We start from the raw sequence: 57,671 nt of genomic DNA on the forward strand, positions 1-57,671 counted from the left end.
GAGGACAGCACCGAAGGCAACCTGCAAACGCGTCTGGGGGTGAAAGCGTATCTGCAAGGCCATAACCACATCGATGATAATAAAGACCGTTCCTTCCAGCCTTTCGTGGAAGCCAACTGGATTTATAACTCACGCAATTACAGCGTGAAGATGGATGGCATCAGCGATGCAATTACTGGCACGCGTAATATTGGCGAGTTAAAAATGGGGGTAGAAGGTCAGCTTACCCCGCGTCTGCAACTGTGGGGCAACGTCGCCCAGCAGTTGGGTGACAATGGTTACAGCGATACCCAGGGAATGCTGGGCATGAAATATCTCTTCTGATACCCCTTTGCCACCTGTCACAGTACGGGTGGCACTCTCTTAGATCGACAACCTTTGTGATCGCGCTCGCATTCAGTCATTTTTACTATAAATATGATGAAGTTAATTCAGCTTATTTATGGGTGAAATCACTATGGACCCCTTGCACGCCGTTTACCTGACCGTCGGACTGTTCGTCATCACCTTTTTTAATCCGGGAGCAAATCTCTTTGTCGTGGTACAAACCAGCCTGGCCTCAGGCCGTCGTGCAGGTGTACTCACCGGGCTTGGCGTGGCGCTTGGCGATGCCATCTATTCCGGGTTGGGATTGTTTGGGATGGCGACGCTCATTACCCAGTGTGAAGAGATTTTCTCACTCATTAAAATCGTCGGCGGCGCTTATCTTTTATGGTTTGCCTGGAACAGCATGCGCCGACAATCAACACCACAGATGAGCGCATTACAGCAGCCGCTTAATGCTCCCTGGTATGTATTTTTCCGCCGTGGACTCATTACCGATCTCTCTAATCCACAAACAGTTTTATTTTTTATCAGTATCTTCTCAGTGACGTTAAGCGCAGAAACGCCGACCTGGGCGCGGTTTATGGCCTGGGCGGGGATTGTGCTCGCATCTATTATCTGGCGTGTATTTCTTAGTCAGGCGTTTTCTTTACCCGCCGTGCGTCGTGCATACGGGCGTATGCAGCGCGTTGCCAGTCGGGTTATTGGTGCGATTATTGGTGTCTTTGCGCTACGGCTGATTTATGAAGGAGTGACACATCGGTGAGCTGATAATTGTAACCAACCCAATTGAGAAATTGGACCGCCATCGAGGCCTCGAACCCCGTACCATACAACAATCCTGGTTGTCGTCTGCTCTTCCTGATGAGCTAATGGCGGTTTTTTGATACGAACCTTACAGCATATTTCCTGTCAGGCCCTGGTGCGATGCATAAGATACAGAAACTGCCCTACGCGAACATGACGGAATTATGATTTTTTTCATATGAATGTCAACTTATACATTCACAAAATATCTTTGTTGTTCATTAATAAAGCAATAGCAAATCCCTGTCGATTTACTCGCCCATGGCATTCCCTACGCCAGGGGAGTACCCGCCAGCACTGCTTCAAAATCTGCGGCGGTCAGATCGGTTGCCCCTTTGAGCATATCTCTCGCCAATGCCCGGCGTCGGTTCAGTAATTCATCCAGCGTTTCTTCAAAAGTCATTAACTGAGTATCACGCACCGTCGGATAATAGACGTAAACATCTTTCTGCTGCCCGATACGGTATGCCCGATCGGTCGCCTGATCTTCCTTCGCCGGATTCCAGCAACGGGTAAAGTGGATGACATGATTTGCTTTCTGGACATTGACGCCAAACCCAACCGCGATGGTGGATAAAATAATGATGTTAAAACCGGGCGTTGATTGAAATGCATCGATCAGACTCTGACGATTTTGATCGCTGCCAGATTTGGTGCTGGTATCACCATTAATAATAAAAGGCTTAAAGCCAAAATGCTGCACAATCAGATGTTGCAGTTCTCGTTGAATATCGCGCAGTTCCGTAAAAATAATCACTTTGTCATCAGATGACTGGCGAATGGCGTTTAATGTCTCCAGCAGCCATTTTACTTTCGGAGCATCGTTCCGTAAGCGCAAATCTGCACTTACGGAATAAGGCCATGCGCAAATAAGTTTCAGGCGATGCAGTAACCCCAGCATACCTGAGCCTCGTTGATCCAGCCCTTCGCTGATCTCCTGTTGGTTTCGCCAGCTTGCAACCGAGTGGGTATAGAGCTCCCGTTGCAATGGCAGCATATTCAACTGTTTACAGCGTTGATCTTCAATCTTTTCCGGCAGGTCTTTCGCCACTTCTTCTTTGGTGCGGCGCAGCGTCTGCGGTTCAATTAATTTACGTAGCGATTCGAGGACAGCATTATCATTCTGTTGCTCAATTGGGCGTAAATAATCTTTACCAAAATTGTTTAAAGCCCCCAACAACCCCGGTTGAACGAAGTCAAATAAACACCACAGATCAACAAGGGTATTTTCGACCGGAGTTCCGGTACATGCGACTTTAAATTGTGCCTGAATGGCTTTTGCCGATTGGGTAATTAATGCCGCCGGATTTTTAATTTTCTGCGCTTCGTCGCACACCATTATGGACCAGGGCTGGCGAGCCAGGGAAAATTCCTGATCGCGTAACGTCTCATAGGTGGTAAGAACAATATGCGCGTCCCCCACCCAGTCACTTTGTAGTAAGTTCTTAATCCCCTTACTTTTAAGCGCCTGAGGGATGCTCTCTTTCGCGCATTTCTTAGCCTTAAGTTCATTACCGTAGAGTTTTAAAATCGACACCTGCTCGCGCAGGAAGAAATTCCCAACCTCGCGCTCCCAGTTATCGAGTAGCGACACCGGAGCAACAATCAGCGAAGGAGGCGCATCCGGGAAACGTTCACGATGCCAGATGAGAAAAGTTAGAATCTGTAAGGTTTTACCCAGCCCCATATCGTCTGCGAGTAAACATCCCGCCGTCTCTATTGGCGACTTTAGATACAACTGCTGGAGCCACGCTACCCCTTTACGCTGGTGTTCACGTAGCTGAATGGACGTTTTGAGGATCATCGGCAGTTCGACTTCTGCCTGATGTGCGCCGAGCAAGGAATCCCGCCGTTGTTTAACATACAGCGCCTGCTCGATATTTTGTTCTATCAGCAGAACGGCACGACTGACCGGTTCACTACTTACGCCATCATTTATTTCACCGTCGATTTTCTTTTTCCATTTATCGTGGAAAATTTCTGCTTCTTCACGGGGCAAAAGGTTGTCGTTCCAGGGCATGGCGACTTCCGGCGCATCCGTGGCTTTTGCCTCTTCCAGCCGCTCTTCCAGTTCCTGAAAATGTTGATGATTATCGAGATCCCAGCCAGAGAACATGGCCTCGCACATCTCTTGCGCAAGGTTCTCCGGAAGCCATTTTTCACTTTCACTTTTGACCAGATAAGGCGAACTTATTTTTTCAAATTCACCGATCCCGATAACCCGGTCGCTGTATTTGTTCAGATCGAGGACGTGGGTAAAATTCATTCCCGCCGCCTGGTGCTGCCAGTTTTCAAGCAACGCCTGATAACCTTGCAGTTCTTCCTGGCTGAATCTGGAAAGCTCCAGATCGTAACCCTGCCAGACTCCGGCGGGCAGTTGTGCCGCTAACTTTTGCTCCAATTCAGAGAGCAACGCCGCCAGTTCACCTGGACGTTTAAAGATATAGGTTTCATCCGCCACAGATTGCTCAGTTCTGGGGCTGAGAAGAAGCGTTACCGCCGCAATTTGCCTGTTTTCATCAATCTGCGGCTCCAGACGGAAATCATAAAAGTAGATCCCGGCGTCCTGCAAATTCTGCTCATAAACGTCAGGATCGAGCACCTGGCTCGCCTCTTCACCAATCCAGGTGTAGGGGTTGCGAACAAATGAGAGCGCATCATCCCCCGCCACGCGACGTCCCGTAATAGCGTGCACGGAGGTCAAGACGTCTTTGACTTCAGGGGAAAGAATGACATGGTTTAAGACACCGTCGTCCCCTAAAACACGGTAACGATCCTGTACCTGTTGCGTACGGTCAAAACTCTGTAACCAGTTGGCAGGCTGCTCATCAAAAACAGGTTCAATTTCCAGTACCGGAGTATCCACCACCAGCGATTTTCGCAGTTTTAACTGCAACGATTCCGGCCTGATGACGATCGTTTTCGCGAGATAGTCATCCAGTTTTGCCCCTGCTTTTTTGGCCTGCCGCCGTATTTTGGCCCAACGGGTTTGGTTGACCGTTTCGCCCGGCGTCTGTCGCTGCTGCAATCTGAGTTGGTGTAGTGCGTCCAGAAGCTGCCAGTTCTCTTCACTTAACACAAAGGTGCCTTCCGCAGAGGAAAAGCTGGCTCCTGTGCTGGTTATCTCAACGGGGCGATAGTCATCAGGTAGGGTCCATTTATCAATGAAAACGCGAAAAGTGTCATCGCTAATGCTTCCTGTTGCAGCAAGATGAGCCGTCAGATTGCGCTGTGGGGGGAAAGCAAAAATCGCCAGACTGCTGGCATAGTCGTCATTTTTCCGGATGTGATAAAAATCATCCCAGCTAAGAAACCAGCAATCAGACCAGTGTGAAACATAATCTTCCTCATGAAGCTGTTCCAGGCATGAGGCGACAGGCCAGTTATCTTCGCTATCGGCAAGACTAAAGGGGAAAGCAAACCCCTCTTCTTTCATTACATACAGCGGCACAAATGAAGCAGGTAGTGAAGTATTCTCTTTAATAAATTTACCCAACAATTTTTTAAACACTATTTGCTCCAGTAAGTAAATTTACCCAGCACAGGTTTAAACCCAAGGCTGAGTAATTTTTGCGCCGCTTCATGGTCTGGTTCATTGAAATGAATATGGATTGCGCCCCCAAGCCCTCGTTTATCCATCACTTTGCAATCGACCGAACGAATAATCTCCCGGATTTGTTGTTCCCGGTCGGGGAGACCTTTTTTGGCTTTTAACGAGGAGGCGATGATTTTGATTTGCTCTTCCCGGTCTGACTTTGCATCACTGACTTCACGTTCAGGTAACGATGCAGGCACTGACCGACTCATGGTCTTTGAGGCATTGAAACGGGAGATATCCAAAGTGACAGAAGACTGATTTATATCTTCCGCAACGTAATCAATACCCAGCTTACGAAGTTCTTCGTCATATCGGCTCATCCACCCCTCAATTCGGTTGAGTGAGTAGAGAAATACCGGCGATAAATGCGGTAAACGCAACCGGACTTTACGGCGGTTATTCCGCTTATCTTTCAGATCATAATCAATATCAAGAATGCCGGTTTCCGGATTAAAGGGCGCATTCCCCATATGGTAGGCATACATCGCCCCCACTTTCGAAAATTCGACAAACAGATAATCACCAATGCGCATAATCATGGCGTTGTTATCGCGTGAACCAAAACCTTGCAGGCGGCTTAATCGCCCTGCGTTTTTCGCCCTGAATTCAACATAATCGACATCTTTGGATCGCAGCGCATCTTCGCCCAGCACAATGCGCGTATAGCTCATTTGGGTGGCAAAACGTAGCCAGTAGAACAGGCGCGCATGGTCAACATCCCGATTACCTTTCAGCAATTCAAAGAACAGTTTCAGATCGTCTTTGGCGAACCAGCCTTGCACCATCAGTAATACGGGATTTTCAACGTGAACCTGCCAGCTTTTATTACGACTGGTTAACTGCGGATTTCCCCAATATTCCAGGGCCAATTGCTTGAGTTCGAAATGTGTTTGATGTTTAAAAGCCGACTGATAATAACGGGTCAGAGTGGCTGCCAGAATATTATCTTTAAACCGCGTAAGCTGGCGGCTCAAGGCGATAATAGAATGAATTTTCTGCTGAAAATCATCGTCAGTCAGGCAAAAAATCTCATTGACCAAGTGGTTAACAATTTTGCGCCATAACCAGCTGGTTTGCGGAATTTGTGCGACTTTCTCCAGCACCGAAATATCCGTGATATCTCCACGCCCAAGCTGTTGTCCGAGAAGAAAACCTGCATTATCGGTAAAAATATCGCTATAGGTGTCAATGACCGACATCCAGGACATCTGACGCGGCGCACTCTCTTTTAGCTGTTGAAACCCGCGAGCAATCTGCGTGCGTAGCTGAAGCCACTGCGGATTCTTTTCCGGTGTATCGCTGGAATGACCAAAGTAGCTGGTACATAACGCCAGCCATTCGCGGCGTGTTAACCGCTGCTGCGCAATTTTTTGTTCAATTTCAGCGATAATCCTCGCGAAGTTTTTTGCATCATCAATCAATGCAATTTCAAACAGATCGCCTTCAGCCACGTCATTAAGACCAAAAAAAATCATCTTCCACTCGAAGGGCTTTGGCGTATCCCCCGCACGCAGCCGGGCAATGGCCTGTCGGCGTTTCTCCAGAGGGGGAACCATCTGCACCGCGCGAGCATCTACCTTCCTCTCTAGTTGCGCGATAACGCGCTGAAGATAGTGAAAAGCATGACTTACCGTCGGCTGCAAGTTCTGCTCCCGATAGGGCAGCAAACGGGTTTTCAGTTTTTCAATAGCGCAAGTCATTGCATGGCTCCCAACTGACAGGTTTCCTGACTAATGCCAGGAACAACATCCATGCTTTCGTCGTGCTTTTTGTCTTTCAGACCAAAGAATTGCATCCGCAGTTCTACGCGACGGCTGGCTTCTTTGCTCTCTTTCGCATTGTTAAACGAAACCCCACCCGCCAGAAATAATTTGCGGATCTGAACCTGTTGTTCCGAGGTTATTTTTTGCTGTAGCGCGCTTCTACTATCCAGCAGACTGCACATCACCCATTCCGAGCGTTGCAACGAAAGGTGCAGGTTATAGAGATAAGAACCGTCAGTATCCGTAAAACCTTCTATAACAATTTGCTTAAACCATTTTTTGCCTTCATCGCTATTTGCCGCTTCCAGCACTAACGGCACCACATCCTGTAGCGCCTGTAATCCTTCGGCGTTAAGCGCAAAGCGATTGTGCTCAAAACGCCCTGCTTCACCAAAGCTGATACGGTTGTCATGGCAGTCAACCTGAATCGTCTTGTTGAGATTCTTTGCCTGAAGCTCAAGTTTTTCACACAGGCGAGCAATATCATGCCCGCGCGATTTCTCCCCCGCTTCCGCCTGCTGGATCCGCTGCGTAACAGAGCTAAGTGACGCCACCATCACCACCAGAAACAGCACCATCATGGCGGTCATCAGGTCTGCATAGGAAATCCAGAAGGGTTTTTCCGCTTCATCGCTGCGCCGTTGCCTGCCATTAAATACCCGGTTAAACATCAGCCTGTTCCTTACGCGCGACGATGACGGAGTACTGTTTCCAGCGTATCCACGCTTTCACCAATAATCTCAACCGAAGAACTTAAGGCTCCCGCGGCTTTAGTCAGCTGCGTATCCATCTCCTGCAGTGAACGATTCAGGCCGTTTTCCACCCCAGTCGTAAAGGATTCAAAACTGGTTCCCATCACCTCGGCAATGTTATGCAGGAACTCCTGAGCCTCACGGTTATATTGTTGCAGGCGTTCCGAATACGCTTTCAGATCATCAACAAAACGGCTGCGGGATGATTGTTCATCATGGCTACGGTTAATCAGCGTTTCGAGTGCCGTTATGGCATTCGCCACGACTTCACGGGTATTACGATAATCGGCAATCAATGCCCCCAACTCCGCGCTGGCACTGGAAAGCGTGCGTCCCGCCTGTTGCGTGCCATTGAGCACCTCAGCAGTTAACTGATTAGCCTCAGCAACACGATCGCCCGCAGCTTCAAAGCGGTCGGCAGCCACGCGCATTTTATCGGCTCCTGTTTGTATCTCTTCCAGATGGCGCGTGGTGTTTTGCGCCATCCGTTGCAGCAGATCGCCAGAAGCAGATTGCTGTTCACGCAGCATCTGCATCAGCGACTCAACCTGACTTTCAAGCTGACCAATGATTCGCTGCGCTTCCTGTTGTAACGCACTCTGCGCCGATTGCTGTTGCTGACTGAGCGACTTCTGACCTTCTTCCAGTTGCCCAAACAGGTTGCCAAGTTGGCTACCCAGGTGATCGATACCGCTGGTCATTTTCTCTCGCAGGGCATCCTGACCGGAATGCATGGTTTGCTGTAACGACGCCATAAACTGTTGTTGTTGCTCAGCCGCCGCCTGCTCACGCGCTTCGCTACGTGCCAGAAGCTGCTGAGTTTCTTCATGCAACACGCGTTGCCCCTGTTCCTGAGTCTGGCTCATCTGTTTTTGCCCAGACTCCAGTTGGCTGAATACACCCGCCAGGTTTTGCGTCAGCGTTTCGACACCTTTGCTCATATTGCCTATCAGCAAATTTTGCGCCTGGTTTTGCTGCTGATTAAGTTGCTGCTGACCATTTTCCAGTTGTGCAAAGAGCGTCGCCATATGGCTGCCAAGCGTATCCACGGAAGCCGCCATTTTCTCCATGGTTTCATTTTGCCCGTGCTGAACACTGGACTGGATAGCCTCAATAAACGCGCGCATCTGTTCCGCCATCGCTTTTTCACGCGCTTCGCTGTCGGCAAAGATTTTTTCCAGTTGTTGCGCCATCCGTTCGCCCGCGCCCTCACCTTCTGCGCCAATACGGGCAACGGATTCCTGCAAGCTGCGCAGCATCTCATTCATCCCAGCCTGCATCTCCTGCTGACCGCTTTTCATTTCGCTTAACAGTTGAGAGATCAGTTGCGCGCTGCCCTGACGTGAGTCATCCCCGGCCTGACGCATATCCTGCAACAACGTTGAGAAGCCGCTTTGCATAGACTGAATGGCTTCCACAGAACGCCCCATCATCTCCTGCATGGTGGTGAATTGCTGACCAAAGGTGTTATCCATTTTGCTCATAAAGGCGGTCAGGACGTTCTCCAGCATCGACTGCACACGATGGCTCTGGTCACCGGAGGCGGTTTGCACCACACCAGCAATTTTATCCAGCGGATTTTTCAGACTGGTTTCGATAGCACCACTGACCTGTTCAGCAAACTGTTGGCCTGACTCGCGGTATGTTGTTGATAATGTCTCTGCCAGCTTTTGATTTTCCCGCACATGGCTATCCACCAGGTTTTGCAGCATTTCACGCAGGTCAGTGACCAGACCATCCTTAAGTTGCCGCGCATGGGTGGTGTTTTCTTTAGTACTGGAAAGAAGTTGCGAAAGGTAATCTTCACCGACGCCGCCCTCAAAAAGCTGGTCAATGCTGGCGGTAAGAAGTTCCAGGTTTTTATAGCATTGCGCCAGTCGCCACTTTTCAAACATGGTGACCAGAATGGAGAACGTAATAGCAAACGCCGAACCTAAGAACGCATACAGAACGTCGCGTAAAAGGTTAGCGACGCTGGCGCTGACCTGCTCTGGCGTGCTGGGGTCAAAATGGTGCAAACCAATCATCAGTCCCGAAAAGGTGCCGATGATCCCAATTCCGGTCAGGATGCCAGGGAGATGTTTAAACGCTTCCGTATAGAGAGGAATTTCGACTAATAACGGTTCCGTAAACCATGCTGACGACGGAGCCGTTGAGCGGATGGCGCTAATTTTTTTTTGCCCGCTGTTTTCGTCAAACTCAAACTGACGATGTAGAGACTCTTTAAATTCGCGCCAGGGATGCGCAAAAAATTTATCAGAGAATAACGCGTCTAATTTTTCGAGTTGTTGTGCCGGTTTTTCATTGCCAAGTTGCCGAATTGCTTTCGCTTTTTGTTTAAAGCGCGCTGAAACCCTAAATGAAGGAATAGCGTAACGGACAATGAAACCCAACAACAAAACCCCAACCACAATAGCGACATAAATCGGCACATTTTCTGGATTAACAGAGGTTAACGTGTCGAGGAACGAAGTCAGCGAAAACATCTAAATACCTTGAGTGAAGGAAAAGAAATTTGCAGGGCAGAACATCACCAGCAAGGAAAAAAAATCGCCCGCTCATTATAGGAAAAGTCTCGATTTTTACATCAATAAAACGTTATATATCTCACAAAAACATTGATCACACGCATACGTAAGAAATTTAAACTGCTTGGTGAAAATAATTCACAGAATTTATGCTTTATGGCACAAAGATTGGGGATTTTATTTTTTTCACCGCCAGACTTACGTATGAAACTTTTTCGTAGGGCGCGCTGCTTCTAATAACGTCCAGTCACTATTCAACGAGACAATTAAATGAGTGAGATTGACATTAAGGGCGACGAAACGCTGGTTGCTCTGCTACTGAACGCCGACAAAAACGATATCGATCTGCTGATTGATTACATTACCCCAGACGGGAAATTTAATTTTTCCCAGTCTGACCGCGTTAAAAAGGCCTTGCGCGATGGTAAAAATAGCGAAGCTGTTGATGAGGAAACATTGCGTTTGCTGATTCGCGAACTGCAACATTTTGGCGGTAACACCGTAATGAATCTGTTCCGACGCAATGGCGTTAGCTATAGCGAAATTGTTGACGATGTCGCCAGCCATCTGAAAATTAAAGTCGCGAAAAATGCCCCGGTAAAAGAAAAAGAATCACTGATTATCGATGCCGTTTTCGCGTCATCCTGGAACAAAATGTCAGATGACGATCGCCGTCAGCTTCTCCGTGATATGGGAATTAACACCAGTATTAGCCTGGATAAGTTGTCACGTATGGAGCTGCCACTTTTGCAACGTGCGGCAATGGTAGCAAGCGGTCTGGCGCAGATCGCCACGGGGAAGGCACTCCCGCTAATTGCGGGTCTGGGGATAGGTCGCGTGTTGGGCGTTCTCACCGGTCCTGTCGGGTTAGCCCTCACCGGTTTATATACCGCTTATGATATTTCCAACCCGGCGTTCCGAATCACCTTGCCCTGTGTAGTGCAAATTGCCTGGATTCGCTTAAAAAATTCCCGCCATCACCGTCTGAGCGAATCGGTATCATCAACGGCAATGTCAACCGCAAACTATGACAATCGCTGGGTGTTTGAAAATGAAAAGTCGCAGCACGTTTTAACTGTATCGTCTATCGCTTTAAATGAAATTACCCACCCCGACACTCTGGTACGGCATGACATTACTGAAATTTCACGGTTAGGCCCACTCTTACAGACGCTTCCTTCGCTCGCCACCGCCGCCCATATCGCCAGTCATCACTATATGGAAGTCATTATTGATGGCGCACTGGCGAAAGTGAAAGATAGCTCGGGATATCGTGGCTTCAGTCTCGGGGAAAAAGGAATTAAAGCGCACGCAGTTTTGCTGAACCCTGACAAACTGAATCAATTAGTCAACACCAGCATATTACTGAATGTCGCTTCGGCGATACTAGCACAAAAACATCTGGCAGATATCAGCAATAAACTGACGCAGATAATTGAAAGTATTCGGGAGATTTCTGCGTTCCAGAACAATGCCCGCAAATCTGAAATTGTCGGCGCTATTCAGTATTTACAGCAAATCACGCCTGTCGTCATTGAGGGGCAATCTTCGCCAGAAATACGGCAAATACTTGAAGCTATCGAAAAGGATTTTTCAACACTCCAGGATCATCTGCTGACGGATATTGCCTTTGCTGGCGAGAAGGTAGCCTCTATAAATGACGGCAGTTTTTTCAGTAGCGCAACCATCACCAGTAAAATTCAGGCGCAACAAAAAATTATTGAAGAACGGACGATGGAGTGGGATTTAGCGATGAGAGTACGCGGGCAAGCATTACATCTGGTCAGCCATAGTGAGGGTCAGACGATGCTGGTAGAACGCCGTCAGCAGGCTATAGAACATCATTATGCGCAGTTCGATACGGTTATCAGCAAGGTAGAAAAACAATTACAGTCACGAATTGATAGCATCGGCGCCGTAGCGGAACAGGCGAATACCACCAGCGCCAATAAAGTCATTTTGCGAAAATGGAGCAGTAACCGCTTAATGCCGCAAAAAGTCGCAATTAAGGAAGCCCGCATGGCGTTCGACCAATTCCAGCAAAATATGCTGGACAAGCCGTTGCAGACCAGCCGCATGTTGGTGGAAATGAAAGACGGTAAACCGGTGAAGTGTTATGCGTTGCCGGATGCTTAAGGCAGCTCGTAAGGTTTACTGTGTGGTTAGCGGTGCCACACACAATGTCTCCGGCTCAGGAGAATCAAGGCCAACAACCCCATATCCAAGCAGCCCCACTCCCTGGGGCTTAAATCTCTTACTATTCACCGTTGCAGACATATCAAATGCGTATCAACCTGCCACACTCCCCCACACCAGTTGTCCTTTATGGAACGTTGCCGTTCTCGGCGAGATACGCGCCACCGCCTCGGCAGAACAGGAGGCGTCCACCAGCACAAAGCTGGCATCATCCTGCGCTTTTGGCCACACACGCTCGCCTTTTTCATTCAGCGGCAATACATCACCAGTGGCTAAAAACAGCGAGCGGGATAAATTCTGCTCGTTAGGGCGAATATAGAGCTGTGCGTAGAGATTGGCTTTTTCCAGCATGTCGCCCAGGCCGTAAGGCGACCAGTGGTCGATAACGCTGTCGGTGCCGGTCATCACTTTTACACCTTTGTCGTGTAGCTGTTTGAGCGGCATATGCAGCGTGCCAATCGGCACCGTCGAGGCGATAGAAATTTGCTGCGCCACCATCCGGTTCGCCAGTTCATCTACCTGTTGTTCGTTGAGCGTAGCCAGCGCAAAGGCGTGACTGATGGTCAGTTTGCCTTTCAGCTGTGGCGTTTTCTCCACCGTTTCAACCATATAATTGATGGCTGCCACGCCCGCCGGCGTGGTTTCGTGCAGGTGAATATCGACGCCTTTGTCGTAGTCCAGCGCAATCTGGAACATGGTGTCGAGGGATTTTTCCATCGCGCCATCAACACTGGTTGGGTCCAGCCCGCCGACGTAATGCGCCCCCGCCTGCATCGCTTCGCGCATTAAGGGTTCCGATTTTGACAGCAGCAAACCGTGCTGCGGGAAGGCGACAATTTCACACTCGAAGCCCGCCTGACGTCGCGCCAGCACCGCCTGCAAATTTTGCAGATTTTTCAGGCCGGAAACCGGTTCGATATTGCAGTGGCTGCGGGCAATGGTGGTACCTTTCGACTGCAATAAATCGATCAGTTTCTCCGCCCGTTCCTGAGTGTAGGGTTGCAGCTCCGGCAGCATTTTCTGCTCGAGCTTAATCATATCCTGGATGGTGGTGCCTGCCGGGCGATTGAGCGAGCGCCACGGCCCGCCGTAAAAGGTTTTGTCGAGATGAATATGCATGTCGCGGGTGGTGGGCAGCATCAGCTTACCGCCAGCGTCATAGTGCGGCAGCGTGGCGTCCGGATGCTGCTTGTTCTCGCGCAGGGCAACAATTTTACCGTCCTGAATCTCCACGGTCTGGCGCGTCGTGCGGGTCTGCACCGCCACGCCATTTTCGTAGTCAAATCCAGTTTCCAGCAGCACGTTGTCGAGATAGTAATGCGGGTCAGTGATTTTCATGGTGTTGTTCGCTTCGCAGTTTGTAGTGCCAGAAACCGCCGCATGGGCGAGCGGCACAGAGGTACCAAACAGCGCAGCGGCGGTCACCATCTTACCGCTCTGGCTCAGAAACTCACGGCGGCTATTGCTTTCTTTCATCTTACGTCCTTACGTTTTAATAATATGGGTGCCCGTTTCACCGCGCAGCGCCGCGGGCAGGCATTCCGGCGTGGTGATAATCACTTCTTTGCCGCCCTGTTCCAGGAATGTCAGGCTGGCGATGATTTTTGGCAACATGCTGCCGGGCGGGAAATGCCCTTCCTGCATATAGCGGGTCATGGTGGCAATATCTACGCGATCCAGCGCCTGCTGCTGCGGCTTGCCAAAGTGAATACAGACTTTTTCGACGCTGGTGGTGATCACCAGAATGTCGGCGTGAATTTCGCGAGCCAGTAGCGCGGTGGAGAGATCTTTGTCGATAACCGCGTCCACGCTTTGGTAATCCCCTGCTTCGCTGCGCACCACAGGAATTCCACCGCCGCCTGCGCCAATCACCACAAAGCCTTGCTGGATCAGCGCCTTAATGGCTGGTGCTTCGACAATACGTTTCGGTTCCGGCGAGGCGACAACGCGGCGATAGCCGCGTCCGGCATCTTCAACAAAACGCCAGTCAGGTTTTGCCTTTTGTAGTTCGTCACGCTGGCTTTCACTGAAGAATGCACCGATGGGCTTGGTGGGATGAGCAAAACCCGGATCGTTTTTATCCACTTCCACCTGAGTCACCACGGTGACGGCTTTTTTCTCGCCGTGACGCGCCAGTCGGTTGTTCAGCGCCTGTTGGATCAGATAGCCAATGCCGCCTTGCGTATCCGCCACACAGTTCGCCAGCGGCGTTAAGGGCAGCCCTTCGCGCTCGTGGGCAATCTCCGCACGGCGTAAATCCAGCCCGACCTGCGGCCCGTTACCGTGGGTCAGCACAATGTCGTAATCGGAAGCCAGCATTTCCAGCACCGTATCGGCGACGGCTTTCACCGCCTCCGCCTGATGCTCAATCGACTGGCTGGCGTTATCTTTGATAATGCTGTTGCCACCAATGGCAACGACCACAAGTTCTTTCATGTTGTTATGTCCGCTACAGAGGGTGATGGGGTTATGACCAACGCCAGACTGCCTGATGCGCTACGCTTATCAGGCCTACAAATTCTCGTGCCATCCGTAGGCCGGATAAGGCGTTCACGCCGCATCCGGCATAAACATGTAAGTCAGACGCCGTAACGTTCGCACCAGCCAAGAATGGCTTTCTCGAAGCAGGCGAATGGTGGATGCACAATGCCCGCGCCAATCATGCCGACGCCCGCATCTTTATGGGCGATGGCGGTGTTGATCACCGGCAGAATGCCACTGCTACCCACGCGGGTGATGTCGATTGCCGACGGCACGCCCATAAAACCGAGCAGCGGAATGGTGACGTTGGGGTTTTCGCCAAGGGTGATTTCGCGCATCTGACGGGAGAAATCGATAGCCTCTTCCACCGTACCGCCCACCAGCGCGACGATTGCGGGCGCGGTCGCCATAGCAAATCCGCCAATGCCGTAGGTTTCAGTGATGGCGCTGTCGCCGATATCCAGCCCCGAATCTTCCGGCTTATAACCGGCAAACATCGGGCCGATGACCTGCTGCGCCGGACCGGTAAACCATTGCCCCGGTAATCCGCTGACCCGCAGGCCGAACTCGACGCCGTTACGCGCCATGGTGGTCACCACGGTGCTGTATTCGATGCCGTGCGCCGCATCCATCGCCGCTTTACACATCGCCATCCACGTCGGGCCGGAGAAGTAGTCGCTGCTGGCAACAAACTCAAACACTTCGCGCTGTTGCTCGACGGAATAACCTGCCTGAATAATCCCCGGCGTCAGCGCCTGAATCAGCAACGTCGTCCCGGCGTTATTACGGTTATGGCATTCATCGCCCATATGCAGCGCTTGCGCCAACATTAAGCGCAGATCGATCTCGCCGATAATTTTCATCGCGTCGCGCAGCATTGGCCCCTGCACATCGCGCATCCAGTTGAGGCGGTCAATCACGCTCTGGTCGTTGGCGCCCATACGCAAAATCTTCGCCATCTGCTCGCTCATGTTGGTGTAAGCGACGTTGCCGTAGGTTTTGTTTTTTACGATGTGCATAAACATCGAGGCCGAGGTGACGCCCGCCATCGATCCCACGCAGTCATGCTCGTGGCACGGCGAGAAGGTGATCTCCCCGGAAGCCGCCAGTTCAGCCGCCTCATCGAGATCTTTTGCCAGCCCTTCGAACACCAGCGCTCCGGTGACCGCGCCTTTCATCGCGCCGCACATTTTTTCCCAGGTAACCGGCGGCCCGGCGTGAAGAATGGTTTTCGCCGTCATGCCTGGCACCACGTTAATCGCCTGATCAAAACCTATCAGCACCGGATGCGACTGGATAATGCGCTCCAGCGCCTGCTGGTTAGCGGCGGCGATTTTGTCCGCCAGCGGTGAATCGGCAATGTTGTCCAGCGCCTGCACCACCTGCATATTGCCCTGCCCCGGCGGCGTCCAGTCGAGTTGGGTCACTTCTACATGCTGCTTTTTCAGGTCATCGCTAAACATGGCGATGCCGACGTTAATAACATTCAACGGTTGGCTAAACAGTGACTGGCTCATCAGGCTTCCTCCCCTTTGCAGATAAATTCACGCGCCAGCAATCCGGTATTGGTGCTGCTGCTGGCCAGAATCACTCCGGCATCAAGCAGCATCTGGCTTTGTTGTTCTAACGATGGCGTATCGAGATCGGTGCCCAGCACATAAGCGAGAATGATCAACTCACGGCCTTCGGCAGCGGCGATCGCTTTCGCTTCTTTGATCGCCTCGATGGTGGAGCCAACCGGATCTTCATGCGATCCAAATCCGAGCACAAAATCCATCACGATCACCGCCACTTCTGGATCGCGCGCTTCTTCGATCAAGCGGCTGATGCGGTTGGTGGGGTCAATCATTGGATGCGGCTTGCCGTTGGTGAAGTCGTCATCGCCAAAGTCGAGGAAGGTGTGTTTGATGCTGCGGTTGATATCTTTCAGGCGGAATTCAGGATCGGGCTGAATGTTGCTGTAGACATCGCCGTGTTTTTCCATCACCGCGAACATGGTTTCGTCACACAGCGTGCCGCCGCAGAACAGGCCACGAATGTATTTCTGCTGCGGTTGCAGACGCGCACGCACATCCGCAATCAACGGCTGGTTCAGGGTATGCAGGTCGAGATGTTCCTGTTTCACGCCGGAGAGCATCACTGCTTTCAGCGCCGCTTCTTTGCTGCCGCGGGCAAACTGGAGTCCCTGCTCGTCAACCGGCGTTTCGCCACGACCGAGGAAGCAGACCACTACCGACTTGCGGCAGGCGCGCGCACGTTCCAGCACTTTGCGGGCCACCGCAGGCGCTGGCGGTTTGGAGATAAGCACAATGATTTCAGTTTGCGGATCGTTTTCCAGCATCCCGATAGCGTCGAGCATCATCAGGCCGCCGATTTTCTCGCTCAGGTCGCGCCCGCCAGTGCCAATCAGTTGCGAAACGCCGCCGCCAAATTCATGGATACGGACGCTCAGTTCCTGGCTGCCGGTGCCGGATGCGCCAACAATACCGATGTTGCCGCGACGCACGGCGTTACCAAAACAGAGAGCCGCGCCGTTGATAATCGCCGTGCCGCAGTCTGGCCCCATCATCAGCAGCCCTTTTTCGTGGGCCAGCTGCTTGAGCGCCAGTTCATCTTCAACCGAGACGTTATCGGAAAACAGCATCACGTTAAGGTCGTTTTGCAGCGCCTGACGCGCTTCGCGCGCAGCAAACAGGCCGTTGACCGAAATCACTGCCAGGTTACTTTCCGGGATATGCTTTTTGGCGCTGGCAATCGTGGCGTAACGCGCCTCGTGCGAGCCGCTTTGCGCTTTGGTGTTGAACAACTCTTCAATCTCCACCAGCAACTGCTCGTTGTCCGCGCCCGCTTTGCCGTTGATGACAATCATCAGGTCGCCGTTTTTCGCCTGTTCCAGCTCCGGCGTCAGCAGCCCTAAATTTTTCAGTACACCTTTGTTCATTTCGGTCGCCATCGCCACAAATGCCTGCTCGACGCCGTCGAGTTTATTTGCACGCGTGGAGATAGACATCAGCGAGACAGAATCAAAATAGGTATTCGGTTTAATGACTATTTTAACTGACATAATTCCCTCCGTAGGTTTGGCTCAGCGCACAACCATCGGCCATGCCATACAGCATGTCGCAGCCGGAACTGGAGCCAATATGTTTAATTTTTTCTATTGCCTGAGTTGCGTTCCCAGGGATGTCATAAATAATGTCGTGTATAAAACGATGAATATTTTCCCGGCAGCGTTGTTGTAATGCGGCTTCCAGCGTTATGGCACTTAATAACGTGGTATTATTTTTGCCGCGTTGCAGACCGAGATAAAATTCCTCTTTGTATTTTTCCGCCGGATGCCCGGATATAAATAAAATAAGCGCCAGTCCTGTTAAATAATCGTCGGCTGATGGCGTAAGGCCAATCCCTAAGCCCATCATACTGGCGACTGCTAAGGCGATATTTTGTTTATCGTTTACTGCCTGAATAACTGCCCGTCGTTTAATATGTAATTCTTTATTTAATGCCTGATAAAACGGATTATCGCCGTGATAATTAAACAGGGTTTCATTTTCCCCCAGGTGCTGATGAATAATGTCGTGCCACTGTTGCCAGGCGATAAGGTGAAAATTCAGAGCGGTCATTTGCAAGGTTGGGGACAGCCAACGCTGACATCGACTCATCTCTATATGAAGATGTTGACCAACCGTAATGCCTTGATCGTCAAACTGAACCTTATCACCATGTCGGAACAGGCCATCAAAGTGAGTGAGTGCCAACCGACAACTGTTTGGCGCATTGTCGTACTCTTCACAAAGCAGCGTCAGCAACTGCTGGCGAGCCGGGAGTGCGATATTTACCGCTCTGGCAAAGACCTGTTCAACCTGTCCTTTCCCCCGCTGCGCCAGAAAATCCGCATCCGCAGTTAGCGCCCACACACACCGTCTTTCTGGTGTGTTGATAGCAAGCCTCCCGGGTTATGCGCCTGCGGCAATCAGTAACTGCGCAATCTCTTCAAAGCCCCGTTCCCGCGCCAGTTCCAGCGGCGTTTTGCCATATTTATCCGTCATGTGCGGGCTGGCCCCGTGTTCCAGCAATAGCTGGACAATCGCCTGCTGTTTAATCCCGCCATCGTTAAGCACAATCGCTTCCAGTAGCGGCGTCCAGCCAACATGGTTGGTCTGGTTAACGTTGATATCTGTATGTGCCAAAAGCTCTTTTACAATACTTAAATGGCCTTTTTCACAGGCAGGCGTCAGGCCGACACCGCCAAAACGGGTGACACAATTAAGGTCTGGTTTAGCCGGTAAAATAATTCGTAGCAGCGTTAAATCACCGTTCAGGCAGCTCATTAAAAAAGGATTTAAACATGTCAGGTCTTGTTTATTAATATCCGCCCCGGCATCAATTAATGCCTGAACGCAAGCATATTGCTGATATAAACTTGCCAGCGTAATTGCCGTTTTCCCCTGGCGATCGCAGGTATTAATATCGACACCCAGCGCAAGACAGGTTTTTACTTTATCGATATCGCCCTGTTGTGCAGCCAATAAATAGTCGGCAGGTAGATTTTTTATAGTCATTCACATTCCCCTGGTTTTTGTGGCTGTTTTCGATGAATTGAGAATAGCAACGATAATCTGATAAAAGAACCCGCTTAAATTTAATTCGCCGTATTTCGCCTTTTTGTTGAATGATGTTCAACAATCTTTTCGCAGTGTGCGGTAGTGCAATATTTGTTTCTTTGACCCGATACCCTTTCACTCAATCAGGTTTTATTTCTCTATAGTCTGCACATGTAAGCGCAGCTTTCGTCCATGTCTAACCAGAGGGGAACAAGATGAACGGACTCACTGCAACGGGTATAACCGTCGGTGTTTGTGCAGGACTTTGGCAGTTAGTGTCTTCACATGTTGGGCTTTCTCAGGGATGGGAATTATTAGGAACGACAGGCTTCGTCGCCTTTTGCAGTTTTTATGCCGCAGGCGGCGGTAAATCGGGGTTTATCAGAAGCCTGGCGGTTAACTATTCCGGGATGGTGTGGGCGTTTTTCGCCGCACTGGCTGCCGGTTGGCTGGCCTCGGTGAGTGGGCTGTCCGCGTTCTGGGCGAGCGTGATTACGACTGTACCCTTCTCGGCGGTGGTGGTCTGGCAAGGGCGTTTCTGGTTACTGTCATTTATTCCCGGTGGCTTTCTCGGCATGACGCTGTTTTTTGCCAGCGGGATGAACTGGACGGTAACGTTACTGGGTTTTCTGGCGGGTAACTGCGTGGGGATAATTTCAGAATATGGCGGACAAAAATTAAGCGAAGCGACGACTAAACGCGACGGGTATTAAAAGTTATTCAAAAATGATTATCTATCTTTAACCGATACCTCTACAGTCATAGCTGGAGAAATTCATAGTAGATAATGGCGGGAATGGTTTAATGAACTCAATTTTTACCGAAGAGAATCTGTTGGCATTTACTACCGCTGCGCGTTTTGGCAGCTTCAGTAAAGCGGCAGAAGAGTTGGGTTTAACCACTTCCGCCATTAGCTACACCATCAAGCGTATGGAGACGGGGCTGGATGTGGTGCTGTTCACTCGTAACACCCGCAGCATTGAGTTAACCGAGTCCGGGCGTTATTTTTTCCGCAAAGCTACCGACCTGCTGAATGATTTTCACGCCATCAAACGCAGTATCGATACTATTTCTCAGGGCATAGAAGCGCGCGTGCGCATTTGTATTAATCAGCTACTTTATACGCCCAAACACACCGCACGCTTATTACAGGTGCTGAAAAAGCAGTTTCCTACCTGCCAGATTACCGTGACGACCGAAGTGTATAACGGCGTCTGGGATGCGATTATCAATAATCAGGCGAATATCGCCATCGGCGCACCCGACACGCTGCTGGACGGTGGCGGTATTGATTACACTGAAATTGGCGCGATTCGCTGGGCTTTTGCCATTGCCCCGGATCACCCACTGGCCTTTATGCCAGAACCGATCGCTGAAAGTCAGTTGCGTCTTTACCCTAATATTATGGTGGAGGACACCGCGCATACGATTAATAAAAAAGTAGGTTGGTTGCTGCATGGGCAGGAGTCGATTCTGGTGCCAGATTTCAATACCAAATGTCAGTGCCAGATTTTAGGTGAAGGGATTGGTTTTTTGCCGGATTACATGGTCCGTGAGGCGATGACGCAATCCCTGCTGGTTACCCGACAAATCCATAATCCGCGCCAGGATTCGCGCATGTTACTGGCGACTCAGCATTCTGCTACGGGTCAGGTGACGCAGTGGATTAAAAAACAATTTGCGCCAAATGGCATATTAACGGGGATCTATCAGGATCTACTGCATCGGGAGAATTGATACCACTCAACCTCCCGATGCGTTGTGAATAGCGGTTTAGATCAACCACCTGCTTTCATTACCCATTCAGAGATAAATTTATTACCCGGTACTGGCGGAGAATACAAATAGCCCTGCAAAAAGTGAACGCCTTTACCGATCATTAAGTCCGCCTGTTCCTGAGTTTCCACCCCTTCAGCCACGATACTCAGACCAGGTTTACGCGCCAGTTCGACAATGTTGTCGACAATATGACCGGAGATTTCGTCCACGCTCGCCATTTGCACAAATGACTTATCGATCTTAATAAAATCGACCGGGAACGCCTGCAAGTAACGATAGGTCGCATAACCCGTACCAAAATCATCCAGCGCAAAGGTAATGTTGTGCTGATGAAGGCTATCAAATATCGCTCTGGCTTCTGGCGTTACCGGAATAGGGTTACGTTCCGTCAGCTCAAGAACCAGCTTGATTTTATCGTTACCTAATTTCTTAACCAGGTTCAGACACTCTTTTTCAAATCCCGCAGCCAAGAAACAGCCCGCCGAGACGTTGATACCAATATGGAAATTGTCCGGCAGCAAATGTTTTACCGGCATCAGAATATCCGCAGTCTGTTTCATCAACTGGCGGGTCATTATAACGATAAGACCAGATGACTCCGCCAGAGGAATAAATTGATCCGGCGGGATGATTCCCGTTTGCGGATGTTCCCAACGAACAAGCACTTCACAACCTGTCAGTACCCCTGTCTGAGCACAAAATACCGGTTGGATCCACGGTTTGAATTCATGGTTTTCCAGCGCCAGACTGATGGCTTCAGGTGTGACAATATGGTGACAACGGTTGTCAGGAAGATAAATTTTATTTTTATTTCCCGTAGCAGTGGTTACCTGCGGGTGATACTGAAAAAAGATATCCCGCCAGAAGGTAATATCACTCTGGATGCCTAATTTCTCATACAACTGCTTCTTTTGATGTGAAATTGTCTTTGCACTGCGATTTCTGTACTGTGAGATTTCTGTAACCGACATCCCCTCCATTAGCAGCTTGAGTAAAAGCCGTTCTTTTTCGGACACAATACCAGGCAACGTCAAATTAACCGTTGCGCCGAACTCTTCCAAAAAAACACTCAAATCATGCGAAGCCATTGAACACACCTTGATTAAATCTTGTGCGCCAGCTTAATCTGCTTGTCTTCACTCTGGCAGGAAAAGCTGACTGCAAGAAAATGACACAGAGAGCCGAATTGGTACCCATTCGGCTCTCTCCTTTTACTTATTATTCAGATCAGAATTGCCACTTAACGCCAATCATTGCAGAGGTGTCATTATATCCCTTATCAGCAACCTGAACGCCCACATTTCCCCAGACATTCAGGTTGGCATTTAGCTGTCCTTCAACACCCGTCTTTATCTCGGCAATATTTCGGGCGCCATCCTGAGTGACTGACACGCCATCCATGCTGGTGCTGAAATCCTTACTGTTATGCAACCAGTTCACTTCCACAAATGGCTGGAACTCGCGGGATTTACCGTCGTCCATTTTATGATGACTCTTCAGCCAGGTTTTTACACCAAGTCGAGTCTGAATGTTGCCGTCACCGCTGCTATCAACGAGAGTCCCATTGCTTTCGCGGTGCTTATCGGCTTTGACTCCCATCCAGGTAACCTGTGCTTGCGGCTGAACATACCATTCATTACGCGTTCCCTTACTGCCATTAAATTCAGCTAATTTGTGTTTGTATCCAGCTTCCAGTGAAGCGGTAAATCCTTTTGATTTATAGGATTCACTTTGTAAATCATCCCCTTTCACTGTGTTATCAAACCAGCTGTACTGCGCCCAACTGTCGAGATACGCGCCATTATGCGATTCGTCATCAGCATACCAGGTGGCATACAGGCCAGTGCTATATCCATTCACACTCGCTTTTGAACGATAACCGGTTCGCGAGGAAATGGTTTTGCTGTCGCTGTTGCCATATCCCGCCATGACCCCAACATGCCAGCGGTCGCTGCCGTTTTGGCTCCACTGCGCGATATCGCCTCCCAGTTGCAGAACATAGCGATTGCTTTGGGTTTTCAGCTGGCCGCTGCCATCGCGCCATTTATTATGACCACCTTCATGGCGCATCCACATAGTGGTTTGTTTCTGCTCACCCGTCACCATGTCGGTATAGTACGTATTACCCAGACGCTCATGCAGACGCGTAGTGAACATGGTATTCGCTGCTGCAAGGTTCGCGATGTAGCTACCCGCCTCCGGTCGCAGGTCATTATCCACATTCAGATCCGGACCCGGCGTCGGCTCTGGAGTCGGAGTCGGAGTCGGATTAGGCTCCGGATTCGGCATCGGCTCTGGTTCCGGCTGCGGTTCAGCTGAATCACCACCACTGGTCAGATACCAGTTTCCGCTGTTTGCCCCCTTACCACGCGCGAGAGTGTAGTCATATGCGCCCGCAACGATACGTCCCGCCTGAACAAATTCCCCCTCAGACTTACCATCAACATGGATAAGTTCAATACCGTTAAGCGTTTTAGCGCCTGTACCACCAGCGTTATTCACCGTAACGGAAGTCGTGCCGCTGGTATCGCCCTCAACAACCAGTTTATCCGTCACTGAATCATCGCCATTCAGTGCCGTATTCATCACCAGTCGGCCGTTATCACTATGGTAGTTCCCCTTCACCACTAACGCGTTGCCCGCTTGCTGTCCAGACTCTCCGGTCATCAGCGTACCGTTGTTGGTCAGGTTGCCGCCCAGGGTGTAATTCACAGGCACAGCCGCTCTTTTTTCAGCGCTATTATTCAATACCAAGGTGCCGTTGTTCTCAACATTTGCGCTACCCAATCCCTGTGCATGACTTACCAGAACATTAGCCGAGCTAGCAATATTCATATTAGCCGTCAGGTTGCTGTTATCGCCCGCAAGGTCCAGCGTGCCGTCCTGAATATTCAGCTCCCCGTTACCCGTTAACGAACCGGCTGAAGTCCCCCCGTTGGCAAGAGTCAGACTACCGCCGTTTAAGTTCAGCAGCGAATCTGCGCTCCCATTGAGCGTATCCACGGTCTGGCTGTGACCATTCATATCCAGTTCAGTCTCTGCCGCCAGACGCAGTTCACGGGTATTACCCAACACGTTATCGTTATTCAACAAGAGCGTCCCGCTGCGCAGATCGGTAATACCGGTATAGTCGTTGTCTTTGTTAGAAAGCGATACGGTCTGACCTTTCTGGCTGCTGAATGCCAGGTCACCACTGCCGGTAATCTTTGCGCTGAGATCGGCGGCATTGTCGCTTTTACCGTTTGCACTCAGCACCAGGGCATCGCTGTCGGTCGCCTGCAAATCAAGCTGCGTCAGGCCATAGCCGATATACAGGCCATCATTGTTTACCCCACTCGTCAGACGATAGTCGTAAGTGCCGACGGCCGCTGTTTGTCCATTCTGCTGAATATCACGTTGGGCGCTGCTGGAGAGAATTTGCCCATTTTTATCCTGCAATTGCAGGTTGCCCGCATCCCCCAGAATTTCCGCACCTTGCGCATCAACCAGCTTAATGGCGCTGTTACCATCATCAACTTCAGTAAGCGATAACGCGGAGTCAATATCACGAGATACTGAGCGGACAACGTCACTGTCAGAAACCTGAATCACACCCTCGCCGCGCAGATCCAGCGTTTTACTAACGTTGACCGTCCCTTCTGTCATCTGTGCACCTGCTGTCAGGGCACCAAAATCAACGGTTCCGCCGGAGAATCCCAAAGTGCTAATGGAGTGAGCGCCCTCGCCCACTGTTATCCGGCTTCCCTGACCCGCGGTGATCCCGCCTCTCTGCAGAAACTCCGCATTCTTTTCCAGGTTAAATGTCGTGTTCTGGAACGCCAGTGAACCCTGGAACCAGTCTGTATAAGCAAACTCATCGAAGGAGAATTCGTGATTCCCCATGTTTATTTCAACAATGCCGTTACCTTCAAGATCGTTATCAAATACCCAATCTTTGTTGGCATTAATTTGCAATTTGCCATCAACATCCAGCTCTGCACGGCCGATGTTCTTGTCTTCAGAAATAACCGCGACAGCACCAGAAGCAACATCAATATATCCGTAGAATGCATTGTTATTGCCGGTCAACTCCACTGTCCCACCGTCGATACTTATTGTACCGTTGCCGGAAATCTTATTGGCAAAGGTCATGCTATCGTCAGCCTTCAGGTGTAATTTCCCGCGGTTGTTGATTTCTGCTGTACCTATATTTTGAGTGATCCCTAAAGCGCCATTTTGCTCAATTTTGACTTTACCGCTAAAGGCAGAGTTATCACCGGTTAAGTAAGTCGTGCCATTGAGCGCATTGATATAGCCCAGGCCCTCGCTGCCACTGACAATATCCGCGGAAATAGTCGCGTTTTTATCCGTGTGGTTTAAGGTGATTTTCTTATCGGATGTCGAAGCCCAGACAAACTCAATTTTTTCGGCATCAATAATCCCTGCTGCCTTCGCTGCGCTTCCTTCCTGTGCACCTAACGCCAACTCAGAGTTGGTGCTTAAACTAATAGTCGGCGCAGAAATTTTACCACCTTCCGAAACGGCAAGTGTTGTATCGGAGTTTTGATTATAATAGCCCAAGCTAATTTGCTTCCTGGCATTAACTTCACCGCCGTTATTAACTGACAGGTACTGATCACCACCGTAACTGCTGAAAACGCCCATAAAGAAGGTTTCGGAATTTACCTGGCTACCTTCACCACTGACATTTCCCTGCGTATAAGTCAGACGACTGGTGCCCTTAACATGGATTTTGCCGCCATTGGAGACATTAAAATAGCCACGATCATGCCAGGAGCCGGAGTTTGAATCATATAAATCATCAGCATACAACTCACTACCAGCATTGGAGACGTTCAGGAAACCCGTACCTTTCAACAGTACGTCAAGCTGACCATTGATATACACTTTCCCTCCGGTGATATCCAATCCACCACCAGAATTGAGCGTGAAACCAGGACGGGAAGTATCTGTTACGTTAATAACCAGATTAGCATTATCAGTCACCGTAATACGGTAATCGATGTTCTGATCGGCTTTGCCGTAATCAACGGTCTTATCCTCGTTCACGATGAAATCACCAGAGAACGCCAGAGATGAATATAAACTTATCGCGCTAATTAAAACAGCCCGGGACTTTTTTCCTTTTATTTTGCTTCCCAGTTCAGAGCAGACGCTCCAACAGTTACGGGACCTGTTCCACTTTAGCCGATATATTTTATTCATCACAATCTCCAGCAATACATCCAAATAAAACCAAGATTGCATAAACAGCAACGCATAAAATGCCATCCCGGTTGCTGCTCATGGCATATATAAATTCAAAAAAATCGCATAACATTGATAACCACATACCTGGGTATGCAGTTCAGAGAGTAATAATAGATTAACTTACTACCGGACACCTATTTCAAATTAACAATCTTAACTTTACCCTTACATTAGCACCCAGTCTCAAACATATGCGCATTATATGTATCTGAAAGCTCAAATCAACTCAAAATATAAACAAGAAGCAGGCATTACACCCATAATATATAACCAACGAAAGTGATAACTCTAATTAGGTATTTAAATATAAGAATTGTCTTATTAAGAAATATATATGCGCATAAGACTGAATCCATTCAGCTTTCATTCATATAAAATCGTTAATTAATAGAATATAAGATTTACAAGTGACTAAGAGGAATTACAAGATATGAAATTACAACTATATATAATATATGCATAAAATTCTACAGTGGGTCAATAATTCCCGTACCATATGCAGAGATGGCGCAGTTTTATGCACGTCCTGGAACATCACACTATTTCCTGTGTGTCGATTGTCAGACCGATGAACAGCTCAACGAACTTGTGCGTAATTGCACCGAAACCGCCTTTCCCCCGTGCGATGCGTACAGAACAGACTACGACGAGACGGCGGGCCGTATACGAACTGGAGGGCCTGCGCGTGGTGGATGCATCAATTATGATTGGCGAAAAGCACGGCTGCGTATTTTGTGGCGAATGGAATGCCGCTGAGAACTAAAAATTCAGTCGCGACTTGATTTGGCTGTAGGCCTTGTAAGGTTGAGAGTTACCGTTTTGATATGGGACTGAATTCTGCCATAAAAACGTGAGGTAACTCTCATGTTACTCCCTCTCAGCAATCCTCAATGATCAGGTACACCGCCTTTACCGGGCCATGAACCCCGACGACTTTGATAAGCTCAATATCCGCCGTTGAACTGGGGCCACTAATAATGTTAATGCAGGACGGCATACGTTCACCGGACTGCGCTTTCTGATGCAATTGTTCTGCGAGTTGCGCCACACGTGGCAGGATGGTGCTTTTGCGCAGGATAAAAATTGAGGACTCAGGGAGCAAACTCAACGAGCGCCCACGCTCTGCAGTGGAAAAAAGCACCACGCCTCCCGATTCTGTTAAGCCATATTCAGCATACACTACGCCAACTTTAGCCTGCTCTGCCTGCGAGATATTCTCGGCACCTTTCAGCGGATCCCACACGACGGCATTGCATTCCTGCTGTAAACGTTCACTGATCCCCAGTTCTTCCAGTCGCCTGTCGCCACTAACCACAACCGACTGATCTCCCAGCTCTTTACACAGGCGTAATGCAGCATCCGCGGCCTGCGCCTCGCTGATCAGTTCACAACGCGTCAACATGATATCACTGGCAAACTGGATAAATGCGTCACAGCGCTGTTGCTGGTTAAGTTCAGTAAGACGCTCGTTTGCATAGTTGTTAAGCGGTACATCTTCTGTTTGCGGTTCGAGTCGCAACGGACGCCCCAGTGCCTGAGCGATGTTTTGCAAGAATTCGCTTCGATTATCCATTCTTTTTCTCCTGCGCCTGATGTTTCTTAAACCAACTACGGAAACTCTCGCCGTCAGCTTCAGGAAGATCACGGGCTTCCATCCAGTCGCTAATCGCACCGATCTTGAGTGGTATTTTGCCGCCACTGATAAACCAGCTTGCCGCATGAGCGCCTGCCATCATTCCGACTTTCCACAATCCCGGATGACTATTGGCATAAGCGAACATTTTAATCGCCCGTTGCTCTGCTTTTGCGGTGATCCCTTTTTCAGCCATCACTCGACGATGACGCAAAATCAGTTTTGACAGAGGAATACGCACCGGACACACGCTGTCACAGGCCGTGCATAAAGAGCAGGCGTAGGGTAAATCTTTAAAATCTTTATAGCCGCCAAGTAGCGGAGAAATCACCGCGCCGATTGGCCCTGGGTAAATAGATCCGTATCCGTGACCTCCAATGTGGCGATATGCCGGACAAGTATTCATGCAGGCCCCGCAGCGAATACAGCGCAGCACATCCCGAAATTCAGAGGCCAGCACTTCAGAACGCCCGTTATCAACAATAACCAGATGAAACTCTTCAGGCCCGTCCACATGCCCCGCTTCGCGCGGCCCTGTCAGCCAGGTGTTGTATCCCGTCAAACGTGCGCCAACGGCACTACGCGCCAGCATGGTGATCAATACATCAACCTCGGCAAACGTGGGGGCAATACGCTCCATCCCCATCACCGCGATGTGCGTTTTAGGTAGCGTGGTACACATTCGCGCATTGCCTTCATTGGTCACCAGGCATACCGAACCTGTTTCTGCTACCGCGAAATTACAGCCGGTTATACCGATTTCGGCACTGAGGAAATCTTCACGGATCTTTTGACGAATGAATAAGGTCATCGCTTCAGGCGTCTCCGGGCCATCATAGCCCAGACGTTCGTGTAGCACCCGGCGGATCTGGTGGCGATCTTTATGGATAGCCGGAACCACAACATGAGATGGCGGATCTTGATCCAACTGAAGAATGTATTCACCCAGATCGGTTTCAATCACCTGAATGCCAGCATCCTGCAACACATGATTGACGCCAATCTCTTCGGTCACCATCGATTTAGATTTCACCACCTTCCGGGCATTTTTGCGTTGGGCGACCTGTAAAATGTAGCGGGTAGCGTCTTCTTTGGTTTTTGCAAAATAGACGTGACCGCCGTTTTGCGACACTTTTTCGGAGAGCTGGTACAGATAAGCGTCAAGATTACTCAGAACATGATCACGTATCTGGCTGGCACGATCGCGCCACTCCTCCCAGTGACCTAATTCATCCACCATTTTTTGCCGATTTGCCCCAATACGCTGCTGCGCGTTTGCCACCGCGTTGCGCATAATCGGATCTTCAATTTGCTGACGGATGCGTGTCTTGAATTCTGTATTACTGGTTTTGATCGACATCTTTATACCCTCAGCGGCTCATCAGCACTTCAGCAATATGCATCACTTTGACTTTCTGCCCTTCCCGTTGTAATCGCCCACTTATATTCAGCAAGCAACTAATGTCGGCACCAATTAAATACTCAGGACAGACCTCCATCAGGTGTGAAACCTTTTCTTTCACCATCTCGCCGGAAATTTCGGCCATTTTGACCGAGAACGTACCGCCAAACCCGCAGCAAGTATCCTGTTCGGCAAAGGGCAACAGCTCCAGTCCGCGTACGTTTTTCAGCAGCGTAAGTGGTTCATCCTTCACACCCAGCTTACGGGCCAGACTGCAGGATGGATGATATACCGCCCTCCCTTGCAAGCTGGCGCCTACATCGACGACCCCTAATGTATTGACAATAAAAGAAGTGAGATCCTGCATACGTGCGGCGACCTTTTCTGCACGTGATGCCCATTCTGATTCGTCAGCCAGATATGTTGGGTAACTTTTTACGGCGTAAGTGCAGGAACCGGCGGGAGAAATAATGGGATCGTCGTTATCTTCAAGTGCAGCGATCAGATTTTTCATTCCTGGGATCGCTTCTTTGATATAACCACTATTGATCGCAGGCTGACCGCAGCATCCCTGTTTCTCAGGAAAATTTACGCGACAGCCGAGTTTTTCCAGGAGCAGCACGGAGTCACGTGCCATCCTTGATTTCAGGGCATCACCGATACAGGTAACAAAGAAATTTACATTCACAACCAATACTCCATTGCTTCATTTCTATTTATGCCTGATCGCAACCACTCCTTCCGGGTTATCAGACATCAATAAAAATGGCGGCTTTTTTATTGGGTAGCAGAATACAAATTCAAACTGATTTGTATGACAAATCAATAATCCATCATTGGATACCTGGATGCAATAGCTAATTTTATTTCTTTCGGCATCGCTCACATTTTTATAGTGATCGCCACTAACAACACGTAATCATGCATTCGACACAATAACGTATTGAATTTCATTGGATTTGTCTTAAATACCTATTTAAAGATACTCATTTGGTATCTGTTAAAACAGTCCACCAAATGAGTATAAATGAAATTATTAACAATAATTACACAACCATTAATAACTGTAATTTTATCTTACTGAAGCGATTCAGTGTGTTTTTATAATGAGGCCCCGCCTTCGGAAAATATATAATAACATCTGCTATAAGTCATATTTTCAGAGTGCGGGCCAGGTAGTATCTGATAACTCTAATTAGTTATGTATTTTTACACCAAGACAGCCACGAACAAACTCAGGATTAAAATGTTTTACGGATTCGCCAACATACCCCAGATCAAGTGAGCTTATTTGCGCCATTTCTTTCTCTGTCAGTGAAAAATCCCAGATAGCGAAGTTCTCTTCAATACGATGCTGATGAGTCGATTTTGGAATAACAACCACTCCCCGTTGAATATTCCAGCGTAGAATTACCTGAGAAATCGATTTTTGGTGTGCATTTGCAATACCCTGAAGCAGGCTGTTTTCAAATGGTTTATGTCTTCCCCCGCCTAATGGTGCCCATGCTTCAGGTTGCACGTTGTAGTACTTCATGGTTGCCAGCGCTTCTGGTTGGGCAAAATAGGGATGCAACTCAACCTGGTTAACCATTGGCTTAATTCTGACTGTTTCACAAAAATTTGCCAGAACATGAGGATAGAAATTGGAAACCCCAATCGCTTTCAGTTTGCCCTCTTCATAGGCCTCTTCCAGTGCACGCCATGCACTGAAATAATCACGCATTGCCTGGTGCAATAAATAGAGATCAAAGTATTCAAGTCCCGATTTTTTTAATGACGCTTCAATACCTGCTTTTGCCGTATCCTGATCAACCATGTCCTGCACCCACAGTTTAGACGTAATAAATAACTCCTCGCGGGTACAGAAACCTTCCGAAATGGCTTCACGAATAGCGTCGCCGACGGCGTCTTCATTACCATATACCGCTGCAGTGTCGATGAGTCGATAACCGGTTCGGATAGCATTCAACACTGATTGTTTACATACTTCTTTATCGGTAACCTGAAAAACACCAAATCCCATCATCGGCATTTTCAGATTGTTGCTTAATACGGAAAATTCCACTAGCAGTCCCTCCATTACATATGAATCATTAGTCTACGTTAAAACATGACCGCAGATTAGTATGTGGATTTTGATATCACTTATGTAAAAATTTCATTAATAATAGGGGACTGTAATTTCTCTATTATGGGAAAAATGAAGCAGATACGATGAGATTGATGACAAGCACAAAATTGCCTGATGCGCTATGATTATCATGCCTACCAGAGAATCGTAATTTATTGAATTTGCGCTATTTTGTAGGCTGGATAAGTTCCGGCATACACAACAAGCTTTGTCAACAATCTGAGATACTGTCAGTCGCCTGGCCTCGGACCTTTCTGTTTTTGATACACTAATAGCCTTTGTCATACGAAAAATGTACGAAATGGCGAAGGGTAAATGGAGAATGTTATGATCAGGCAGAAGATTTTGCAGCAACTCCTGGAGTGGATTGAGTGCAATCTCGGTAACCCTATCTCAATCGAAGATATCGCACAGAAATCTGGCTACAGTAGACGCAATATCCAGCTCCTGTTCAGAAACTTCATGCATGTGCCGCTGGGAGAATACATTCGCAAACGAAGACTTTGCCGGGCAGCTATTCTTGTCCGACTCACAGCGAAATCTATGCTTGATATTGCACTATCTTTGCATTTTGATTCACAGCAGTCATTCAGTCGCGAATTTAAAAAATTATTCGGCTGCACTCCCCGAGAATACCGACTCCGTGATTATTGGGATCTGGAAAATATCTTCCCTCCATTTTTAGCACGCCAACATACAAAAACTGATTGCATATTAATTCATTTCCCTGAAACACGTATTTTTGGCAATTCATTTAAGTATGATACTGAAATATCGAATAAATCACCGGATGAAGAAGTCAAATTGCGACGTCATCATTTAGCCAGATGTATGAAGGATTTTAAGACAGATATCTATTTCGTCTCAACGTTTAAACCATCAACAAAGTCGGTCGATTTACTCACAGTTGAAACCTTTGCTGGTACGGTATGTGAATATGCTGACATGCCGAAAGAGTGGACAACGACCCGAGGACTTTATGCCTCTTTCCGTTATGAAGGAAACTGGGAACATTACTCTGACTGGGTTCGTAACATCTATCTGATAGAGTTGCCTGCCAGGGGGTTAGCCAGAGTGAACGGCAGCGATATTGAGCGATTTTATTACAATGAAGATTTCGTAGAAAAGGATGGCAATGATGTTGTTTGCGAAATTTTTATCCCCGTTCGTCCGGTTTAGTTTGTCGCTATGTCTTATTGAGTTTTATCCTGGCCTGCTACTGTTTAATCAGTATCAGGCCAGGTATTCAGTGAATAATGGCGTTGAACATATCAACACCATTATTCTTTACTACATCGTCGCTTTTATTTCTCCTCCGCGTCTTCAGTATCTGCAGCCTCGGCGTTAATTGTCACCTTCACAGGCGTCATTTCGTACCCGCCATACGTCAGTGCGTGGAATGTGAACGTATAGAGACCCGGCTTCTTGGTACTAAATTTGCGCTTGATTTCCCCGCTCGAGAAATGGTCGGCCTTCGACGGCAGGAATTGATAATCCGCCTCTGTCACCCCTTGCGGAGCCTCGATGTCGACCCACATACTTCCTCCTACGGGGTTATTTGCCGAGAACAGGGTAACCGTCATTGTTGCGGTCTGTACCCCATCCGCCACCAGAGAAGGTGTATCAGTTGAGGCCTTGAGCTCCGCGTTTTTATCATCCGCGACGAATTTAGATTCGGCAGTTTTCGTCGATACCTGACCGTCGGTCTGACTCACTTTCGCCGTGAGTGTATATTTCGCTGCGACAGTGGTCGTGGCAGTGAAAATAGCCTGTCCTTGCTCATTAGTTTTCGCCGTCCCATTGGGAGTCAGAACTAACTTCTCCGGGCTGGCGGTCAGCGTCACGTCGCTATCTTTCAACAGGTTGTTATTGGCATCAGTCACCGTAACTTTATACGTTTGTTTGGCATTGCCGTCTGCCAGTGCATAGTTGCCAATCACCTCAATACCGGAGACGGTTGCGGTAGCCTTATCGGCCACAAACGTTATAGTCTGCGCATCCGAAGGCTTGTCATTTCCTGCCGACGCCGTGACCTCATACGTTCCGGCAGTCACGGAAACCACTTTCAGTTCCGCTTTACCCTCCTTGTCGGCGTTCACCATGATATTACCGTCTGCAAGCGGTTTGACGCCCCGAGGCAGATTAAAGACGACCACAGCGCCAGGAAGAAGGTTGCCGTATTGATCCTTAACCGTTGCCGTCAGCGTAAAGGCATCTTTGTCGTTTGCCACTTTTGGCGTGCTGCCATCAACCTCCAGGGTCGCCTGACCGGTACTGAAATCCGCCTTGAATTTCACCGTGACCGTCTTCTGAGTATTATTCACTGAGGCCGTGATGCTGTGTTCCCCGGCAACCGTTGACATCAGCTCAATGTCGGCTTTACCTGCCGCATCGGTTGTTACCGTATTCCCCGTCTTGCTGGTCACACCTTTCGGCAGAGTCAGCGTCACATTTTGTCCCTGCAACGGGTTGCCATAGCGGTCCACAACGGTCAGGGTTACCTGGTTAGTCGACTGTCCATTTGCCACTTGGTTATCAACCTTCACCGTCATATCACTGATCACTGCCTGGGAAGCGTCACCTGCAACATTCAGCACCAGTGGCTGAGCAACGGCATTTTGGCCGTTCACTCGCGGCATCACAGACAACTGACCCGCGGCAGAGCCCAGAGTTAAGGTCGCCACGTAGACCCCATTACTTGTTTCTGTCCAGTCTCCTGTTGAAGGTCGCTCTGTCCCCGTGCTGGCGGCACCACTAAACTGCGGTGCATCTGGCTTCAGCCCGGTGACAAGGTTCCCATACGCATCCTTCGCGGTGAAGGTGAGTTCCGTCGTCGCTTTGACGGTCGGAGCATCATTATCCACAACAAGCGTAGAGTTCGCTGATGACATATCCCCGGCGACGACAGTCAAATGCGCAGCATCGGTGGCTGCTGGCTGGCCGTTGAATAGCGGCATGACGAGAAGCTCACCTGTCTTTCCGCCTGCGGTCAGCGTAGCGACATAGGAACCATCGCCTTGCTCGGTCCAGTTGGATACCGTCGCCCCTGCAGATGCAACACCTGTCAGGCTTGCCGACAGGGAAAGGCCGCTGATAGCGTTGCCATGCACATCTTTTGCAATAAGCGTCACGGTTGTGCTTTCTCCTGCTTTTACGCGATCTTTTGCCACAGAGACTGTCGACTGGCCTGAAGATAAAGCATCGGCCACCACGGTCACTTTAGCCGCACTAGCTGCCGCGTCCTGTCCATTGAGCTTCGGCATAACCACTAATTCACCCGCCGTAGTGCCGAGAGAAATCTGCGCGGTCCAGGTCCCGTCGCCATTATCCGTCCAGCCTGATGCCTTAGAACCCGCAGCGGCTGCGCCCGATAATGATGGTGCATCAGGATTGAGGCCAGTTACAGAGTTGCCATTGGCATCTTTTGCCGCCCAGATTGCCGTAAGCGTACCGCCAACCACCGGTTTTTCTGGATTCAGGGTGATGGTCGAATGTGCTGCATCAAGCGGCCCGGCGACAAACTTCAGCGTTTGTTGCAATGAGCCCAACTGATACTGCTCGCTAAAGGCACGCACAACAACGTTTCCGGCACGGGTCGAAGAAACCGTAGCGCTGTAAACGCCTGGTTTTATCTCCGAAACGGCGCCAATGGTGACACCACTGCTATTCTGCGGAACAAATCGCAAGCGGCTGGCCTCTCCCGTCACCGGGTTGCCATCAGTATCCACCGCAGTCAGCGTCAGCGTGTGGGATTGCTGACCATCGGCAACCACGTCTCCTGAAGATTCATTCACGCTCAGAGTAGACTTCGACACATCCATCATCGTGGCGCGCAATTCTGCAGTGACGGTTTTGCTCATGCCATCAACGCTAACCGTAATCGTTGCCTCACCTGATTGCGTACCGGTAGTAAAGACAGACTGGTACACCCCAGCTTCAGTTTCGGTGAACGCACTCAGTGTTGGCTGTGCCTGTGATTTAGTGGCCTTCAGGGTACGAGTCACAATATTTCCAGCTGGCTTGAACGTCAGCTCAGACTTGATCTGATCTTTCATACCCGTGACTGGCTGCCCCTCTGCATCGCGCAGAGAAAGCACCAGTGGCTTTTGCTCACTACCGTTAGCAAGCATTTGGATACGGCTCTGACCGTCAAGCGTTAACGCCGTGCGCTCGGCACTCATACCTGCTCCGGTAATGACCACCTCTGTCTGCACGCGTTTTGAGGCATTGCCTTTGTTATCGTAGGCAACCGCAGAAATCGCATAATAATTGTTTTTGCCTGCCTGATAAGCCGGGAGCGTCACTTGCCACTGATTACCCTGCCCGGTAATTTTTCCGCCTGCGGCCAGCAAAGATGGCGCTTCCCATTGAACATTTTTCAGACCGTGAGTTGCTTTGCTCACCACAAGCCCCAGGGAAACCGTCTGCCCGCCCTTACCTTCAATGCGCTCAGGCAGAGCAATACGGATCACTTCAGATTTGCGATACTCAAGAACGATATTGTTATTACGCTCAACCAGGTCATAGCGGCTGCCTGCCAGTACCCGACGCTCGCGAATGCTATCCGTATCGAGTTGTTTCGCCAAAGGTTCGCCAATTCGGTAGTTAACTTCCAGGCCAAAGCGAGTGTCATTCTCACCGCTCTTGCCCTGCTTATGCCCGGCGCTCAGTGTCAGAAGAGGCACTGGCGTATAGGTCACCTCGGCAGAAATAGCATGCGGGTCTTTCTGGCGCTTATCTTTACCAAACAGCCCGACTTCATCGCCATAATACTGTTCATACATCAGGCTTGCGCCAAGCTGCGGCCAGGCAGGTAAATAGCCCTCTGCGCGGATATCCCAACCATTCGCCGGGCGTTCCTGATAATCCTCAATATCCGGCGATTTTTTCCAGCCAGAAGCGCGGATATAACCATTGGCGCTCAGTTTCAGATAATCGCGCCAGTATTCCGCACCAACACCAATGCGGGTATGACTACGGGATAAATCATGGTCGATAAAGGTGTTCACCCCCGCCATCCAGTCATTTCCTGAAAAATGACGCCAGCCAAAACCAATATTTGACTGAGTACGATCGTCTGTACGATGTATTGCTCCTTGAGTGAACAACATATTTGTCGGTGTATCATAAATCGGATAAAGCATTTCCAGCGAAGAATCCTTCAGCGAGAAATCTTTATCGACATTCAGTTTAACGCGCGCAGTACCATATTTCCCGAGCCACTCCTGGATTTCCTGGGTAGCTTTAGTGGTGGCCATCCCGGTAATAAAATTACGTGTCGCATCGCTATCTGGCTGACTACTCAAAAATGTCCCGGCATTTGCGGCAAACGACGCGACATTTTTCTCCACATTATTATCAGCAGTTACCGTAGTATTTTCCATGCTCAACCGTGGCTGAACCGCATTCTGCGCACGTGCCGCCATTACTGGCGTAAAGGTGACTGCAAGTGGAAAAAGAACCTGAACAGAGATATTTGCCCACGCCACGCAGCGGGCCAGAACTGAATAACGAAATCGTGGTTGTTTATGACCTGTTTTATAACGTGACATTGAGATAATTTCCTGATGAACGAATTAACGAACATAGGCAGACACAAATAATGGCGTCCGCTTGTCAGAAAAACCGGGGATTTCCCGGTTTCCTTTTCCGCAGAAAAGGAAATACCTTTATGTAAGAAAGTACACCGCCACCTAATATATCCAGTGTCTGTAGCCACTCATCAGGTGGTTGGGCGCGGGATTATATTTTTATTTATGGGTGAAAATTTAGCTTTTTGTGCAAGTCATTAAATAGATACCTAAGTTATATTTCTTAGTCTGCAGACAGTGAATAATTCATTATTCAGAGTGAATAATAATGACCTGCCTTTAATTTATCACGATTGGCAATACGTCGAAGTAGGTATATACGCCAGGATAAACCAATATATTTTTTATGGATATTCATTTTCCTTCATCAGACTGTAAATTCCGGGGATATCGAACTTGCACGACTCATCTCAACACTCAAACAGATTTATGAATTTCGTTCATAACCCCTGACAGATCCTGCCGTCTAATCGAGCTCTTCCCTTTACGTTATGCTTCTCATGAACGATAACGGAAGGATAACACCATGCAAAAAGTAAAACTGAACAACGGTATTGAAATGCCCCTGCTGGGCTTTGGTGTATTTCAGATGACCGATGCCGCCGAATGCGAAAGAGCGGTCATTGACGCTATTAACACCGGTTATCGACTGATTGACACCGCCGCCTCCTATCAAAATGAAACCCAGGTCGGGAACGCACTGAAACAAAGCGGTATTGCCCGTAACGAGCTCTTTGTCACCACCAAACTCTGGTTGCAGGATACCAGTTACGAAGGGGCCAAAGCCCAGTTCGAACGCTCTTTGAATCGGTTGCAACTTGATTATGTTGACCTGTATTTGATTCACCAGCCATACGGTGATGTCCACGGTGCCTGGCGCGCCATGGAAGAACTGCAACAGGCAGGCAAGATCCGCGCTATTGGCGTCAGTAACTTCCATCCTGACCGACTGGCTGACCTTATCGCCTTTAATAAAGTCGTTCCGGCGGTAAACCAGATTGAAGTTAACCCCTTCAACCAGCAATTACAGGCCGTTCCGTGGATGCAAAGTCGTGGCATTCAGCCAGAAGCCTGGGCACCGTTTGCGGAAGGGAAAAATGGTCTGTTCCAGCATCCTGTTCTCACGGCAATTGGCGCGAAGTATGGCAAAAGCGTGGGCCAGGTTGTTCTGCGCTGGATCTACCAACGAGGCATTGTTTCACTGGCAAAATCAGTGCGAAAAGAACGCATGGAAGAGAACATCAACATTCTCGATTTTGAACTCAGCCCTGAAGATATGCTGCAAATTACCGCCCTGGATACCGCAACCAGCGCGTTCTTCTCTCACCGCGATCCCGCAATGGTGGAATGGCTGACTGGCCGCAAACTTGATGTTTAAGCCGCGATAAAAGAGGTATTCATTCAATGCAAAAACGTTATCTGGGTAAATCCGGACTCGAAGTCTCCGCCCTTGGGCTCGGTTGCATGGGCTTAAGCCACGGCTACGGCCCGGCGACCGATACCCGTCAGGCTATCGAACTTATTCGTGCTGCGGTTGAACGTGGCGTCACCTTCTTCGATACCGCCGAAGTGTATGGTCCGTATCTGAATGAAGAAGTGGTCGGCGAAGCCTTAAAACCGTTTCGTGACCGTGTGGTGATTGCCACTAAATTCGGTTTTACCTTCGGCGATGATAATAAGCAGCAGATTTTAAACAGCCGCCCGGAGCATATCCGTGAAGCCGTTGAAGGATCATTACGCCGTCTTAAGACTGATGTCATTGACCTTCTGTATCAACACCGTGTTGATCCGGATGTTCCTATTGAAGATGTTGCAGGAACGGTGAAAGACCTAATTGCAGAAGGTAAGGTCAAACATTTCGGCCTGTCTGAAGCGGGAGCACAAACCATTCGTCGTGCACATGCGGTACAACCTGTCACCGCCCTGCAAAGCGAATATTCCATGTGGTGGCGTGAGCCTGAACAGGAAATTCTGCCGTTGCTGGAGGAACTGGGGATTGGTTTTGTACCCTTCAGCCCACTAGGTAAAGGTTTCCTGACGGGGTCGATTAAGCCAGGAACCACTTTCGGCAAGGATGATTACCGTAGCACCGTACCGCGTTTCGCGGCACAAGCTATTGAAGCCAATGAAAAACTGGTCACCTTGTTAGGTGAACTGGCCGCGGAGAAAGGGGTAACATCTGCACAAATCGCACTGGCATGGCTGTTAGCACAAAAGCCATGGATTGTACCCATCCCTGGCACCACTAAACTGCACCGGATGGAAGAAAACCTGGGTGCTGTCGACATTGTTCTTTCGCGCAATGATACGCAGCAGATAACCGAGGCACTGGAAACAATTAAAATCGTCGGTGAACGTTACTCGCCTGAGCACCAGGCACGCGTAGGCCGTTAATGCCCAAACGGGTCCACAACAAAATGTGGACCCGTTACTCTGAATACGATCAACAGCGCAAAAGCTGGCGGATGCTGCTTGTGGCTGGGGTAGTAAAGGTAATATCCGGGAAAAGTTGGACACCACTCCTGCAACACCTGAATAAGCTTGCCTGACTTTACATACTTCTGAACCATGTCTTCAGAGAAAGCGATCCCAAACCCTGATAACGCGGCATCAATTCTTACTGGCAATGGGCTACACGTCAGTTGCCCCTCAACCTTGACGCGAAGTGGTTTCCCTTCTCGCTCGAACTCCCAGTGGTAAAGCCCACCGGCGGTTGGCAAACGCATATTGATGCAGCGATGATTTTGTAGCTCGTGAGGCATTTCAGGTAAGGCGTTAGCGGCAAAATACTCCGGTGCCCCCACCACGGCCATCCGCATCTCTGGTCCAATCCGCACTGCAATCATATCCTTATCCACACTTTTCAAAGCGCACTCATGAAGGGCGTTCATAGATACAATTATTTTAGCCACATTACTGACAATTATGATAATTGATAATCTGTATGTATCGAAAATAAAGATTAATTATCATGAGGTTTACCATGAAAATACTCGTTGCAGGAGCAACAGGATGCATCGGTATTCATGTAGTAAATACCGCTATTGCAATGGGTCATCAGCCCGTGGCTCTGGTCAGTACCCTGAGCAACGACGCCGCTAAAAATAAAACATTCGAACTGGTCGCAGAATGAGGAGAAGCGCAGCAGGATCTGCCCCCTCTGTTTGCAAACCTGCAGAGTGATAATCCTCAAAAAAACGATGGGGTTTTCGATATAGACAATATGCCTCTGCGTGAAGAACCTGAATGTATTATTAATGACCTGAATCTGCACACCAAGGTTAACTAATTTTAAAATATGACAATTGTATCATATAGCGGTCAGTATTATGACAGCTTTAATCTGTACAATTATCAGGAAAGAGACGTTCTCTCCTATATTAATTCATTTTCAATCATATAACTTAGATTAGGTATTAGTTATGAAAACACTACTTGTTACTACATTAGTCATGGGCTTTATTTCGGTGAATGTTGCATTTGCAGCGCAAGAAATTAATCATACAGATGGCAAAGAAAAGATTGGTGTAATCTCAGCCAGCAATGCCTTGACGCTTGATGAGTTATCGAATGCGCTTTCTCGTAAGGCTGATGAGCAAGGAGCAACGTCGTTCAAAATCCTGTCTACCACGGGGAATAACAAACTGCACGGAGTTGCTGAAATCTATAAGTAAATAGTAAATGATGTGCCATGGACTGTTTATCATGAGCATCGGTTCCATGGCTTGTCCTTACGACGAAAATGCAGTCTCAGCAGATTGTAAACACGGTACATTTCTAAGTGTGAATAGCACAATTATGCGGGGATCATACAAGGAGAGCAGCGTAATCCTCAGGGCCAATCTCAGCGTAAACTATGGATCACTTGTGTGCGATTAGTAATAATTGATGTAATACATCTTTCCAAATTTGTGATACAGTTCAAAAAATTGGTTGACCAAACTCGTTATCTATATAAGAGGCGCTTATGAGGTGCGCTCTTTTTTAAAGCGAGGAAATACCAATGAAAGAGAATAAGATACAAGAAATCAGTAATAAGCTGATTAATATTGTTGTTTTGGTTGCAGTTGTAGAATATGCTTATTTATTCCTCCATTACTATTAATTACATCTAAAAACAATTCCCTTAGGTGATATTTAAAATATGTATCCTCCACCTACTTTGTAAGAGTTATGTCAGTGGGGAAGGATATTCGTACGGTTTCGAAAGGAAGTTTAAAGAAACCGTATTTGTGCCGCACTAAAAGAGATTGCGCATTGAGTCAGCATTTTAGTTACCCAATGCGCATGTTGGTTCACCAAATTGTTACTTTGGCTGCGTGATAAATAATCAGCCGGTAAAGCAAGGCTCACCCACATTCTCAATGCGTTCATACCGTTCAGCGGGTAGTGACATAAATCAGCAGTTCGGCTACTGAATAGTGCCGTCACCAACGATAGCCAACAACATCTCTCACTTCCGGCACGTTCAGTTAGCTGCGGGAATCCCACATATCCAGACTGTCAGATTGTGAAGCGAAAAGGACGGCTATATGTCATTTGCAAATCTAATCCCCGCTTTAAGGCTGTTCAGAGGCGCAAGAAAAAGCGTTAACTCTGAGTTTGAAGGTTCAACGACACCTGGCTGGCTGCATAATCATGCCTGATTAACGCTGGTGTATTCAGTACGCCAGCATTAACTTTCCTGCAAACGTATCTTCTTACTCATTAATGGCTTGCTACCTGCTGATGCTGTGTATGAGCCGCATCAACCGCTTTTTGATACCATTTTTTAGCCAGTTGTGGATTTTTCTCTACGCCCAATCCCAAAGAATAAATATCACCTAAAGCCACAAAACTGGGAGCAGTGATATGATCCATTCTGCTGATATGTTTAAGATAAAGGTTTATCGCTTTTTGATAATCGCGTTTTACGCCATTACCTTGTTCATAAAGTTTAGCCAGACGATACTGCGCCGTAATATCATTATTTTTATCGCCTTTCTTATAATATTTCGCCGCTTTATTATAATCCTGAGGAACGCCTAATCCTCTTTCATAAATAATCCCAAGATAACGTGCAGCTTTCATTTCTCCCGCCAGGTCAGCTTGCTCAAAAAGGCTTAAAGCTTTTGCATAATCATACGGTACGCCATATCCATTAAGATATAAAATCCCTAAATCCAGTTTCGCGCGGGGGTTTCCGCTGGCTGCTGATTTCGTCAACCATTTAAAAGACTCAGTATAATTCACCGTTTGATTGTAATTTCCATTCAGGTATGCTTCCCCCAATCTGGCTTGCGCTTCTGCATCTCCCTGAGCAGAGCGCGTGATTATTTCATCAAAATTCATTTTTGGTGGAGTATCTGCATATACAGATGCAGAAAAAAATAGAATTACAAATAATAACGCCTTCATTCTGTCTCTCGGTAAAAATGACTGCCAACACGATACCTGATGACAGTCTGGCCTACACTTTATTGTTTGCGTTGGTTAAATAACCATTCACGAACTGGTTCTATGCTGTAAGCAATACGCCATGTGTTACGATGCCCGCTGGCACCTTCTCGCGAAGAGTATTCATCAAATACACTGTCTTTTATAAAAACGGTATAACGGATATTACTTTGTTCTTCAAACAATGTGTCGGCAGCAAATCGATATTGTTCAGGATCCCATTGACCATTCCATGCTGCACGAGAAACTTTTCCCCCAAACTGCTCAAGACGTTCAGTAATCGCGTTGAAGCTGGGAAAAGCCCCTGCATCATCTTCTGAGGCCATAAACCACAATTTGTTTTTAGCTATTGGAGCAACCTGTTCCGCATCCCATTTTCCTGCAACCAGGTAACTCGCTGTGAAAAAGTCAGGATATTTGATATTCATAGCGATGGCCAGCATACATCCCCCTGACTGACCAGTAACATAAATACGTTCAGGATCTATTTTATATTCTTTCATCAAAGACTGAACAAGATTTATTGTTGTATCAAGCAACGTAGATGTACGCCAGTCATCATCAGCAATGATTTCATTATACTGAGGAGCTAAAACATAGCAGGGACGTTTCAGTTGTTCTTCCGATTCTGCCCAAATTACTGCGCCTAGCCCCTGAAACAGAGTCGTTGTTATTTGTGCACTGGTAGCCCCTGCATCATGCATAAAAAGAACCAATGGTAATACTTTATTTTGTTCTTCAGGAATAAAGAGATTATATTCTAGTATTTTTCCGCTTTCATTGTCTTTATATTTACCTTGTCTAAAACTATCGACCACCAGATTTGAAACGGCGTTAGTTTCCAGCGTGGTATTTTGTGTAATCACAGTTGCAGATGCATCTTTATATCTAATAGTTTGGTTTAGTTTTTCTCCTGCAACCCAGGAGGGTTTACCTTGCCCTTGTTTGGGAACTGCTTTTTGTATTGTTGGGTCCGTTATAGTTTCTTGCCATTCATTTTGTGGTTTGCTGTGGTCCAGTTCAAGAATCGCGTACTTACCTGATTTTGCCTCAACCAAAGCTGTTGACTGACTGATAAACACTTTATTGATATGATAATTTTTTACGCTAAACTCTGTTGACGAAAGTTCTTCCTTATTTATAGACTTTTCAAATTCTACAGCTATCGCAATAAGTCGAACTCCGTCACCAAAAACTTGTGTAATAGCTGTAGCCTTTATTGCCTTGTTGTTTGTGTTTGCGAATACAATGCGAGGCATTGAAACAACTAAAGCACCCGCAATACTTTTAATTAAAAACTCTCTGCGCGTCGGCATAAATGTCCTCTTTACTTTTGATAAAAATTAAATAAATATCAGCATGATACCAGGACTATATTTTTTCAACTTTATCATTCGTGCTTGTATTTAACTTATCTTCAGTGCTAACTCTGTACCTCGTTTTATCGGCAATGTTATAGAAATAAAACCATTCTGTGGATCACGAACATAAGATAAAAAATCCGGTTCTGCGTTATCATTTAATATATATCCTCCTACTCGTAACTGTGGCGCAACGATCTCAGTAACCTTACGAGCGAGGCTTGGGCCATCCGCAAGAGGGAAACCATCAATAAGAATAAAATCGACAGGACCACCGAGATCTTTCAGCGTTTCTCTCGCATCACCGACACGAATATCAACAAAAGACGTAAGACCTGCCTCTGCCAGATTTCGAGACGCGACTTCAGCCTTTTCCCGTACCATTTCAGAACCAATCACCAGTCCGCCACCATTATCTTTCATCGCAGCGGCAAAATAGAGCGCTGACATACCTACAGAAGTTGCAAAGTCCACAACGCGAGTGGCTTTCATTGCCCGGCACAGTAAGTAGATGAGTTCCCCCTGTTCTGGGGCTATGGAAAAGCCATAACTGGAAAATTTTTCAGGATCAAGTGCCGGAGCTTCGCGAAACAGTTCCTGCGGGGGATGTTTGCGTTCATTATTCATGCGTTCCAGAACACGTATAACCTGGGGATCACGAATGGGGCAGATACTATTATTTAATCGACTCATAAATAAGGACCTGTATTTTATGAAGTGATGTTACCTGGTTGTTTTCATACACCATGTTATGATCATTGCTTATGTTGTTGGTATAGTGATACCATTTTTGGTACTGGTCAAGTACCAAAAATGAATGCAGGAGTAACTGTTTTGATGAACAAGAGCGAAGTGAGGACACCGATGCGACGGGGAAGACCTAAAAGTGCGGGGCTTGATGAGCGTAAGAACGCGATAGTTATTGGCGCGTATAGTGCCTTCATTGAGCTTGGTTTTGCCCAAACCTCAACCACAGAAATTGCTCGTCGGGCAAAAGTATCAAAAAGAACAATTTATGAGGTATTCAGTAATAAGAAGGAAATTTTTTCTGAAGTAATTAAAGAATATAAAGCCCTGTTCCTCGATCTCCCAAGACCGGAAAACGAGATGCTCCCCATTAATGAAACTCTGTTTCGTATATTCCGATTAGATATAAGTCAAGAAGAAGCTAAAGAGAGAGAAGCACTCTTAAAATTAATGACACGTGAATCAATTCTCTTTCCAGAGCTTTCAGACTATTTATATGCCACTAAAACGCTTCGCTCAAGAGAACTGTTAATCGAATGGCTGGATATTCAGCAAGCTCAAGGGCGTATTGCTGTTAAAAATACGGGTAATTGCGCTGGAATGCTAATGGATATTGTTTTTGGCGCATTGCTTCCTCGTCGATGGGTTTTGGATGTTAACGAAGATCAGACATTAACACCTGAAGGTCGTCAGCAACAACTTGAGGAAATAAAAGAGCGTATCGAAACTGTTATACAAGGGATTGAAGTGGTCAACAAAAACTAGCCACGATTATGCGGGATACTTACACAACATCATAATCCCCAAAATTGAGTCCATTCCGTTTAGGGAGATATACAAAAATGATAGCAAGCGCATGCCTGGTATGACTAAAATACGCCATGAATCTGAATCGTTTTTGCTATTTGCTCCTCCTTTTAACGGCTGCCAGCAGTGTGTTACTGGCGGAGCCGTTTGCTGCGTGGGTTACATGCGTAAACCTGCTCACCCTGGTAATTTATGGTACTGATAAGCTGGCTGCACGTAGAGGCTGGCGCAGAGTGCCAGAAGCAACTCTGCTGGTGTTTGGCTTTGTCGGAGGTTGGGTTGGTGCAATTATTGGTCAACAGGTCTTTCGACATAAAACACAGAAACAGCCATTCAGAACCTACTTCGCAATCAGCGTCGTATTGAACGTGATGATCCTGTCAGTTGTGATATATGAATTGTATCAACCATAAAACCCGGTATCCGCTCCGGGAGTTACAGGCAGTAGCTCCATGCTATTTCACCGGCGCTTTACTCATGCACTTATTTGGATCCTTACGACCAGGAAACACTAGAGGATAATTTCCTGTCATTATCTGAAGCGTTTTGAGTATTGTAATTGCCTGAATTGAAAGCGGAACAATATGTGGTCGCCTCATTTTCATCCGTTGCGCAGGGATCTCCAATATCGCTTTATCGAGGTTGAATTCGCTCCAGAGCGCCGCTCTCCACTCTCCGGTTCGAACACCTGTAATAATCAACAATCTCGCCCCCAAAACAACCAGCGGACTACCTGTGTAACCAGATAACGCATTAAAGAAAATACGGTTGATAATGGAAGATAAGGAACGGGCAGTGAGCTGTAGTATGTGCGGGGTCAATTGACTTAGATAGACTTGGGAAGAGTTTGAAATGGTGCCGATAATAGGAGTCGAACCTACGACCTTCGCATTACGAATGCGCTGCTCTACCAACTGAGCTATATCGGCCCTGAAAGGACATGTTCACGAACGTGAATCACGGTGGACAAGGTTAAAACTAACCGGGCGATGCGTCAATGGCCTTGTGAATCAAATGGCTACTTTTGCATCACCCGTTTTTATTTACGCACGAATGGTGTAATCACCAATGCCGATCCACTTGTAGGTGGTCAGTGCTTCCAGCCCCATTGGGCCGCGCGCGTGCAGTTTTTGCGTGCTTACGGCGACTTCTGCACCCAGACCAAACTGGCCGCCGTCGGTAAAACGCGTAGAGGCGTTAACGTAAACAGCGGAGGAATCCACTTCGTTAACAAAACGCTGGGCGTTGCGCATATCGCGGGTCAGGATCGCATCGGAGTGTTGTGTGCCGTGTTCACGAATATGGGCAATGGCGTCGTCCAGATCGCTGACGATTTTGACGTTCAAATCTAATGACAGAAATTCATCGTCATACTCTTCGGCTTTAACAGCAACCACCTTCGCAGGGCCTGGCTGCAACTGTGCCATTGCGGCAGCATCTGCGTGTAATGTCACGCTGCTTTCCGCCATTTGTTTGCTTAATGCGGGCAGGAAGCTATCAGCGATGTTTTTATTCACCAGCAACGTTTCTACCGTATTACACGTGCTTGGACGCTGAGTTTTCGCGTTGACGATCACTTTCAATGCTTCAGCGATCTCTGCACTTTCATCAACGTAAATATGGCATACGCCTATACCGCCTGTGATCACCGGGATTGTCGACTGTTCGCGGCATAGCTTATGCAGACCAGCGCCGCCGCGCGGGATCAGCATGTCGATGTATTTATCCATACGCAGCATTTCACTGACCAACGCGCGGTCAGGATTATCAATTGCCTGTACTGCACCTGCCGGTAAACCGCAGGATTTCAGGGCGTCCTGAATCACCGCCACCGTTGCAGCGTTAGTGCGACAGGTTTCTTTGCCGCCACGCAGGATCACCGCGTTACCCGTTTTCAGGCATAGCGAAGCAACATCGACCGTCACGTTCGGGCGCGCTTCATAAATCACGCCAATCACCCCCAGCGGCACGCGACGACGCTCCAGACGCAGGCCGCTGTCCAGCATGCCGCCATCGATTACCTGCCCCACCGGATCGGCGAGGTTACACACCTGGCGCACATCATCGGCAATGCCTTTCAGCCGTGCGGGCGTCAGAGCCAGACGGTCAAGCATCGCTTCGCCAAGGCCATTGGCACGCGCGTCAGCAACATCCTGCGCGTTAGCGTTGAGGATGATTTCGCTTTGTGCTTCCAGTTCATCGGCGATTTTTTCCAGCACACGATTTTTTTCGCGGCTGGAGAGTTGCGCTAATTTATACGAGGCTTGCTTCGCGGCAATGCCCATTTGTTCCAGCATCAGCCTGCTCCTTAACGGGTAATCATGTCATCACGGTGAACGGCAACCGGGCCGTATTCATATCCCAGTATTGCATCAATTTCTTGCGAGTGGTGTCCGGCAATACGGCGTAATGCATCGCTGTTGTAACGACTGACGCCGTGAGCGATATCGCGACCTTCGAGGTTGCAAATGCGGATGACTTCACCACGCGAGAAATTGCCGGTTACGCTCTTAATGCCTTTCGGCAACAGGGAGCTGCCGCGTTCAAGAATGGCGGCGGTTGCCCCTTCATCTACCGTGATTTCACCCGCCGGCGGCGCACCGAAAATCCAGCGTTTACGGTTTTCAAGCGGAGTCGCCTGGGCATGGAACAGCGTACCGACGGAAATACCTTCCATCACATCACCAATGACGCCCGGCTTGCTGCCCGCGGCAATAATGGTGTCGATACCCGCACGGCAAGCCACGTCGGCGGCCTGCAATTTGGTGCTCATGCCGCCGGTTCCAAGACCTGAAACGCTGTCACCGGCAATCGCGCGCAGTGCGTCATCAATGCCGTAAACATCTTTAATCAGTTCTGCCTGCGGATTGCTGCGCGGGTCAGCGGTATACAAACCTTTTTGATCTGTCAGCAGCAACAGTTTATCGGCACCCGCCAGAATCGCCGCCAGCGCAGAAAGGTTGTCGTTGTCACCAACTTTAATTTCTGCCGTAGCGACAGCATCGTTCTCATTGATTACTGGAACGATGTTGTTATCGAGCAGTGCACGCAGGGTGTCGCGGGCGTTCAGGAAGCGTTCACGGTCTTCCATATCAGCACGAGTCAGCAGCATCTGCCCGACGTGAATGCCATAAATCGAAAACAGCTGTTCCCACAGTTGAATCAGTCGACTCTGCCCTACCGCCGCCAGCAGTTGTTTTGAGGCAATAGTCGCTGGCAGTTCCGGGTAACCCAGGTGCTCACGTCCGGCGGCAATCGCGCCCGACGTCACAATGACTATCCGATGCCCGGCGGCATGTAACTGCGCGCACTGGCGAACAAGTTCAACGATATGGGCACGGTTCAGGCGGCGCGATCCACCTGTTAGCACACTGGTGCCGAGTTTTACCACCAGCGTCTGGCTGTCACTCATGATTCTCTGCCATTCAATTTTAGGAAAAATGATATCAAACGAACGTTTTAGCAGGACTGTCGTCGGTTGCCAACCATCTGCGAGCAAAGCATAGCGTTTTGTTGCGCGGGATCAGCAAGCGTAACGGCAGTTGTTTACGCTTTTATTACAGATTTAATAAATTAGCACATTTTAAGAATATTATTAAGCTGTAATATATCTTTAACAATCTCAGGTTAAAAACTTTCCTGTTTTCAACGGGGCTCTCCCGCTGAATATTCGCGCGTAAATTAAAATCAGGAAAGAAAATGAAAAAGAGCACTCTGGCATTAGTGGTGATGGGTATTGTGGCATCTGCATCCGTACAGGCCGCAGAAGTATATAACAAAGACGGTAATAAACTGGATGTCTATGGCAAAGTTAAAGCCATGCATTATATGAGTGATAATGACAGTAAAGATGGCGACCAGAGTTATATCCGTTTTGGTTTTAAAGGCGAAACACAAATTAACGATCAACTGACTGGTTATGGGCGTTGGGAAGCAGAGTTTGCCGGAAATAAAGCGGAGAGTGATACCGCACAGCAAAAAACGCGACTCGCTTTTGCCGGATTGAAATATAAAGATTTGGGTTCTTTCGATTATGGTCGTAACCTGGGCGCGTTGTATGACGTGGAAGCCTGGACCGATATGTTCCCGGAATTTGGTGGCGACTCCTCCGCACAGACCGATAACTTTATGACCAAACGCGCCAGCGGGCTGGCGACTTATCGTAACACCGACTTTTTCGGCGTTATCGATGGCTTGAATTTAACCTTGCAATATCAAGGAAAAAACGAAAACCGCGATGTGAAAAAGCAGAATGGCGATGGCTTCGGCACCTCGTTAACCTATGACTTCGGCGGCAGCGATTTCGCCATCAGTGGGGCCTATACCAACTCAGATCGCACCAACGAGCAGAACCTGCAAAGCCGTGGCACAGGCAAGCGTGCAGAAGCATGGGCAACAGGTCTGAAATATGATGCTAATAATATTTATCTGGCAACTTTCTATTCTGAAACACGCAAAATGACGCCAATCTCTGGCGGCTTTGCCAATAAGACGCAGAACTTTGAAGCGGTCGCACAATATCAATTCGACTTTGGTCTGCGTCCATCACTGGGTTACGTCTTATCGAAAGGGAAAGATATTGAAGGCATCGGCGATGAAGATCTGGTCAATTACATCGATGTCGGTGCTACGTATTATTTCAACAAAAATATGTCAGCGTTTGTTGATTATAAAATCAATCAGCTGGATAGCGATAATAAGCTGAATATCAACAATGATGATATTGTCGCGGTTGGCATGACCTATCAGTTTTAATGAATATTGCCGGATGCGGCGTGAACGCCTTATCCGGCCTACGAAAACCAATATTTCAGGCCGGAATAGATGCGTAAACATCACATCCGGCACATTTCATTCACGCCGTTAACTTCACCGGCTCGTCACGAAAATCATCCGCCGGTTCCAGTTTCAGATTCAACGTCACCAACAGTTCACGCAGCTTCTCGTGAAACTCACGCAAGGTATACTCCAGCCGCTCTACCACTTCGGCATCTTTTACCGGAACACTCGCCCAGTCGCCTGCTTTATCGAACAGACCAAACTGATAGCTGTATGTAAAACGGGATTCCTGCGCTTCCAGTTCCATCCACCAGCCCCAGAACTCACGCACTTCCGGCGCGGGTTTCACGTTGACGCATACAGCCAGACAATCGAAAAAGAATCGATTATCTTCGCACTTACCTTCACGAATATACGGGCCTAGTGCGGTAAATTTTTTGATCAATCTGCTTTTCGGGTGTCCACTCGGTAACGTCATTGCGATCTCCTGTTGTGATGCAACTGTTTTACCAAATTGACAAAATTTAGCAAATTTTTAACACAATCGCTTTTCGATCCAGTTGGTGATTTCCTGAAGCGCCTTGTCAAAATTCCGATACACGGGGTTAAGCGGAATCTCTAACAATTTACCATCCGCAGATGACGACGTGATTAAGCGTGAATCCTCTTCCGGGCTGAACGGATCGTTCTTCCAGTACCCTGATAACATTGGCGTTGGGCAACGACGTCCCAGCAATCCTTGCACTTTTAATGAATAGCGATTCAGCTCAACACGCAACGCTTCATCAGAAGCATCATGCATTCCCAGTCGGCTCGCCAGAACGTCAAGATACATTTCCGGCACTTGTTGCTGGCACTTAAAATCACTCAGCAAGGTGTGAACCACCGGGCCAAGACAGGCCACCGCTTTCAAACGTGATGCCTCGAGATAAGCCAGGCGTACAGCAACGTTAGCACCGAAACGAAAACCAAAGGCGGCAACGCGAGTGTGATCTACCCATGGAACGTTAGGCAGCGCCTTTAAGACATGTTGGTGCAGCAGGCTGGAATCCTGGGTGAGTTTCCATTTTGAGGAAAAACCGACTGAAGGCATATCAATAGTCAGCATCGCAATGCCGCGCGGTACAAAATAGCGCTCATAAAGGGAGTAATAGTCGGTTTGCATCGCATCCAGACCACCACACATTAATACTGTCGGGAATGGACCATCACCTTTTGGCATATGCAAAAAGCCAGTGATGGGCGCGCCCCCCGGAACGGTAAACTCCATTTGCCGCATTGTTCCAGGCAGACGTTGCGCAGCTTCTTCATACGCGCGATTTGACAACGCCTGTACCTGTTCAGCCAGATCATCGCCCTTCAAGTGCGGATAGGCGGCAATATTGTACAACGTAGCTGCGTGCAGCCAGTGACGCCCGCTGAGTTGCGGATCTTCTTCCGCACAGGCTTTCTGTTGCCACACCATCGCCTGGGTGGCCCACTCGTAAATCCAGTTGCCGCCACGGTAGCCAATCACCGTATCGTATAAATCATTGTCGGTGCGTTCAGCATCGCTCATCACAATGCGAGCCTGAACGTCGAGGATTTCACGCGGATCAACACCGCGCCAGATCCACATCAGGCGGTTAATCATGCGATACCAATGAGGAATATTTTTGCCATCGAGGGCCGACTGCACCGACAGTTGCGCACCGTGGTTAAAACGGCGGACTAGCGTCGAGGTTTCAGGATGTTTAAAGCGGGGTTTGAACAGGGTTTCGCTCAGGTTAGCCTGTGTCATGGATGCAACCTCCAGGAATACTTACTGGAAGCTATTGTAACCTGCCTGACGTTAAAAAGAACAACGCCCGGCAGTGCCAGGCGTTGAAAAGATTAGCGACCGGAGATTGGCGGGACGAATACGACGCCCATATCCCACGGCTGCTCAATCCAAGTATCTTGTGGGATATCAACCACATAATCATCAACCAGCGGGCGACCAGCCGGTTTCGCGAAGATAGTCACAAAGTGTGCTTTAGGATACATTTCACGAATCGCAACCGCAGTACCACCGGTATCTACCAGGTCATCAATGACGATAAAGCCTTCACCGTCACCTTCTGCGCGTTTCAGTACTTTCAGTTCGCGCTGGTTGTCGTGATCGTAGCTGGAAATACATACGGTATCGACATGACGAATACCCAGTTCACGCGCCAGTAACGCACCCGGTACCAGACCGCCACGGCTTACGGCAATAATGCCTTTCCATTGTTCAGAAGGCATCAGTCGGCTTGCGAGTTTACGTGCATGGATCTGCAACATGTCCCAGGTGACGATGTATTTTTCGCTCATGTGAAGTGTCCCAGCCTGTTTATCTACGGCTTAAAAAGTGTTCGAGGGGAAAATAGGTTGCGCGAGATTATAGAGATCTGGCGCACTAAAAACCAGTATTTCACATAAGTCCGCGTCTTTTTACGCACTGCTACTACCTGTCGCTAGATAAAGTGGTATTCTCAAACATATCTCGCAAGCCTGACTTGTGCTGACAACATTTTCTGCTAACCCTGTGACCTGCAATACTGTTTTGCGGGTGATCGACAAGGAGACTTAACGTGTCTGAACTGTCTCAATTATCTCCACAGCCGCTGTGGGATATTTTTGCAAAAATCTGTTCTATTCCTCACCCGTCCTATCATGAAGAGCAACTCGCTGAATACATTGTAGGTTGGGCAAAAGAAAAAGGTTTCCACGTCGAACGCGATCAAGTGGGGAATATCCTGATTCGTAAACCTGCCACCGCGGGTATGGAAAACCGTAAACCGGTTGTCCTGCAGGCTCACCTCGATATGGTGCCGCAAAAAAACAACGACACCGTGCACGACTTCACCAAAGATCCTATCCAGCCTTATATTGATGGCGAATGGGTTAAAGCGCGCGGCACCACGCTGGGTGCAGATAACGGCATTGGTATGGCGTCTGCGCTGGCGGTTCTGGCTGACGAAAACGTGGTTCACGGCCCGCTGGAAGTGCTGCTTACTATGACCGAAGAAGCCGGTATGGACGGCGCATTCGGTTTACAAAGTAACTGGTTGCAGGCTGACATTTTGATTAACACCGACTCCGAAGAAGAAGGTGAAATCTACATGGGATGTGCGGGGGGTATCGACTTCACCTCCAACCTGCATTTAGATCGTGAAGCGGTTCCAGCTGGCTTTGAAACCTTCAAGTTAACCTTAAAAGGTCTGAAAGGCGGTCACTCCGGCGGTGAAATCCACGTTGGCCTGGGTAACGCGAACAAACTGCTGGTTCGCTTCCTGGCGGGTCATGCAGAAGAACTGGATCTGCGTCTTATTGATTTCAACGGCGGCACACTGCGTAACGCCATCCCGCGTGAAGCCTTTGCGACCATTGCTGTCGCAGCTGATAAAGTCGACGCACTGAAATCTCTGGTGAATACCTATCAGGACATCCTGAAAAACGAACTGGCAGAAAAAGAGAAGAATCTGGCCTTGTTGCTGGACTCTATAGCGAACGATAAAGCTGCCCTGATTGCGAAATCTCGCGATACCTTTATTCGTCTGCTGAACGCCACCCCGAACGGTGTGATTCGTAACTCCGATGTAGCCAAAGGCGTGGTTGAAACCTCCCTGAACGTCGGTGTGGTGACCATGACCGACAACAACGTAGAAATTCACTGCCTGATCCGTTCTCTGATCGACAGCGGTAAAGACTACGTGGTGAGCATGCTGGATTCGCTGGGTAAACTGGCAGGCGCGAAAACCGAAGCGAAAGGCGCATATCCTGGCTGGCAGCCGGACGCTAATTCTCCGGTGATGCATCTGGTACGTGAAACCTATCAGCGTCTGTTCAACAAGACGCCGAACATCCAGATTATCCATGCGGGCCTGGAATGTGGTCTGTTCAAAAAACCGTATCCGGAAATGGACATGGTTTCTATCGGGCCAACAATCACCGGTCCACACTCTCCGGATGAGCAAGTCCACATCGAAAGCGTAGGTCATTACTGGACACTGCTGACTGAACTGCTGAAAGAAATTCCGGCGAAGTAATAACGATAGCGTCCACGCCTGCGGGCGTGGACCGTTCAAGGATGAACAATGATCCCTAAAAATTACACCGTATCTGGTATCCACCTCTCGAAACCTTTTCCTGTTCAACGCCATATTCCATCGATGAAGCCCGTCGGAAACTAACCAGCGCTATTGATGACGACGATGAAATGAAAGGTAAGATTGGTCATGAGCAATTTACTATCTCGCATACGACCTGGTTTTGGGGAAGAAGCCATACAACGACGCTCCGTGGTTCCTGGCTAGAAACTACTTCGGGGGTAGTCCTTGAAGTCGTATATACCAACCTGGCGTTTATGTCGTTATGGTTCACATTAGGTCTGATAATAGGCACATTGTCTGTAATTGCAGGTGTCTTCTCTCTGATATCAGCCTTGATATCATCTCCCCTGCAACAGGCAGCCATTGAAGATGCCTTAATTTTCATTTTTATGTCACCAGAGATGCTTGCGCTGGGAACTATCCTGATGCCCTTCATAACCGCTCATCAGAATCACTTTAATCCAACGATCGAAAAACTCATTCGGCAGGCATTAAAATAACGACCATTCACCTCAGGAAAGAAGGGCTGAATCGTATGGCGATTTACATTGAAATAACAAAGCATTATGAAACCCATGAAAAGGTCGCATATTTATATAGCTGCGACCATATTTCATGGGGAGAATTTTTGATCAGCAAAGATACTTTCGCGCTGGAATCCGTGAAAGAACTTAAGGGTGAAAAGCAGAATTTTTATATGTTCAGAGCCTGGGGAAAAGTCAGAAGAACATATTTAACCACGGGAGAATTTCCCCAGGAAACATGTTACGCCGCCTGAAGTCAGAAGAATTTTTTATTCTTCGCGATACCTGCCCATACCAATGTCGCCGCCAGCAGAGCAAACCATAATAATGGCCAATGTGTAGGGTAAAGATGATGATGTCGTTGCCCGTTATCAACCAGATAGCACCAGAAAAGAGCAAAATCGGGCGCAACGACCCCAACTAAGCCAATAACCATCGCCCTGCACGCATGACGAACAATCAGCGGTAGGCGTTTCATTAAAGTACAAGTTATTATATAACCAGCCGGAAGATGACCGATAAACATGACTATTCCTTTCGTTTTGCCCGCCGCTTTCATGTAGAAAACGGCGGGAGACATTCCTCAATTACACAGCGATAAAAGCCATCCCTGTAAACGTTCGTCGCGGGTTGCCACGTTCAATCTGGTGATGGAACATTCGCCGCTGCGATTTCAGCGCCGCGCTATTTTCCTGTTGCTGTTGTTCCAGCTTCCAGGCAATCAGCAATCGCGCCAGCCGTTTGTTCGCATGCTGGCTGCGCTCTGACTGAACCTTCACGCTAATTCCGGATGCCAGATGCGTGGCGCGTACCGCCGAGTCGGTTTTATTGACATGTTGACCGCCCGGCCCCGACGAACGCAGCGTCTCATACCGGATCGCATCCGATTGTTCCTGCTCATCAGCGGTAAAACGCCCAATGCCCAGAAACCAGTTTTTACGCCCGTGATGTGGGCGATACGGGCTCGGGCAAATCCACTGAATGGCGGGCATTATTTTCATTGCAAGCTGGATTTAATGTTGCGGTTTATATCGCATATAAAAATTAGTAAACCACGCTCCCCGGCATTCAACTCGCTGCTGCTTAACTGTCTGAAAACCATAACGTTCAAAAAAGGGTTTTGCGGTTATGCTGGCATCCACCGTAAGTTCGGATTCAGACTTAATCAAAGGTTTTAACAAGGCGCTGGCGACACCGCGGCGGGTGTATTCCGGGTCAACAAATAACATATCGATATAATGTTCAATGCGGGAAATAAAACCAACCGGTTGTGCATTAATGACTGCAACCCGCACTTGTGATTTCGCGAGTTTCTCCTTCCAGCGAGATTCGTCAATCTGCGCCCAGGCGGCAATTTGTTGTGGAGAATAATGCTGACTGGCGGTCATCGTAACCGCTCTAATGAAAATAGCGCATAGTTGCTGAAAATCGCCAGGCTGATAGTTTCTTATTTGTATGTTATTCATAATCCCAACACCAGTTGTCTTTCCATTTGAGGGTCAAGCAACGTCACATGCAGCCCCACCAGCCGCACACCGCGCCCGCCGCGACGTTCATCCCAGGTTTTACGCGCGGTGGCGATTAAGTCAGCTTTATTCAGCCGCGGCCAGACGTGCTCCTGAGTTGTTTGCTGAAAATCGTCGAACTTTAATTTCACCCCCTGGCGAGCAATCAGTAAATCAGGTTTTACCTTTGCCAGACGGCGTTCAAGTTCCGGATACAACCGCTCGATAATTGCTTCACATTCAGACCAGTGATGAATATCTTCCGCCATCGTGCGTTCCACGCCAACGGATTTTCGCAACCGTTCGCTGTTAACGTCGCGCTCGTCAATCCCCTGACTACGCTCCCACAAAATGCGGCCAAATTTGCCAAAGCGTTTAAGCAACGTCACCAAATCACACTTTTGCACATCACCGCAGGTTCGTAGCCCCATCGCTTCCAGCTTTGCTGCCGAGACTTTGCCAACACCGGGAATTTTTGCCAGCGGCAAGGTTTGTAAAAATGCCGAAACTTCTGCCGGAGTAATCACAAACTGGCCGTTGGGTTTATTCATGTCGGAGGCGATTTTGGCGAGAAACTTAACTGGCGCAACGCCCGCAGACGCCGTCAGGTGCAGCTCGTTGAAAATCGTCTGGCGGATTTCCTGGGCGATGAGGGTCGCAGAACCATGGCAATGGACACTATCGGTGACGTCGAGATAAGCTTCATCCAGCGACAGTGGTTCAATGCGCGAAGTGTAACGCGAGAAAATTTCGCGGATATGATTCGAGGCTTCTTTGTAGGCGTCAAAGCGCCCCGGAAGCAAGGTGAGATGCGGGCATAATTTGAGCGCCATCCCTGTCGGCATAGCGCTGCGTACGCCGAATTTACGCGCGGGATAATTGGCGGTGCTGATCACCCCCCGACGTTCGCGGCTGCCGCCAATAGCAATAGGGATATCGCGCAGGGCGGGATTGTCGCGCATCTCCACCGCTGCGAAAAAGCAGTCCATATCCACATGAATGATTTTACGCATTACTCACCTCTCAACACTGGTAAAGTATACAGTGATTTTAAGGTTTGAGAAATGCGTAAAGATTCACCGTTTAACGCGTTCGCTGCGAAAGCACCTGCTGCTTATCCAGCTTTTGCACCAGCGGCTGCACCACTTTATCCCCATGCTGACCAAAGTATTGATACAGCATATCGGACGCACTTTTGGTCAGCACCATAATCTCAATGCGCCGATTACCCGCGCTTTGCGGATTTTTGGCGTCCAGCAGCATCTGGTCCGCCATTGCGCTCACCTGCATCACTTTATCTTCCGGCATTCCGGCCTCTTCCAGCACCCGACGAGCCGAAAGCGCGCGATCGCCCGAAAGGTTCCAGTTGTTGTAGATATTGTTTTTGTAGGCCATCGCATCGGTATGCCCGGTAATAATAATTTTGTTATCGAGCGAGTCGAACACTGGCGCGAGTTCCACCAGCAGCGTTTTAAAGAACGGCATAATCTTCGCGCTGCCACGTTCAAACATATTGCGGTTCTGGTCGTCTTTAATCAGCACGCGTAATCCCTGGGGAACA

At 48.6% G+C, this 57,671-nt stretch carries 46 protein-coding genes, 1 tRNA gene and 5 pseudogenes (1 of these 52 running past the window's edge); 19 read left to right on the forward strand and 33 right to left on the reverse strand.

Annotated elements, in window-relative coordinates:
- Together FEK50_RS18755 and FEK50_RS18760 are read left to right on the forward strand one after the other, a co-directional pair.
- Positions 1-324, forward strand: a 324-nt coding sequence (locus FEK50_RS18755) for an autotransporter outer membrane beta-barrel domain-containing protein (RefSeq protein WP_138211672.1), incomplete at its 5' end; no start/stop codon positions are given.
- 133 nt (positions 325-457) lie between these two features.
- Positions 458-1,090 (forward strand): LysE family transporter, encoded by a 633-nt coding sequence (locus tag FEK50_RS18760; protein ID WP_130218317.1) that lies wholly within the window; start codon positions 458-460, stop codon positions 1,088-1,090.
- Between the two features lie 312 nt (positions 1,091-1,402).
- Here the strand turns inward: FEK50_RS18760 and zorD are convergent, their stop codons facing one another.
- The 4 genes from zorD to zorA1 are packed head-to-tail and all read right to left on the reverse strand — an operon-like array spanning position 1,403 to position 9,730.
- Positions 1,403-4,642, reverse strand: coding sequence for a type I Zorya anti-phage system protein ZorD (gene zorD / locus FEK50_RS18765; RefSeq protein WP_130209802.1), 3,240 nt, complete (start codon positions 4,640-4,642; stop codon positions 1,403-1,405).
- Positions 4,642-6,429 carry a type I Zorya anti-phage system protein ZorC gene (gene zorC / locus FEK50_RS18770; protein WP_131161594.1) on the reverse strand — a complete coding sequence of 596 codons (1,788 nt, stop codon included), beginning with the start codon at positions 6,427-6,429 and terminating at the stop codon, positions 4,642-4,644. The genes zorD and zorC overlap by 1 nt, the downstream gene beginning before the upstream one ends.
- Positions 6,426-7,163: a type I Zorya anti-phage system protein ZorB1 gene (gene zorB1 / locus FEK50_RS18775; protein ID WP_130209798.1), complete on the reverse strand. Its 738-nt coding sequence runs from the start codon at positions 7,161-7,163 to the stop codon at positions 6,426-6,428. Before zorB1 ends, zorC begins: the two co-directional genes overlap by 4 nt.
- Positions 7,164-7,174: 11 nt before the next feature.
- Positions 7,175-9,730, reverse strand: a complete 2,556-nt coding sequence (gene zorA1 / locus FEK50_RS18780; RefSeq protein ID WP_131161595.1) for a type I Zorya anti-phage system protein ZorA1 — start codon at positions 9,728-9,730, stop codon at positions 7,175-7,177.
- A gap of 312 nt (positions 9,731-10,042) precedes the next feature.
- On the opposite strand from zorA1, the gene FEK50_RS18785 reads away from it, so the two are divergent.
- Positions 10,043-11,908, forward strand: a complete 1,866-nt coding sequence (locus FEK50_RS18785) for a YaaW family protein (RefSeq protein WP_131161596.1) — start codon at positions 10,043-10,045, stop codon at positions 11,906-11,908.
- 153 nt (positions 11,909-12,061) lie between these two features.
- Here the strand turns inward: FEK50_RS18785 and FEK50_RS18790 are convergent, their stop codons facing one another.
- The 7 genes and pseudogenes from FEK50_RS18790 to FEK50_RS18815 form a co-directional block, all read right to left on the reverse strand.
- Positions 12,062-13,444, reverse strand: coding sequence for an amidohydrolase family protein (locus FEK50_RS18790; protein WP_131161597.1), 1,383 nt, complete (start codon positions 13,442-13,444; stop codon positions 12,062-12,064).
- A gap of 9 nt (positions 13,445-13,453) precedes the next feature.
- On the reverse strand, positions 13,454-14,404 hold the full coding sequence (locus FEK50_RS18795) for a carbamate kinase family protein (RefSeq protein ID WP_131161598.1): 951 nt from the start codon (positions 14,402-14,404) through the stop codon (positions 13,454-13,456).
- A 49-nt stretch (positions 14,405-14,453) separates the two neighbouring features.
- Positions 14,454-14,534 (reverse strand): annotated as a pseudogene (gene yahH / locus FEK50_RS24745) (protein YahH); the annotation flags it as partial.
- Positions 14,535-14,547: 13 nt separating this feature from the next.
- Positions 14,548-15,966, reverse strand: coding sequence for a DUF1116 domain-containing protein (locus FEK50_RS18800; protein ID WP_130209788.1), 1,419 nt, complete (start codon positions 15,964-15,966; stop codon positions 14,548-14,550).
- Positions 15,966-17,513 carry an acyl-CoA synthetase FdrA gene (gene fdrA / locus FEK50_RS18805; protein WP_131161599.1) on the reverse strand — a complete coding sequence of 516 codons (1,548 nt, stop codon included), beginning with the start codon at positions 17,511-17,513 and terminating at the stop codon, positions 15,966-15,968. Before fdrA ends, FEK50_RS18800 begins: the two co-directional genes overlap by 1 nt.
- Positions 17,503-18,366: a DUF2877 domain-containing protein gene (locus FEK50_RS18810; protein ID WP_131161600.1), complete on the reverse strand. Its 864-nt coding sequence runs from the start codon at positions 18,364-18,366 to the stop codon at positions 17,503-17,505. The genes fdrA and FEK50_RS18810 overlap by 11 nt, the downstream gene beginning before the upstream one ends.
- Before the next feature lie 39 nt (positions 18,367-18,405).
- On the reverse strand, positions 18,406-19,011 hold the full coding sequence (locus FEK50_RS18815; RefSeq protein ID WP_130261246.1) for an ankyrin repeat domain-containing protein: 606 nt from the start codon (positions 19,009-19,011) through the stop codon (positions 18,406-18,408).
- Positions 19,012-19,268: 257 nt separating this feature from the next.
- Here FEK50_RS18815 and FEK50_RS18820 point away from each other — a divergent pair, with 257 nt between their 5' ends.
- Both FEK50_RS18820 and FEK50_RS18825 read left to right on the forward strand, forming a co-directional pair.
- Positions 19,269-19,766 carry a DUF1097 domain-containing protein gene (locus FEK50_RS18820; protein ID WP_130261245.1) on the forward strand — a complete coding sequence of 166 codons (498 nt, stop codon included), beginning with the start codon at positions 19,269-19,271 and terminating at the stop codon, positions 19,764-19,766.
- Between the two features lie 91 nt (positions 19,767-19,857).
- The gene (locus FEK50_RS18825; RefSeq protein WP_130261244.1) at positions 19,858-20,790 is read left to right on the forward strand and encodes a LysR substrate-binding domain-containing protein; all 933 of its coding nucleotides are present in this window, start codon (positions 19,858-19,860) and stop codon (positions 20,788-20,790) included.
- Between the two features lie 41 nt (positions 20,791-20,831).
- Here the strand turns inward: FEK50_RS18825 and FEK50_RS18830 are convergent, their stop codons facing one another.
- Together FEK50_RS18830 and FEK50_RS18835 are read right to left on the reverse strand one after the other, a co-directional pair.
- Positions 20,832-21,920: an EAL domain-containing protein gene (locus FEK50_RS18830; protein WP_130209778.1), complete on the reverse strand. Its 1,089-nt coding sequence runs from the start codon at positions 21,918-21,920 to the stop codon at positions 20,832-20,834.
- Positions 21,921-22,059: 139 nt separating this feature from the next.
- Positions 22,060-26,037, reverse strand: a complete 3,978-nt coding sequence (locus tag FEK50_RS18835; protein ID WP_131161601.1) for an autotransporter outer membrane beta-barrel domain-containing protein — start codon at positions 26,035-26,037, stop codon at positions 22,060-22,062.
- Positions 26,038-26,634: 597 nt separating this feature from the next.
- On the opposite strand from FEK50_RS18835, the pseudogene FEK50_RS18840 reads away from it, so the two are divergent.
- A pseudogene (locus FEK50_RS18840) lies at positions 26,635-26,864 on the forward strand (choline dehydrogenase); the annotation flags it as partial.
- 95 nt (positions 26,865-26,959) lie between these two features.
- On the opposite strand, the gene FEK50_RS18845 reads toward FEK50_RS18840, so the two are convergent.
- From FEK50_RS18845 to FEK50_RS18860, 4 genes are all read right to left on the reverse strand, one after another.
- Positions 26,960-27,655, reverse strand: a complete 696-nt coding sequence (locus FEK50_RS18845; RefSeq protein WP_131161602.1) for a lactate utilization protein C — start codon at positions 27,653-27,655, stop codon at positions 26,960-26,962.
- Positions 27,648-29,075: a LutB/LldF family L-lactate oxidation iron-sulfur protein gene (locus FEK50_RS18850; RefSeq protein ID WP_131161603.1), complete on the reverse strand. Its 1,428-nt coding sequence runs from the start codon at positions 29,073-29,075 to the stop codon at positions 27,648-27,650. The genes FEK50_RS18845 and FEK50_RS18850 overlap by 8 nt, the downstream gene beginning before the upstream one ends.
- A gap of 10 nt (positions 29,076-29,085) precedes the next feature.
- Positions 29,086-29,805, reverse strand: coding sequence for a (Fe-S)-binding protein (locus FEK50_RS18855; protein ID WP_131161604.1), 720 nt, complete (start codon positions 29,803-29,805; stop codon positions 29,086-29,088).
- Positions 29,806-30,312: 507 nt separating this feature from the next.
- A complete protein-coding gene (locus tag FEK50_RS18860) occupies positions 30,313-31,182 on the reverse strand; it encodes an aldo/keto reductase (protein ID WP_130218354.1) in 870 nt (289 codons plus the stop codon).
- 393 nt (positions 31,183-31,575) lie between these two features.
- Between FEK50_RS18860 and FEK50_RS18865 the strand changes: the two genes are divergently transcribed.
- A complete protein-coding gene (locus tag FEK50_RS18865) occupies positions 31,576-32,427 on the forward strand; it encodes a helix-turn-helix domain-containing protein (protein WP_131161605.1) in 852 nt (283 codons plus the stop codon).
- A gap of 125 nt (positions 32,428-32,552) precedes the next feature.
- Here FEK50_RS18865 and fdeC read toward each other — a convergent pair whose 3' ends face one another.
- Positions 32,553-36,800 carry an inverse autotransporter adhesin FdeC gene (fdeC, locus tag FEK50_RS18875; RefSeq protein ID WP_131161607.1) on the reverse strand — a complete coding sequence of 1,416 codons (4,248 nt, stop codon included), beginning with the start codon at positions 36,798-36,800 and terminating at the stop codon, positions 32,553-32,555.
- A 565-nt stretch (positions 36,801-37,365) separates the two neighbouring features.
- Between fdeC and FEK50_RS18880 the strand changes: the two genes are divergently transcribed.
- A complete protein-coding gene (locus FEK50_RS18880; protein ID WP_130210798.1) occupies positions 37,366-38,217 on the forward strand; it encodes an aldo/keto reductase in 852 nt (283 codons plus the stop codon).
- 26 nt (positions 38,218-38,243) lie between these two features.
- Positions 38,244-39,233: an aldo/keto reductase gene (locus FEK50_RS18885; RefSeq protein WP_131161608.1), complete on the forward strand. Its 990-nt coding sequence runs from the start codon at positions 38,244-38,246 to the stop codon at positions 39,231-39,233.
- Here the strand turns inward: FEK50_RS18885 and FEK50_RS18890 are convergent.
- Positions 39,230-39,703, reverse strand: a pseudogene (locus FEK50_RS18890) (LysR substrate-binding domain-containing protein); the annotation flags it as partial. The gene FEK50_RS18885 and the pseudogene FEK50_RS18890 sit on opposite strands and share 4 nt — an antisense overlap.
- A 119-nt stretch (positions 39,704-39,822) precedes the next feature.
- Between FEK50_RS18890 and FEK50_RS24580 the strand changes: the two are divergent.
- The 4 genes and pseudogenes from FEK50_RS24580 to rpmJ form a co-directional block, all read left to right on the forward strand.
- Complete coding sequence (locus FEK50_RS24580; protein ID WP_240780255.1) at positions 39,823-39,972, forward strand: NAD-dependent epimerase/dehydratase family protein; 150 nt, start codon at positions 39,823-39,825, stop codon at positions 39,970-39,972.
- A 289-nt stretch (positions 39,973-40,261) separates the two neighbouring features.
- Positions 40,262-40,513 carry a DUF1471 domain-containing protein gene (locus FEK50_RS18900; protein ID WP_130210792.1) on the forward strand — a complete coding sequence of 84 codons (252 nt, stop codon included), beginning with the start codon at positions 40,262-40,264 and terminating at the stop codon, positions 40,511-40,513.
- Between the two features lie 329 nt (positions 40,514-40,842).
- A complete protein-coding gene (gene ykgR / locus FEK50_RS18905) occupies positions 40,843-40,944 on the forward strand; it encodes a small membrane protein YkgR (protein WP_064530486.1) in 102 nt (33 codons plus the stop codon).
- 387 nt (positions 40,945-41,331) lie between these two features.
- A pseudogene (rpmJ, locus tag FEK50_RS18910) lies at positions 41,332-41,433 on the forward strand (50S ribosomal protein L36); the annotation flags it as partial.
- Positions 41,434-41,546: 113 nt separating this feature from the next.
- Here rpmJ and FEK50_RS18915 read toward each other — a convergent pair.
- The 3 genes from FEK50_RS18915 to FEK50_RS18925 form a co-directional block, all read right to left on the reverse strand.
- Entirely contained in the window at positions 41,547-42,236 is a 690-nt protein-coding gene (locus FEK50_RS18915) for a tetratricopeptide repeat protein (protein WP_130218368.1), read from the reverse strand.
- A gap of 59 nt (positions 42,237-42,295) precedes the next feature.
- Positions 42,296-43,591, reverse strand: coding sequence for a PHB depolymerase family esterase (locus FEK50_RS18920; RefSeq protein WP_131161609.1), 1,296 nt, complete (start codon positions 43,589-43,591; stop codon positions 42,296-42,298).
- 90 nt (positions 43,592-43,681) lie between these two features.
- Positions 43,682-44,329: a class I SAM-dependent methyltransferase gene (locus FEK50_RS18925; protein WP_131161610.1), complete on the reverse strand. Its 648-nt coding sequence runs from the start codon at positions 44,327-44,329 to the stop codon at positions 43,682-43,684.
- A gap of 144 nt (positions 44,330-44,473) precedes the next feature.
- Here FEK50_RS18925 and FEK50_RS18930 point away from each other — a divergent pair, with 144 nt between their 5' ends.
- Both FEK50_RS18930 and FEK50_RS18935 read left to right on the forward strand, forming a co-directional pair.
- Positions 44,474-45,148 carry a TetR/AcrR family transcriptional regulator gene (locus FEK50_RS18930; protein WP_131161611.1) on the forward strand — a complete coding sequence of 225 codons (675 nt, stop codon included), beginning with the start codon at positions 44,474-44,476 and terminating at the stop codon, positions 45,146-45,148.
- 116 nt (positions 45,149-45,264) lie between these two features.
- Entirely contained in the window at positions 45,265-45,603 is a 339-nt protein-coding gene (locus FEK50_RS18935) for a DUF1294 domain-containing protein (RefSeq protein ID WP_130210782.1), read from the forward strand.
- Positions 45,604-46,043: 440 nt separating this feature from the next.
- Here the strand turns inward: FEK50_RS18935 and FEK50_RS18945 are convergent.
- The 3 genes from FEK50_RS18945 to proB form a co-directional block, all read right to left on the reverse strand.
- Positions 46,044-46,119: transfer RNA gene (locus FEK50_RS18945), tRNA-Thr, on the reverse strand.
- A 114-nt stretch (positions 46,120-46,233) separates the two neighbouring features.
- Positions 46,234-47,487 (reverse strand): glutamate-5-semialdehyde dehydrogenase, encoded by a 1,254-nt coding sequence (gene proA / locus FEK50_RS18950; protein WP_131161613.1) that lies wholly within the window; start codon positions 47,485-47,487, stop codon positions 46,234-46,236.
- 11 nt (positions 47,488-47,498) lie between these two features.
- The gene (proB, locus tag FEK50_RS18955) at positions 47,499-48,602 is read right to left on the reverse strand and encodes a glutamate 5-kinase (protein ID WP_001285288.1); all 1,104 of its coding nucleotides are present in this window, start codon (positions 48,600-48,602) and stop codon (positions 47,499-47,501) included.
- Between the two features lie 287 nt (positions 48,603-48,889).
- Here proB and phoE point away from each other — a divergent pair, with 287 nt between their 5' ends.
- A complete protein-coding gene (gene phoE, locus FEK50_RS18960) occupies positions 48,890-49,945 on the forward strand; it encodes a phosphoporin PhoE (RefSeq protein WP_062883175.1) in 1,056 nt (351 codons plus the stop codon).
- 100 nt (positions 49,946-50,045) lie between these two features.
- Here the strand turns inward: phoE and crl are convergent, their stop codons facing one another.
- The 3 genes from crl to gpt form a co-directional block, all read right to left on the reverse strand.
- Positions 50,046-50,447, reverse strand: a complete 402-nt coding sequence (crl, locus tag FEK50_RS18965) for a sigma factor-binding protein Crl (protein ID WP_131161614.1) — start codon at positions 50,445-50,447, stop codon at positions 50,046-50,048.
- A 57-nt stretch (positions 50,448-50,504) separates the two neighbouring features.
- The gene (gene frsA / locus FEK50_RS18970; RefSeq protein WP_131161615.1) at positions 50,505-51,749 is read right to left on the reverse strand and encodes an esterase FrsA; all 1,245 of its coding nucleotides are present in this window, start codon (positions 51,747-51,749) and stop codon (positions 50,505-50,507) included.
- A 92-nt stretch (positions 51,750-51,841) separates the two neighbouring features.
- Positions 51,842-52,300, reverse strand: a complete 459-nt coding sequence (gpt, locus tag FEK50_RS18975; RefSeq protein WP_001291990.1) for a xanthine phosphoribosyltransferase — start codon at positions 52,298-52,300, stop codon at positions 51,842-51,844.
- Between the two features lie 260 nt (positions 52,301-52,560).
- Here gpt and pepD point away from each other — a divergent pair, with 260 nt between their 5' ends.
- The 3 genes from pepD to FEK50_RS18990 all read left to right on the forward strand — a co-directional run bounded on the left by pepD (position 52,561) and on the right by FEK50_RS18990 (position 54,859).
- Complete coding sequence (pepD, locus tag FEK50_RS18980; RefSeq protein ID WP_130209679.1) at positions 52,561-54,018, forward strand: cytosol nonspecific dipeptidase; 1,458 nt, start codon at positions 52,561-52,563, stop codon at positions 54,016-54,018.
- 170 nt (positions 54,019-54,188) lie between these two features.
- Positions 54,189-54,581, forward strand: a complete 393-nt coding sequence (locus tag FEK50_RS18985; RefSeq protein ID WP_131161616.1) for a hypothetical protein — start codon at positions 54,189-54,191, stop codon at positions 54,579-54,581.
- 35 nt (positions 54,582-54,616) lie between these two features.
- Positions 54,617-54,859: a hypothetical protein gene (locus tag FEK50_RS18990; RefSeq protein WP_131161617.1), complete on the forward strand. Its 243-nt coding sequence runs from the start codon at positions 54,617-54,619 to the stop codon at positions 54,857-54,859.
- 14 nt (positions 54,860-54,873) lie between these two features.
- Here the strand turns inward: FEK50_RS18990 and FEK50_RS18995 are convergent.
- The 5 genes and pseudogenes from FEK50_RS18995 to lafU form a co-directional block, all read right to left on the reverse strand.
- Positions 54,874-55,131 (reverse strand): annotated as a pseudogene (locus FEK50_RS18995) (metal-dependent hydrolase); the annotation flags it as partial.
- 61 nt (positions 55,132-55,192) lie between these two features.
- A complete protein-coding gene (gene prfH, locus FEK50_RS19000) occupies positions 55,193-55,606 on the reverse strand; it encodes a peptide chain release factor H (protein ID WP_276320328.1) in 414 nt (137 codons plus the stop codon).
- Between the two features lie 12 nt (positions 55,607-55,618).
- Entirely contained in the window at positions 55,619-56,071 is a 453-nt protein-coding gene (locus tag FEK50_RS19005; protein WP_130209683.1) for a GNAT family N-acetyltransferase, read from the reverse strand.
- Positions 56,068-57,123, reverse strand: a complete 1,056-nt coding sequence (gene dinB / locus FEK50_RS19010; RefSeq protein ID WP_130209685.1) for a DNA polymerase IV — start codon at positions 57,121-57,123, stop codon at positions 56,068-56,070. Before dinB ends, FEK50_RS19005 begins: the two co-directional genes overlap by 4 nt.
- Before the next feature lie 70 nt (positions 57,124-57,193).
- Positions 57,194-57,671 carry the 3' portion of a putative lateral flagellar export/assembly protein LafU gene (gene lafU / locus FEK50_RS19015; protein ID WP_131161618.1) on the reverse strand. The gene runs 446 nt beyond the window's last position, so 478 of the gene's 924 nt are visible here — the last part of the coding sequence; its start codon lies beyond the right edge, outside the window; its stop codon occupies positions 57,194-57,196.

Source organism: Escherichia sp. E2586 (assembly GCF_005781105.1).
GTDB lineage: Bacteria > Pseudomonadota > Gammaproteobacteria > Enterobacterales > Enterobacteriaceae > Escherichia.

Bases quoted from the DNA above. Each gene is read 5' to 3' on its own strand.
- FEK50_RS18760 (WP_130218317.1), top strand. From the start codon at position 458: ATGGACCCCTTGCACGCCGTTTACCTGACCGTCGGACTGTTCGTCATC.
- zorC (WP_131161594.1), bottom strand. From the start codon at position 6,429: ATGACTTGCGCTATTGAAAAACTGAAAACCCGTTTGCTGCCCTATCGG.
- zorB1 (WP_130209798.1), bottom strand. From the start codon at position 7,163: ATGTTTAACCGGGTATTTAATGGCAGGCAACGGCGCAGCGATGAAGCG.
- zorA1 (WP_131161595.1), bottom strand. From the start codon at position 9,730: ATGTTTTCGCTGACTTCGTTCCTCGACACGTTAACCTCTGTTAATCCA.
- FEK50_RS18785 (WP_131161596.1), top strand. From the start codon at position 10,043: ATGAGTGAGATTGACATTAAGGGCGACGAAACGCTGGTTGCTCTGCTA.
- FEK50_RS18790 (WP_131161597.1), bottom strand. From the start codon at position 13,444: ATGAAAGAAAGCAATAGCCGCCGTGAGTTTCTGAGCCAGAGCGGTAAG.
- FEK50_RS18795 (WP_131161598.1), bottom strand. From the start codon at position 14,404: ATGAAAGAACTTGTGGTCGTTGCCATTGGTGGCAACAGCATTATCAAA.
- FEK50_RS18800 (WP_130209788.1), bottom strand. From the start codon at position 15,966: ATGAGCCAGTCACTGTTTAGCCAACCGTTGAATGTTATTAACGTCGGC.
- fdrA (WP_131161599.1), bottom strand. From the start codon at position 17,513: ATGTCAGTTAAAATAGTCATTAAACCGAATACCTATTTTGATTCTGTC.
- FEK50_RS18815 (WP_130261246.1), bottom strand. From the start codon at position 19,011: ATGACTATAAAAAATCTACCTGCCGACTATTTATTGGCTGCACAACAG.
- FEK50_RS18820 (WP_130261245.1), top strand. From the start codon at position 19,269: ATGAACGGACTCACTGCAACGGGTATAACCGTCGGTGTTTGTGCAGGA.
- FEK50_RS18825 (WP_130261244.1), top strand. From the start codon at position 19,858: ATGAACTCAATTTTTACCGAAGAGAATCTGTTGGCATTTACTACCGCT.
- FEK50_RS18830 (WP_130209778.1), bottom strand. From the start codon at position 21,920: ATGGCTTCGCATGATTTGAGTGTTTTTTTGGAAGAGTTCGGCGCAACG.
- FEK50_RS18835 (WP_131161601.1), bottom strand. From the start codon at position 26,037: ATGAATAAAATATATCGGCTAAAGTGGAACAGGTCCCGTAACTGTTGG.
- FEK50_RS18845 (WP_131161602.1), bottom strand. From the start codon at position 27,655: ATGGATAATCGAAGCGAATTCTTGCAAAACATCGCTCAGGCACTGGGG.
- FEK50_RS18850 (WP_131161603.1), bottom strand. From the start codon at position 29,075: ATGTCGATCAAAACCAGTAATACAGAATTCAAGACACGCATCCGTCAG.
- FEK50_RS18865 (WP_131161605.1), top strand. From the start codon at position 31,576: ATGATCAGGCAGAAGATTTTGCAGCAACTCCTGGAGTGGATTGAGTGC.
- fdeC (WP_131161607.1), bottom strand. From the start codon at position 36,800: ATGTCACGTTATAAAACAGGTCATAAACAACCACGATTTCGTTATTCA.
- FEK50_RS18880 (WP_130210798.1), top strand. From the start codon at position 37,366: ATGCAAAAAGTAAAACTGAACAACGGTATTGAAATGCCCCTGCTGGGC.
- FEK50_RS18885 (WP_131161608.1), top strand. From the start codon at position 38,244: ATGCAAAAACGTTATCTGGGTAAATCCGGACTCGAAGTCTCCGCCCTT.
- FEK50_RS24580 (WP_240780255.1), top strand. From the start codon at position 39,823: ATGAAAATACTCGTTGCAGGAGCAACAGGATGCATCGGTATTCATGTA.
- FEK50_RS18900 (WP_130210792.1), top strand. From the start codon at position 40,262: ATGAAAACACTACTTGTTACTACATTAGTCATGGGCTTTATTTCGGTG.
- ykgR (WP_064530486.1), top strand. From the start codon at position 40,843: ATGAAAGAGAATAAGATACAAGAAATCAGTAATAAGCTGATTAATATT.
- FEK50_RS18915 (WP_130218368.1), bottom strand. From the start codon at position 42,236: ATGAAGGCGTTATTATTTGTAATTCTATTTTTTTCTGCATCTGTATAT.
- FEK50_RS18920 (WP_131161609.1), bottom strand. From the start codon at position 43,591: ATGCCGACGCGCAGAGAGTTTTTAATTAAAAGTATTGCGGGTGCTTTA.
- FEK50_RS18925 (WP_131161610.1), bottom strand. From the start codon at position 44,329: ATGAGTCGATTAAATAATAGTATCTGCCCCATTCGTGATCCCCAGGTT.
- FEK50_RS18930 (WP_131161611.1), top strand. From the start codon at position 44,474: ATGAACAAGAGCGAAGTGAGGACACCGATGCGACGGGGAAGACCTAAA.
- FEK50_RS18935 (WP_130210782.1), top strand. From the start codon at position 45,265: ATGAATCTGAATCGTTTTTGCTATTTGCTCCTCCTTTTAACGGCTGCC.
- proA (WP_131161613.1), bottom strand. From the start codon at position 47,487: ATGCTGGAACAAATGGGCATTGCCGCGAAGCAAGCCTCGTATAAATTA.
- proB (WP_001285288.1), bottom strand. From the start codon at position 48,602: ATGAGTGACAGCCAGACGCTGGTGGTAAAACTCGGCACCAGTGTGCTA.
- phoE (WP_062883175.1), top strand. From the start codon at position 48,890: ATGAAAAAGAGCACTCTGGCATTAGTGGTGATGGGTATTGTGGCATCT.
- crl (WP_131161614.1), bottom strand. From the start codon at position 50,447: ATGACGTTACCGAGTGGACACCCGAAAAGCAGATTGATCAAAAAATTT.
- frsA (WP_131161615.1), bottom strand. From the start codon at position 51,749: ATGACACAGGCTAACCTGAGCGAAACCCTGTTCAAACCCCGCTTTAAA.
- gpt (WP_001291990.1), bottom strand. From the start codon at position 52,300: ATGAGCGAAAAATACATCGTCACCTGGGACATGTTGCAGATCCATGCA.
- FEK50_RS18985 (WP_131161616.1), top strand. From the start codon at position 54,189: ATGAAAGGTAAGATTGGTCATGAGCAATTTACTATCTCGCATACGACC.
- FEK50_RS18990 (WP_131161617.1), top strand. From the start codon at position 54,617: ATGGCGATTTACATTGAAATAACAAAGCATTATGAAACCCATGAAAAG.
- prfH (WP_276320328.1), bottom strand. From the start codon at position 55,606: ATGAAAATAATGCCCGCCATTCAGTGGATTTGCCCGAGCCCGTATCGC.
- FEK50_RS19005 (WP_130209683.1), bottom strand. From the start codon at position 56,071: ATGAATAACATACAAATAAGAAACTATCAGCCTGGCGATTTTCAGCAA.
- dinB (WP_130209685.1), bottom strand. From the start codon at position 57,123: ATGCGTAAAATCATTCATGTGGATATGGACTGCTTTTTCGCAGCGGTG.